The sequence below is a fragment of the Pantoea endophytica genome (assembly GCF_002858935.1).
In the GTDB taxonomy this organism is placed as follows: Bacteria; Pseudomonadota; Gammaproteobacteria; order Enterobacterales; family Enterobacteriaceae; genus Pantoea; species Pantoea leporis.
This window is the reverse complement of sequence record NZ_PJRT01000002.1, coordinates 225,958-283,628: the sequence shown is the minus strand read 5'-3', so window position 1 is coordinate 283,628 and position 57,671 is coordinate 225,958. Positions and strand designations below refer to the sequence as shown.

General features: G+C 54.5%; 46 protein-coding genes (2 of these 46 only partly in view). 29 read left to right on the top strand and 17 right to left on the bottom strand.

Annotated features, from left to right (window positions below; genetic code table 11):
- The 7 genes from PZBJ_RS02055 to PZBJ_RS02025 form a co-directional block, all read left to right on the top strand.
- Nucleotides 1-2,039 carry the 3' portion of a DNA internalization-related competence protein ComEC/Rec2 gene (locus tag PZBJ_RS02055; RefSeq protein WP_101761039.1) on the top strand. The gene continues 220 nt to the left of window position 1, outside the view, so the window shows 2,039 of its 2,259 coding nt (coding positions 221-2,259); the start codon falls outside the window, past its left edge; it ends in the stop codon at nt 2,037-2,039.
- Nucleotides 2,040-2,073: 34 nt separating this feature from the next.
- Nucleotides 2,074-3,822, top strand: a complete 1,749-nt coding sequence (gene msbA / locus PZBJ_RS02050; RefSeq protein ID WP_101760956.1) for a lipid A ABC transporter ATP-binding protein/permease MsbA — start codon at nt 2,074-2,076, stop codon at nt 3,820-3,822.
- Nucleotides 3,819-4,820 carry a tetraacyldisaccharide 4'-kinase gene (lpxK, locus tag PZBJ_RS02045; protein ID WP_101760955.1) on the top strand — a complete coding sequence of 334 codons (1,002 nt, stop codon included), beginning with the start codon at nt 3,819-3,821 and terminating at the stop codon, nt 4,818-4,820. The genes msbA and lpxK overlap by 4 nt, the downstream gene beginning before the upstream one ends.
- Before the next feature lie 22 nt (nt 4,821-4,842).
- Entirely contained in the window at nt 4,843-6,105 is a 1,263-nt protein-coding gene (locus tag PZBJ_RS02040; protein WP_101760954.1) for a winged helix-turn-helix domain-containing protein, read from the top strand.
- Nucleotides 6,106-6,195: 90 nt separating this feature from the next.
- Nucleotides 6,196-6,378 (top strand): Trm112 family protein, encoded by a 183-nt coding sequence (locus tag PZBJ_RS02035; RefSeq protein ID WP_007887424.1) that lies wholly within the window; start codon nt 6,196-6,198, stop codon nt 6,376-6,378.
- Nucleotides 6,375-7,124, top strand: a complete 750-nt coding sequence (gene kdsB / locus PZBJ_RS02030; RefSeq protein ID WP_101760953.1) for a 3-deoxy-manno-octulosonate cytidylyltransferase — start codon at nt 6,375-6,377, stop codon at nt 7,122-7,124. The genes PZBJ_RS02035 and kdsB overlap by 4 nt, the downstream gene beginning before the upstream one ends.
- 110 nt (nt 7,125-7,234) lie before the next feature.
- On the top strand, nt 7,235-8,128 hold the full coding sequence (locus PZBJ_RS02025) for a YcbJ family phosphotransferase (protein WP_101760952.1): 894 nt from the start codon (nt 7,235-7,237) through the stop codon (nt 8,126-8,128).
- Here the strand turns inward: PZBJ_RS02025 and elyC are convergent.
- Nucleotides 8,108-8,893, bottom strand: a complete 786-nt coding sequence (elyC, locus tag PZBJ_RS02020) for an envelope biogenesis factor ElyC (RefSeq protein ID WP_101760951.1) — start codon at nt 8,891-8,893, stop codon at nt 8,108-8,110. The two genes, PZBJ_RS02025 and elyC, sit on opposite strands and share 21 nt — an antisense overlap.
- A gap of 124 nt (nt 8,894-9,017) precedes the next feature.
- Here elyC and cmoM point away from each other — a divergent pair, with 124 nt between their 5' ends.
- From cmoM to PZBJ_RS01985, 7 genes are all read left to right on the top strand, one after another.
- Nucleotides 9,018-9,803 carry a tRNA uridine 5-oxyacetic acid(34) methyltransferase CmoM gene (gene cmoM / locus PZBJ_RS02015; RefSeq protein WP_101760950.1) on the top strand — a complete coding sequence of 262 codons (786 nt, stop codon included), beginning with the start codon at nt 9,018-9,020 and terminating at the stop codon, nt 9,801-9,803.
- Nucleotides 9,800-11,122 carry a chromosome partition protein MukF gene (gene mukF / locus PZBJ_RS02010; protein WP_007887410.1) on the top strand — a complete coding sequence of 441 codons (1,323 nt, stop codon included), beginning with the start codon at nt 9,800-9,802 and terminating at the stop codon, nt 11,120-11,122. The genes cmoM and mukF overlap by 4 nt, the downstream gene beginning before the upstream one ends.
- Complete coding sequence (gene mukE, locus PZBJ_RS02005) at nt 11,103-11,837, top strand: chromosome partition protein MukE (RefSeq protein WP_101760949.1); 735 nt, start codon at nt 11,103-11,105, stop codon at nt 11,835-11,837. The genes mukF and mukE overlap by 20 nt, the downstream gene beginning before the upstream one ends.
- The gene (mukB, locus tag PZBJ_RS02000) at nt 11,834-16,300 is read left to right on the top strand and encodes a chromosome partition protein MukB (RefSeq protein WP_101760948.1); all 4,467 of its coding nucleotides are present in this window, start codon (nt 11,834-11,836) and stop codon (nt 16,298-16,300) included. Before mukE ends, mukB begins: the two co-directional genes overlap by 4 nt.
- A gap of 156 nt (nt 16,301-16,456) precedes the next feature.
- On the top strand, nt 16,457-18,286 hold the full coding sequence (gene ldtD / locus PZBJ_RS01995; protein WP_101760947.1) for a L,D-transpeptidase: 1,830 nt from the start codon (nt 16,457-16,459) through the stop codon (nt 18,284-18,286).
- Nucleotides 18,287-18,473: 187 nt separating this feature from the next.
- Nucleotides 18,474-19,025: a peptidoglycan L,D-endopeptidase MepK gene (mepK, locus tag PZBJ_RS01990; protein WP_101760946.1), complete on the top strand. Its 552-nt coding sequence runs from the start codon at nt 18,474-18,476 to the stop codon at nt 19,023-19,025.
- Nucleotides 19,026-19,061: 36 nt separating this feature from the next.
- The gene (locus tag PZBJ_RS01985; RefSeq protein ID WP_101760945.1) at nt 19,062-19,694 is read left to right on the top strand and encodes an MBL fold metallo-hydrolase; all 633 of its coding nucleotides are present in this window, start codon (nt 19,062-19,064) and stop codon (nt 19,692-19,694) included.
- Nucleotides 19,695-19,739: 45 nt separating this feature from the next.
- Here PZBJ_RS01985 and PZBJ_RS01980 read toward each other — a convergent pair whose 3' ends face one another.
- The 4 genes from PZBJ_RS01980 to pncB form a co-directional block, all read right to left on the bottom strand.
- Nucleotides 19,740-20,930, bottom strand: a complete 1,191-nt coding sequence (locus tag PZBJ_RS01980; RefSeq protein WP_101760944.1) for an amino acid aminotransferase — start codon at nt 20,928-20,930, stop codon at nt 19,740-19,742.
- Between the two features lie 199 nt (nt 20,931-21,129).
- The gene (gene ompC, locus PZBJ_RS01975) at nt 21,130-22,230 is read right to left on the bottom strand and encodes a porin OmpC (protein ID WP_101760943.1); all 1,101 of its coding nucleotides are present in this window, start codon (nt 22,228-22,230) and stop codon (nt 21,130-21,132) included.
- 299 nt (nt 22,231-22,529) lie between these two features.
- Complete coding sequence (asnS, locus tag PZBJ_RS01970) at nt 22,530-23,930, bottom strand: asparagine--tRNA ligase (RefSeq protein ID WP_101760942.1); 1,401 nt, start codon at nt 23,928-23,930, stop codon at nt 22,530-22,532.
- 152 nt (nt 23,931-24,082) lie between these two features.
- On the bottom strand, nt 24,083-25,303 hold the full coding sequence (pncB, locus tag PZBJ_RS01965; protein ID WP_101760941.1) for a nicotinate phosphoribosyltransferase: 1,221 nt from the start codon (nt 25,301-25,303) through the stop codon (nt 24,083-24,085).
- 237 nt (nt 25,304-25,540) lie between these two features.
- Here pncB and pepN point away from each other — a divergent pair, with 237 nt between their 5' ends.
- Entirely contained in the window at nt 25,541-28,156 is a 2,616-nt protein-coding gene (gene pepN / locus PZBJ_RS01960; RefSeq protein WP_101760940.1) for an aminopeptidase N, read from the top strand.
- Between the two features lie 79 nt (nt 28,157-28,235).
- Here pepN and ssuB read toward each other — a convergent pair whose 3' ends face one another.
- The 5 genes from ssuB to ssuE are packed head-to-tail and all read right to left on the bottom strand — an operon-like array spanning nt 28,236 to nt 32,502.
- Complete coding sequence (gene ssuB, locus PZBJ_RS01955; protein ID WP_101760939.1) at nt 28,236-29,027, bottom strand: aliphatic sulfonates ABC transporter ATP-binding protein; 792 nt, start codon at nt 29,025-29,027, stop codon at nt 28,236-28,238.
- A complete protein-coding gene (gene ssuC / locus PZBJ_RS01950) occupies nt 29,024-29,812 on the bottom strand; it encodes an aliphatic sulfonate ABC transporter permease SsuC (RefSeq protein ID WP_101760938.1) in 789 nt (262 codons plus the stop codon). Before ssuC ends, ssuB begins: the two co-directional genes overlap by 4 nt.
- Before the next feature lie 11 nt (nt 29,813-29,823).
- The gene (ssuD, locus tag PZBJ_RS01945; RefSeq protein ID WP_008102354.1) at nt 29,824-30,969 is read right to left on the bottom strand and encodes an FMNH2-dependent alkanesulfonate monooxygenase; all 1,146 of its coding nucleotides are present in this window, start codon (nt 30,967-30,969) and stop codon (nt 29,824-29,826) included.
- Between the two features lie 2 nt (nt 30,970-30,971).
- Nucleotides 30,972-31,940, bottom strand: a complete 969-nt coding sequence (locus PZBJ_RS01940; RefSeq protein ID WP_101760937.1) for a sulfonate ABC transporter substrate-binding protein — start codon at nt 31,938-31,940, stop codon at nt 30,972-30,974.
- Nucleotides 31,941-31,950: 10 nt separating this feature from the next.
- Complete coding sequence (gene ssuE / locus PZBJ_RS01935; protein WP_101760936.1) at nt 31,951-32,502, bottom strand: NADPH-dependent FMN reductase; 552 nt, start codon at nt 32,500-32,502, stop codon at nt 31,951-31,953.
- Nucleotides 32,503-33,258: 756 nt separating this feature from the next.
- Here ssuE and PZBJ_RS01930 point away from each other — a divergent pair.
- The 5 genes from PZBJ_RS01930 (at nt 33,259) to PZBJ_RS01910 (ending at nt 38,526) form a co-directional block, all read left to right on the top strand.
- Entirely contained in the window at nt 33,259-34,086 is an 828-nt protein-coding gene (locus PZBJ_RS01930) for a hypothetical protein (RefSeq protein ID WP_101760935.1), read from the top strand.
- Nucleotides 34,087-34,183: 97 nt separating this feature from the next.
- Nucleotides 34,184-35,701, top strand: a complete 1,518-nt coding sequence (locus PZBJ_RS01925) for a lipopolysaccharide biosynthesis protein (protein WP_101760934.1) — start codon at nt 34,184-34,186, stop codon at nt 35,699-35,701.
- Nucleotides 35,702-35,703: 2 nt separating this feature from the next.
- On the top strand, nt 35,704-36,705 hold the full coding sequence (locus PZBJ_RS01920) for a glycosyltransferase family 2 protein (protein ID WP_240632860.1): 1,002 nt from the start codon (nt 35,704-35,706) through the stop codon (nt 36,703-36,705).
- Between the two features lie 119 nt (nt 36,706-36,824).
- On the top strand, nt 36,825-37,835 hold the full coding sequence (pyrD, locus tag PZBJ_RS01915; RefSeq protein ID WP_101760932.1) for a quinone-dependent dihydroorotate dehydrogenase: 1,011 nt from the start codon (nt 36,825-36,827) through the stop codon (nt 37,833-37,835).
- Between the two features lie 148 nt (nt 37,836-37,983).
- Nucleotides 37,984-38,526: a cell division protein ZapC gene (locus PZBJ_RS01910; protein ID WP_101760931.1), complete on the top strand. Its 543-nt coding sequence runs from the start codon at nt 37,984-37,986 to the stop codon at nt 38,524-38,526.
- A gap of 5 nt (nt 38,527-38,531) precedes the next feature.
- On the opposite strand, the gene PZBJ_RS01905 is transcribed toward PZBJ_RS01910, so the two are convergent.
- Complete coding sequence (locus PZBJ_RS01905; protein WP_101760930.1) at nt 38,532-39,641, bottom strand: YcbX family protein; 1,110 nt, start codon at nt 39,639-39,641, stop codon at nt 38,532-38,534.
- 108 nt (nt 39,642-39,749) lie between these two features.
- Here PZBJ_RS01905 and rlmKL point away from each other — a divergent pair, with 108 nt between their 5' ends.
- From rlmKL to rmf, 6 genes are all read left to right on the top strand, one after another.
- Nucleotides 39,750-41,867 (top strand): bifunctional 23S rRNA (guanine(2069)-N(7))-methyltransferase RlmK/23S rRNA (guanine(2445)-N(2))-methyltransferase RlmL, encoded by a 2,118-nt coding sequence (gene rlmKL / locus PZBJ_RS01900; RefSeq protein WP_101760929.1) that lies wholly within the window; start codon nt 39,750-39,752, stop codon nt 41,865-41,867.
- Between the two features lie 5 nt (nt 41,868-41,872).
- Complete coding sequence (locus tag PZBJ_RS01895; RefSeq protein ID WP_101760928.1) at nt 41,873-43,783, top strand: ABC transporter ATP-binding protein; 1,911 nt, start codon at nt 41,873-41,875, stop codon at nt 43,781-43,783.
- A gap of 15 nt (nt 43,784-43,798) precedes the next feature.
- Nucleotides 43,799-45,082 carry a membrane integrity-associated transporter subunit PqiA gene (pqiA, locus tag PZBJ_RS01890; RefSeq protein WP_101760927.1) on the top strand — a complete coding sequence of 428 codons (1,284 nt, stop codon included), beginning with the start codon at nt 43,799-43,801 and terminating at the stop codon, nt 45,080-45,082.
- A complete protein-coding gene (pqiB, locus tag PZBJ_RS01885) occupies nt 45,054-46,697 on the top strand; it encodes an intermembrane transport protein PqiB (protein ID WP_101760926.1) in 1,644 nt (547 codons plus the stop codon). Before pqiA ends, pqiB begins: the two co-directional genes overlap by 29 nt.
- On the top strand, nt 46,694-47,260 hold the full coding sequence (gene pqiC, locus PZBJ_RS01880; protein ID WP_101760925.1) for a membrane integrity-associated transporter subunit PqiC: 567 nt from the start codon (nt 46,694-46,696) through the stop codon (nt 47,258-47,260). The genes pqiB and pqiC overlap by 4 nt, the downstream gene beginning before the upstream one ends.
- A 268-nt stretch (nt 47,261-47,528) precedes the next feature.
- Entirely contained in the window at nt 47,529-47,696 is a 168-nt protein-coding gene (rmf, locus tag PZBJ_RS01875; RefSeq protein ID WP_071531634.1) for a ribosome modulation factor, read from the top strand.
- Between the two features lie 66 nt (nt 47,697-47,762).
- Here rmf and fabA read toward each other — a convergent pair whose 3' ends face one another.
- Complete coding sequence (gene fabA, locus PZBJ_RS01870) at nt 47,763-48,281, bottom strand: bifunctional 3-hydroxydecanoyl-ACP dehydratase/trans-2-decenoyl-ACP isomerase (RefSeq protein ID WP_101760924.1); 519 nt, start codon at nt 48,279-48,281, stop codon at nt 47,763-47,765.
- Nucleotides 48,282-48,348: 67 nt separating this feature from the next.
- Nucleotides 48,349-50,211, bottom strand: a complete 1,863-nt coding sequence (locus PZBJ_RS01865; protein WP_101760923.1) for an AAA family ATPase — start codon at nt 50,209-50,211, stop codon at nt 48,349-48,351.
- Between the two features lie 53 nt (nt 50,212-50,264).
- Here PZBJ_RS01865 and matP point away from each other — a divergent pair, with 53 nt between their 5' ends.
- Nucleotides 50,265-50,732 carry a macrodomain Ter protein MatP gene (matP, locus tag PZBJ_RS01860; RefSeq protein WP_008101445.1) on the top strand — a complete coding sequence of 156 codons (468 nt, stop codon included), beginning with the start codon at nt 50,265-50,267 and terminating at the stop codon, nt 50,730-50,732.
- A gap of 74 nt (nt 50,733-50,806) precedes the next feature.
- On the opposite strand, the gene ompA is transcribed toward matP, so the two are convergent.
- Together ompA and sulA are read right to left on the bottom strand one after the other, a co-directional pair.
- Complete coding sequence (gene ompA, locus PZBJ_RS01855) at nt 50,807-51,877, bottom strand: porin OmpA (RefSeq protein ID WP_101760922.1); 1,071 nt, start codon at nt 51,875-51,877, stop codon at nt 50,807-50,809.
- A gap of 349 nt (nt 51,878-52,226) precedes the next feature.
- Nucleotides 52,227-52,718, bottom strand: a complete 492-nt coding sequence (gene sulA, locus PZBJ_RS01850) for an SOS-induced cell division inhibitor SulA (protein WP_101760921.1) — start codon at nt 52,716-52,718, stop codon at nt 52,227-52,229.
- Nucleotides 52,719-52,940: 222 nt separating this feature from the next.
- Here sulA and PZBJ_RS01845 point away from each other — a divergent pair, with 222 nt between their 5' ends.
- Entirely contained in the window at nt 52,941-53,570 is a 630-nt protein-coding gene (locus tag PZBJ_RS01845; RefSeq protein ID WP_101760920.1) for a TfoX/Sxy family DNA transformation protein, read from the top strand.
- Here PZBJ_RS01845 and yccS read toward each other — a convergent pair.
- The gene (yccS, locus tag PZBJ_RS01840; RefSeq protein WP_101760919.1) at nt 53,567-55,705 is read right to left on the bottom strand and encodes a YccS family putative transporter; all 2,139 of its coding nucleotides are present in this window, start codon (nt 55,703-55,705) and stop codon (nt 53,567-53,569) included. The two genes, PZBJ_RS01845 and yccS, sit on opposite strands and share 4 nt — an antisense overlap.
- Nucleotides 55,706-55,714: 9 nt before the next feature.
- Nucleotides 55,715-56,158, bottom strand: coding sequence for a YccF domain-containing protein (locus PZBJ_RS01835; protein ID WP_008101434.1), 444 nt, complete (start codon nt 56,156-56,158; stop codon nt 55,715-55,717).
- Nucleotides 56,159-56,281: 123 nt separating this feature from the next.
- On the opposite strand from PZBJ_RS01835, the gene helD reads away from it, so the two are divergent.
- On the top strand, nt 56,282-57,671 hold the 5' portion of the coding sequence (helD, locus tag PZBJ_RS01830) for a DNA helicase IV (RefSeq protein ID WP_101760918.1). It continues 665 nt past the right edge of the window; the window shows 1,390 of its 2,055 coding nt (coding positions 1-1,390); it begins with the start codon at nt 56,282-56,284; its stop codon lies beyond the right edge, outside the window.

The following is a 57,671-nucleotide window of genomic DNA, read 5'->3' as shown; positions in this document are numbered from 1 at the left end:
GGGATCTGACTGCCGCCACAATTGAAGCCACTGTACGGGTGACTGAAGTTCGTGAACAGAAGCAGCAATTAACCGTGCAAATCTTGCGTGTCGGTCAGCGTTATCAGTTTCCACCTCTCTTTGTCACGCTCAATAATGCTTCGATGGAGCAACCGTACTGTGCCGGTCAGAGCTGGCAGATGAAACTGCGACTGCGTGCCGTCCACGGCAGATTAAATGAAGGCGAGTTCGATCTGCAGCGCTTTGCCTTGTCTAATCACACGCCGCTGCAAGGGCGCATCATCAGTCAGCAGGTGGAATCGCTAACTTGCAACTGGCGGACGCGTTTAATTAATCATCATCTACCCGCATTCGATACGCTCAAACAACCGGCAATTATGCAGGCTTTAGCGTTTGGTATACGTACCAACATGACTGAAGAGCAGCGACAGTTGCTGCGGGAAACAGGTACTGCCCATTTGATGGCAATCTCGGGAATGCATATTGCATTAGCTGCCAGCGTTGGATGGCTGTTGGCGCGTGCTATCCAGGTAATTTTGCCGGGTCATTTGATTGGTCATTTATTTCCGCTGCTGGTAAGTGTTATGACCGCAGCGACTTACACGTGGGTTTCTGGCAGTCATGCACCGGCCCAGCGCGCGATGATCGCGCTCATATTATGGATAGGGATGCGCAGCGCCGGTTGGCAGCTCAGTGGCTGGCAAGTCTGGACGTTATGTATCGGCGCTTTGCTGGTACTGGATCCATTAACTGTGCTGTCAGAAAGCTTTTGGTTGTCGGCACTGGCGGTCGCGATGCTGATTACCTGGTATCAATGGTTTCCATTAACACATCGCTTTCGCGCAAAGCGTCGATGGCTGTTATTGCAATTGCTACATCTGCAGTTAGGAATGATGATCCTCATGGCTCCACTACAAATCTTCCTGTTTCAGGGAATAAGCCTGAGTGCGTTATTAGCAAATCTGATCGCGGTGCCGGTTGTGTCTTTTGTCACGGTGCCACTAATATTGCTGGCAATGCTATTGCCAGTGCCGCTGATTTCAACGGGATTATGGTCTCTGGCGGATCTTTCCATAAGCCAGGTCATGCTCCTGCTGCAGTGGTTACCCGCTGGCTGGTGGGCATGGAGCGATACGTTACCTGCTGTCGTGCTGCTGTGGGTAGGATTAGTTCTCTGGCGCAGCAAGCTGATTTATCGCAGTGTGATGCCGTGTTTTAGCCTGATACTCGCAATCATCCTCTGGCGCAGCACTGCACAGCGTGATGACTGGCAAATCGACATGATTGATGTGGGGCATGGCCTGGCGATTGCCATTACACAGGGCAATGAAGTGGTGTTATATGACGTTGGACCGGGTTGGAAACAGGATGATGCCGGATCGCGCGTCATTCTGCCATGGTTGCAGTATCACGGTAGAAGCCTCCATTCTTTGATACTAAGCCACAAGCATCTTGATCACCGTGGTGGGCTACACTCATTGCTCAAAGTTAATCCAGCGGTAGCAATTCGTAGTGCCCTGGCGGAAGACGGACACCTGCCATGCTTCCGTGGTCAGCGGTGGCAGTGGGGCAAATTGCAATTTACCGCTTTGTGGCCGCCGGAGAATCAGACCCAGGGACAAAATAACGATTCCTGTGTGGTGCGAGTCGATGACGGGCTCGTTAGCGTGTTACTCACCGGGGATATTGAGTTAGAAGCCGAGAGAAAAATTGTCGCGCTGGAAAAAGAGGCTCTGAACGCGACAATTTTGCAGGTTCCGCACCATGGTAGTCGGACTTCATCAGGCGCATTACTGTTACGTAATGTTGCTGGGAAAGCAGCATTTGCTTCGGTGGCGCGGTATAACGCCTGGCGTATGCCTGCGCCAGCCGTGGTGCAACGCTTTCGTCAGCAAGGCTATATGTGGTACGACACGGCACAATCGGGTCAGATTCATGTGGGTATCAGACAAGGTCATTGGCAAATTAAGGGCTTAAGAGAGCAAATAATGCCTCGATGGTACCATCAGTGGTTTGGCGTCAAACGCGATTCCAGGTAGAATGAGCGGCTATTTCAAACAGCGTGAATAAATAATGCATCAAGATAAAGATCTCTCAACGTGGCAGACATTCCGTCGACTCTGGCCGATGATTGCGCCCCACAAGGCTGGCCTGTATGTGTCAGCGGTGGCGCTGATACTCAATGCGGCAGGCGATACCCTGATGCTCTCTCTGTTGAAACCTTTACTGGATGATGGCTTCGGTAAAGCAGACAGATCCGTAATGCTGTGGATGCCGCTAGTGGTAATTGGCCTGATGCTGGTACGTGGCGTGACCAGCTATATCTCCAGTTACTGCATCTCTTGGGTGTCCGGCAACGTTGTCATGAACATGCGTCGCCGCCTGTTCGGCCATATGATGGGCATGCCGGTAACCTTCTTTGATCAGCAATCAACGGGGACGCTGCTGTCACGCATCACCTACGATTCTGAACAGGTGGCCTCTTCCTCTTCCAGTGCACTGGTTACGGTGGTGCGTGAAGGGGCCTCAATCATTGGCCTGTTCATCATGATGTTCTATTACAGCTGGCAGCTGTCTTTGATTCTCATTGTGCTGGCACCGATCGTCTCCTTTGCTATTCGTACTGTTTCCAAACGTTTCCGCAGCATCAGTAAGAACATGCAGAACACCATGGGACAGGTCACCACCAGCGCCGAACAGATGCTAAAAGGGCATAAAGAAGTGCTGATCTTTGGTGGCCAGGAAGTGGAGGCCAAGCGTTTTTCTCAGGTCAGTAACAGGATGCGCCAACAAGGCATGAAACTAGTGTCAGCATCTTCAATCTCTGATCCGGTAATCCAGTTGATTGCCTCGCTGGCACTGGCATTTGTGCTTTATGCCGCCAGTTTCCCAAGCGTGATGGAAACGCTGACAGCCGGTACCATCACCGTGGTCTTCTCATCCATGATCGCCTTGATGCGTCCGCTCAAGTCACTGACCAACGTGAATGCACAGTTCCAGCGCGGTATGGCGGCTTGTCAGACGCTGTTCTCGATTCTTGACAGTGAGCAGGAAGTGGATAACGGCAAGCGTGAAATGGATCGTGCTAAGGGTGATGTGGAATTCCGCAACGTGACCTTTACCTATCCAGGCCGTGAAATTCCTGCGCTGCGTGATATCAACCTGTCGCTGCCTGCCGGTAAAACCGTTGCACTGGTCGGCCGTTCTGGCTCTGGTAAATCCACTATGGCCAGCTTGCTGACGCGCTTCTACGACATTGATAGCGGTGAAATTCTGCTGGATGGCCACGATCTGCGCGAATACACCCTGCGTTCACTGCGTAATCAAGTGGCGTTGGTTTCCCAGAACGTTCATCTCTTCAACGACACCGTCGCCAACAACATTTCTTATGCCCGTAATGGTCAATACACGCGCGAGCAAATCGAGCAGGCTGCGACCATGGCGCATGCAATGGACTTCATCCAGAAGATGGATAATGGCCTTGATACCGTGATAGGTGAGAATGGCGTGCTGCTTTCCGGTGGTCAGCGTCAGCGTATTGCGATTGCGCGTGCGTTACTACGCGACTGTCCGATTTTGATTCTCGATGAAGCCACATCAGCGCTCGATACCGAATCTGAGCGGGCGATTCAGGCCGCACTTGATGAGCTGCAGAAAAATCGCACCTCACTGGTGATTGCGCACCGTCTGTCGACCATTGAGAAAGCCGATGAGATCGTCGTAGTTGAAGATGGTCGCATTGTCGAACGCGGTACTCACAGCGTGCTGCTTGAACAGAAGGGCGCCTATGCGCAGCTTCACAAACTGCAGTTCGGTCAATGATCGAACGGATCTGGAGCGGGCGCTCGCCGTTATGGCTGCTGCTATGGCCACTGAGCCTGCTTTATGGGGCGATCACCCTATTGATTCGCCTCAGCTTCCAGCGCGGTTGGCGAAAAAGTTGGCGCGCGCCTTGCCCTGTGATTGTGGTGGGGAACCTCACCGCAGGTGGGAATGGTAAAACGCCCGTAGTGATTTGGTTGGTGCAGGCGCTGCAACAACGTGGAGTACGAGCTGGCGTGGTGTCGCGGGGTTACGGTGGAAAAGCTGAACGTTATCCGCTGCTGGTTACCGCTGAAACGCCCACGGCGCAGGCCGGCGATGAACCTGTGCTGATCGCTCAACGCACGCAAGTGCCGGTCGCCGTTGCGCCACGGCGGCGTCTGGCGGTAGAAGGCTTGCTCGCTGCGCACGATCTGGATGTGATTATCACCGATGATGGCCTGCAGCATTACGCGCTGCAGCGCGATCGCGAAATCGTGGTGGTGGATGGGATGCGTCGTTTTGGTAATGGCTGGTGGTTACCGGCTGGGCCGATGCGTGAACGCGCCTCACGACTTAGCACCGTAAATGCGGTGATCGTTAACGGCGGCGATGCGCAGGCGGGCGAAATTGCGATGTCATTGCAGCCCGGTCTGGCGGTCAACCTGATCAACGGTGCAAGCGTGGCGTTAGCGCAATTGCCGGAAATTGTCGCGATGGCCGGCATAGGTCATCCGCCGCGCTTCTTCAACACGCTTAAGCAGCAAGGCATCAAGCCAGTGGCTGAAATTGCCTTCGCCGATCACCATGCTTACAGCGAAGACGAATTGCGGCGTCTGACTCAGGCAGATCAGTGCTTGCTGATGACGGAAAAAGATGCGGTAAAATGCCGTAGTTTTGCTCGCCCAAACTGGTGGTATTTGCCGGTTGATGCGCATCTGCAAGGCGCGGCGGTGACAACCTTGTTAGACGATATCACCCATCTCTGCACTACCGCGCGAGACGCCCGTTCGCGCTAACCACCAAAAAGGGAATGGAGTTATGAACCTCGTCGCTTCCCTCTCGTTGCAAACTGCTCGTCATCTGCATCTGGCTGCTCAGGGACTGTTACGTCCTTTAGGCCGACGTGCGCGCTTTGCTGATATACACGCGACTGTGCGTCAGATGTCTTTGCTGCAAATTGATACCATCAATGTGGTGGCACGCAGTCCTTATCTGGTGCTGTTTAGCCGCCTTGGCGCGTATCAGACCAACTGGCTGGAAGAGGCGCTGGCCTCGGGCGCATTATTTGAATATTGGGCTCATGAAGCCTGTTTTATTCCTTTCGAAGATTACCCGTTGCTGCGCCACCGCATGCTGGAACCGCAGCGACTGGGCTGGAAGTACAACCAACGATGGGTTGAGGAACATCAACAGGAAATCACTGACCTACTGCAACACATCTCCGTCAACGGCCCAGTGCGAGCAGCCGATTTCAGTAATGATAAACAGACCAAACCGGGCTGGTGGGCGTGGAAGCCGCATAAGCGTCATCTGGAGAATTTGTTCAGTGCGGGTCAGTTGATGGTGGTGGAGCGGCGCAACTTCCAGCGGGTTTACGATCTGCACAGCCGCGTGATGCCGGACTGGATTGATGAACAGCATGCGTTAAGTGAAGACGAAGCGGTGTTACAGATGCTGAGTCACAGCGCATGCAGTCTCGGCATTTTCCGTGGCAGTTGGTTAGCCGATTATTACCGGCTCAAACGCGCACCGCTCAAGTCATGGCTTGAGGATGCGGCTGCGCGCGGAGAAATTGTGCGTGTTGAGGTCGAGCAACTGGGCGAAATGTGGTTACACCACGCATTATTGCCGCTGCTGGAAAAGCCACTCTCTGCCACACATACCGCGCTGTTGTCACCCTTTGATCCAGTGGTTTGGGATCGTCGTCGCGCGCTGGAGCTGTTTAATTTTGATTACCGCATTGAGTGCTATACGCCTGCGGAAAAGCGCAAATATGGTTATTTTGTCCTGCCGGTCCTGCCGGTCCTGCCGGTCCTGCCGGTCCTGCCGGTCCTGCCGGTCCTGCATCGCGGATTATTGAAAGCGCGCATTGATGCCAAAATGGAGCGTCAGGCGCAGCAATTAGTGGTTCGTGCATTCTGGCTGGAAGAGGGCACACGCATCAGTAACGCTTTCCTTAATGACGTCCAAAAAGCCATTAATCGCTTCGCCGCGTGGCAAGGCGCCAACCAAGTGATTATCGAAAATGCGCCGGCAGAACTGCTGGCTGCCTGGTCAACTCGCTGGTCGATTGGTGAATAAAGCTGCCATTTGTCCGGCTTGAGTGCGTCATTCACGCGCACGCTATTATGCTATGCTACCCGTCTGAATCGGTCCTGAATGGAGAAGATTATGGATCACCGTTTACTCGAAATCGTTGCTTGCCCGGTATGCAACGGAAAACTCTATTTCAACAAAGAGCAGCAAGAGCTGATCTGTAAACCGGATGGCCTGGCTTACCCGGTACGTGACGGTATTCCAGTGCTGCTGGAAGTGGAAGCGCGTACGCTGTCTGTTGAAGAGATCCATCCATGAGTTTTGTTGCCATTATTCCTGCACGTTATGCTTCAACCCGTCTGCCCGGCAAACCGCTGGTGGATATTCAGGGTAAACCGATGGTGCTGCACGTTATGGAACGCGCCCGTGAATCGGGTGCCGATCGCGTAATTGTCGCCACCGATCATCCGGATGTGGCTGCGGCGGTAACGGCGGCTGGCGGCGAAGTGTGCATGACGCGGGTCGATCATCAGTCCGGAACTGAGCGTTTGGCCGAAGTGATCGAAAAGTATCAGTTTGCCGACGACACGATCATCGTTAACGTGCAGGGCGACGAGCCGATGATCCCGGCGGAGATTGTACGTCAGGTGGCAGGTAATCTGGCGCAATCTGAAGCCGGGATGGCGACGCTGGCGGTGCCGATCACCGATGCAGAAGAAGCCTTTAACCCGAACGCGGTAAAAGTAGTGATGGACGCCAAAGGTTATGCGCTCTACTTCTCACGCGCCACCATTCCCTGGGATCGCGAGCGTTATGCGCGTTCGCGCGAGCAGATTGGCGACACGCTGCTCCGCCACATTGGCATCTACGCCTATCGCGCCGGTTTCATTCGTCGCTACATCGCGTGGGAACCTTGCCCGCTGGAGAACATTGAGTTGCTCGAACAGCTGCGCGTGCTGTGGTACGGTGAAAAGATTCACGTCGCGGTGGCAAAAACTATCCCAAGTGTTGGGGTGGATACGCCGGAAGACCTTGAGCGGGTTCGTCTCGCTATGCAGGGTTAATCTCCGACCGGCCAGCGGCTCTCGCTGGCCTGAAAGTTTGATCTGGCGCTAAGCTTTGCGCCGCCATCACCTCCAGCATATTCCAGCCCTTTGACGTCGGAGGATATTGCATGGAACAGCTCCGTTCAGAACTCGCGTTGGTGCTTGGTGAAAGCATCAGTCGTCTCGAAACCATTAGCGAGCAGGCGCACACGCGGCTGTATGCGCTTTACGATAACGCCGGTAAACCGATGCCGCTGGTGGCGAAATATTTTCGTCATCAGGGACGCGCTGCGCTGGAAGCTAAAAAACTGACCATGCTCGGCCATGATGGCTTGATCGCCGTGCCTGCCGTGTTTGGTCTGGTGCTCAGCCAGCAAAAGCCGGTACATGAAATGTTGCTGATGGCACGCTTTAACGGTGTTTCTGCGGAAGCTCCGGCCCGCAGCGCAGCGCGCTGGGAACAGCTGTGCGAACAGATCGTCGAAGGCGTGCTGGCGTGGCATCGTATTGACAGCCATGGCTTAGTCGGCAGCGTGGACAGCGTGCAGGAAAATAACTGGCCCGCATGGTATCGCCAGCGGGTGGATGTATTGTGGTCAACGCTGGGTTATTTGTCACCGCCGTTTTTTACACTGGAAGATCGTCAGATTCTGTTTCGCAGCCGTCAGCTATTACCGCGTCTGTTCAACGGTTTTGACGATCCCTGCGTATTGATGCACGGCAACCTGCGCTTAGCCAGTATGTTAAAAGATGCGCACAGCGATCAGCTTATTGCCATGATGCAGCCGGGCAACATTCTCTGGGCACCGCGCGAATACGATCTGATGCGCCTGGCGGATAGCGGCGCAGAAGCGTCACTGCTGCAGCACTATCTGCAGCGCGCGCCTGTGGCGGAAGGTTTCCTCTGGCGGCGCTGGTTGTATCAGCTGTGGGATTGCGTCGACACGTTGGTCAGCAGCGGACAGTTTGACCGTCCGCGCTTCGATCACGCCCGCGCGCAATTACTCCCCTGGCTGGGTTGAGGTGAGATCGTCACCGCGCAGCTTCTGCCAGGTTTGTCCCAGCGTTTCATAGGTCGCACGCTCACTGTGTGCCAGCCACAGCGGTGACGGAATAGCGCGTTCCCACCAGTTTAGCGGCGAGGTCACTGCCAACTGATTTGCCGGTGCGGCCAGCGGATTCATGCCGGCACTTTGAAAGAAATGCATGGCACGCGGCAGATGGTTGGCGGAAGTCACCAGTAAGAACGGGTGTTCACCAATCGTCTGTTTCACCGCGCGAGCTTCGCCAATCGTATCTCTTGGTTGATCCAACTGAATAATCGCTGCTGATGGCACGCCCAGACTTTCCGCCACTTCGGCCGCCACGCTGGCGCTGCTGCGTGGGTTTTCGCCGGCTGCTGCGCCTGTAAAGATCATTTTGGCCTGCGGATAGCGCCGCCACTGACGCACGCCTTCGGCCACGCGCGGCAGACTGTTATTAATCAAGTTGGAACTCGGTGCCCAATTCGGATTGAAGGTATAGCCGCCGCCGAGCACCACGATATAATCGACCGGCTCGTTACCGTTCCAGGTTGGATAATGATTTTCCAGCGGTGACAGCAGGCGATCGGCAACCGGCTGCAGGCTCAAAATCAGCAGCAGCAGCCAGCTGCAAGAGATGAGGATTTTGCCGCTTTTTTGCCAGCGGCTGAACCAGAGCAGCAAAAGTCCTGCCGCCATCAGTAATAACAGCAGCGGCAAGGGAAGCAACATCCCGCCAATGACTTTTTTAAATGCGAAAAACATCGAATATGGCCTCTTTTGTCCAAAAAAACAGCTGCCAGACGGTTACTGCGGCATGAAAGGTTCATTCTTGTTGAGCCTGTGACAAAATAGCACAAGTTGAATGCAGCAAAGCGGAGCCATCATCATGCAGGATCGTAACTTTGACGATCTGGCGGACAAATTCTCACAGAACATTTATGGCACGCGCAAAGGGCAAGTGCGCCAGGCGATTGTCTGGGACGAACTGGAAGCTCTGTTACCGACATTGCCTGCCGGATCCTTGAAGGTGCTGGATGCCGGCGGCGGCGTGGGACAAGTCTCAAGCGGCCTGGCGGCGCGCGGTCATCAGGTTGTGCTGTGCGATCTCTCTGCTGAGATGCTGAAGCTGGCGGAAGCCCATGCGCTTGCCGCGGGTGTGAGCCACAACATGCAATTCAAACAAATTAGCGCCCAGCAGGTGGGCGAACATTTGGATACGCAGGTTGATCTGGTATTGTTTCACGCGGTGTTGGAATGGGTCGCGCATCCGGAAGAGGTGCTGCAAGCGTTGTGGCACACGCTCAAGCCCGGCGGCGTGCTGTCGTTGATGTTTTACAACGCTCACGGCTTAACCTTCCGCACCCTGACGCTTGGCAACTTCGGCTATATGCGCGCCAATATGAGCAAACGTAAAAAGCGCACGCTGTCGCCCGATTTCCCGCGCGATCCGGATGATGTGACGCGTTGGCTGACAAACTGCGGATTTGAAATTGAACGGCGTGCGGGCATTCGCGTCTTCTGTGATTACATGAAGCCGCAACCCGGCGCAGGGAAGAGCGTTGAGGAAATCATTGAGATGGAACGGCGTTTCTGTCGCCAGGAGCCCTTTTTAAGCTTAGGGCGCTATATCCACGTGACCGCGCGCAAACCCAGCCAGAAGGATCAACTATGAGCGAATTTTCCCAGACGGTCCCCGAATTGGTGGCATGGGCGCGCAAGAACGATTTTTCGCTTGCGCTGCCGGTAGAACGTCTGGCCTTTTTGCTGGCCATCGCCACCTTAAACGGTGAGCGCATGGACGGCGAGATGAGTGAAGGCGAGCTGATTGACGCGTTTCGTCACGTTAGCAAAGCATTCGAACAAACCCACGAAACCGTGCAGGTCCGTGCCAATAACGCCATTAACGACATGGTGCGTCAGCGCTTGCTGAACCGCTTTACCAGCGAGCTGACGGAAGGGCACGCCATCTATCGCCTGACGCCACTCGCCATCGGCATTACCGACTATTACATCCGCCAGCGCGAGTTCTCCACGCTGCGCCTGTCGATGCAGCTGTCGATTGTGGCGCAGGAGTTGAAACGCGCCGCGGATGCCGCCGAAGAAGACGGTGATGAATTCCACTGGCATCGTAACGTGTTTGCGCCGCTGAAATATTCGGTGGCGGAAATCTTCGATAGCATCGACATGACGCAGCGTCTGATGGATGAGCAGCAGCAAGCGGTGAAAACCGATATTGCCGATCTGCTTAACAAAGACTGGCGCGCGGCGATCTCCAGCTGTGAAATGTTGCTGTCGGAAACGTCCGGTACGCTGCGTGAACTGCAGGATACGCTGGAGGCGGCGGGCGATAAGCTGCAGGCCAACCTGCTGCGCATCCAGGATGCGACGCTGAGCAGCCCGGATCTGGGCTTTGTCGATAAGCTGGTGTTTGACCTGCAAAACAAGCTCGATCGCATCATCAGCTGGGGCCAGCAGGCTATCGATCTGTGGATCGGCTACGACCGCCACGTACACAAGTTTATTCGTACCGCCATCGACATGGATAAGAACCGCGTGTTTGCGCAGCGTTTACGCCTGTCGGTGCAAAACTATTTCGATCAGCCGTGGGCGCTGACCTACGCCAATGCCGATCGTCTTTACGATATGCGCGATGAAGAGATGACGCTGCGTAATGACGAGGTGATGGGCGAGCTGCCGCCGGAAATGGAATACGAAGAGTTTAATGAGATTCGCGAGCAGCTGGCCGCGATGATCGAAGAGGCGCTGCAGATTTATAAGCAGGAGCAGAAGCCGCTCCATCTGGCCACGGTGATGCGCGACTATCTGTCGCAGTATCCGCGCGCGCGCCACTTTGATCTGGCGCGTATCGTCATCGATCAAGCGGTGCGACTCGGCGTGGCCGAAGCTGATTTAGCCGGTCTGCCTGCGCAATGGCAGGCCATTAATGATTACGGAGCCAAGGTGCAGGCACATGTCATCGACAAATATTGAACAAGTGATGCCAGTCAAACTGGCATTGGCTCTGGCAAACCCGATTTTCCCGGCGCTCGATAGCCAGTTACGCGCGGGTCGCCACATTGGCATTGAAGAGCTGGATAATCACGCCTTCCTAATGGATTACCAGGAATATCTCGAAGAGTTTTACGCGCGCTACAACGTTGAGCTGATCCGCGCGCCGGAAGGCTTCTTCTATTTACGTCCGCGTTCAACCACTTTGATTCCACGCTCGGTGTTGTCCGAGCTGGATATGATGGTGGGCAAAATTCTTTGCTATCTCTATCTCAGCCCGGAACGTCTGGCGAATGAGGGGATTTTTACCCAGCAAGAGCTGTACGACGAACTGCTGTCGCTGGCCGATGAGAGCAAACTGCTCAAGCTGGTCAATCAGCGTTCCACCGGTTCCGATCTTGACCGCGCCAAGCTGCAGGAAAAAATGCGCGCGTCGCTGAGTCGCCTGCGCCGTCTCGGCATGGTGTGGTTTATGGGCAACGACAGCAGCAAATTCCGCATCACCGAATCAGTGTTCCGCTTTGGCGCCGACGTGCGCAGCGGTGACGATGCGCGTGAAGCGCAGCTGCGCCTGATACGTGACGGTGAAGCGATGACGCTGGAAAGTGCGCCGGCTGCGACTGAGAACGATGAAGCAGATAACGATATTGACGCTGAAAGCGACGCGAGTGATAACGCGGAGGATGAACAAGCATGATTGAACGCGGTAAATTTCGTTCGCTAACGCTGATCAACTGGAACGGCTTCTTTGCCCGTACTTTTGATCTTGATGAACTGGTCACCACGCTTTCGGGCGGTAACGGTGCGGGTAAATCCACCACCATGGCCGCCTTCGTGACGGCGATGATCCCCGACTTAACCTTGCTGCACTTCCGTAACACCACCGAAGCCGGTGCAACTTCCGGTTCGCGTGATAAAGGTTTGCACGGCAAGCTACGCGCCGGCGTCTGTTATTCGGTGCTGGATGTGGTTAACTCACGCCATCAGCGCGTGATCGTTGGTGTACGTCTGCAGCAGGTGGCGGGACGCGATAAAAAGGTCGATATCAAACCATTCAGTATTCACGGCTTGCCGAGCGATTCACAGGCGACCGATATGCTGACCGAAATCCTTAATAACCGTCAGGCGCGCGTGTTGCCGCTGACGGAAGTGAAGGAGCGTGTGGAAGCGCAGGAAGGCGTGCAATTCAAACAGTACAACTCGGTCACCGATTACCATGCGGTGCTGTTCGAGCTCGGTGTGGTGCCGCGTCGTCTTCGTAACGCCAGCGATCGCAGTAAGTTCTATCGCCTGATTGAAGCTTCGCTGTACGGCGGTATCTCCAGCGCTATCACCCGTTCACTGCGCGATTACCTGCTGCCAGAAAACGGCGGTGTGCGTAAAGCCTTCCAGGATATGGAAGCCGCGCTGCGGGAAAACCGCATGACGCTGGAAGCGATTCGCGTCACCCAATCCGATCGCGACCTGTTTAAGCATCTGATCTCGGAAGCCACCAACTACGTTTCCGCCGACTACATGCGCCACGCCAACGAGCGTCGTATTCACCTCGACGGTGCGCTGCAGCTGCGTAATGAGCTGTTTACCAGCCGCAACCAGCTGATTTCCGAGCAGTATCGCCACATTGAAATGGCGCGCGAGTTGGCCGAGCACAGCGGTGCTGAGAGCGATCTGGAAAGCGATTATCAGGGCGCTAGCGACCATCTGAATCTGGTGCAAACCGCCATGCGCCAGCAGGAAAAAATCGAGCGTTATGATGCCGATCTGGAAGAGCTGACCTATCGCCTCGAAGAGCAGAACGAAGTGGTTGCCGAAGCGCGCGAAGTGCAGGAAGAGAATGAAGCACGCGCCGAAGCGGCTGAAGTGGAAGTCGATGAGCTAAAAAGCCAACTCGCCGATTTCCAGCAGGCGCTCGACGTGCAACAGACGCGGGCAATCCAGTATCAGCAAGCTTTGCAAGCATTGGAAAAGGCGCGCACGCAGTGTCAGCTGCCTGATTTAACCATCGATAACGCGGCCGAATGGCAGGAAACCTTCCAGGCGCGTGAAGAAGAAGCCACCGAGCGCCTGCTGCGTCTGGAACAGAAACTGAGCGTCGCCGAAGCGGCACACAGCCAGTTTGAGCAAGCGTTAGCGTTAGTTACCAGCATCGCAGGTGACGTCAGTCGTCAGGATGCGTGGCAAGTGGGGCGCGAATTACTGCGCGACGCTGGCAATCAGCGCCACCAGGCCGAACAGCTTTCCTCGCTGCGTCTGCGCCTCAATGAATTAGAAACCCGTCTGCGTGAGCAGCATGATGCTGAGCGTTTGCTGGCGGATTTCTGCAAACGTCAGGGCCAGCAATACGATGCGGATGCGCTGGACGGCTTGCAGCGTGAACTCGAAGCGCAGATTGAGCAACTGAATAGCAGCGTTGCCGATGCCGGTGAACGCCGCATGTTGATGCGTCAGGAGCTGGAGCAGCTGCGTAAACGCATCACTGCGCTGACCGCGCGTGCGCCACACTGGCTGGCGGCGCAGGAAATCCTGACGCAGCTGAGCGAGCAAACCGGTCAGGAGCTGACCAGCAGCCAGCAAATCACCGAATTTATGCAGCAACTGCTGGAGCGCGAGCGTGAAACCACGGTTGAGCGCGACGAGCTGGCCGCGCGTAAGCGCGAAGTTGAACAGCAGATTGAACGTCTGAGCCAACCGGGCGGTGCGGAAGATGCGCGACTGACGCAGCTGGCGGAACGTTTTGGCGGCGTGCTGCTGTCGGAAATTTATGATGACGTTACGCTGGATGATGCACCGTACTTCTCGGCGCTATACGGTCCATCGCGCCACGCCATCGTGGTGCCAGATCTGTCGCTGGTGCGCGACCTGCTCGACGGTTTAGACGAGTGCCCGGAAGATCTCTATCTGATTGAAGGCGATCCGCAAGCCTTTGACGACAGCGTATTTAGCGTCGAAGAGCTGGAAAAAGCGGTGGTGGTGAAAGTGGCTGAGCGTCAGTGGCGCTACTCCCGCTTCCCGAAAGTGCCGCTGTTTGGTCGCGCGGCGCGTGAAAACCAGCTTGAGTTGCTGAACAACGAACGTGAACAGCTGGCTGAACGTTATGCCACGCTGTCGTTTGATGTACAGAAAACCCAGCGTCTGCATCAATCCTTTAGCCGCTTCATCGGCAGCCATTTAGCGGTGGCGTTTGACGAAGATCCGGAAGCGCAGATTCGTCAGCTTAACAGCCGTCGTGGCGAGCTGGAGCGGGCGCTGGCGCAGCATGAAAATGACAATCAGCAGCAGCGCGCGCAGTTTGAGCAGGCAAAAGAGGGCGTCAGCCAGCTGAACCGCCTTTTGCCACGCGTTAATCTGCTGCTCGACGACACGCTTGGCGATCGCTGTGAAGAGATCCGCGAGCGCGTTGAAGAAGCACAGGAAGCCGCGCGTTTCCTGCATCAGCACGGCAGCAAACTCAGCAAGCTGGAGCCGCTGATTGCGGTACTGCAAAGCGATCCGCAGCAGCACGATCAGCTGCAGCGCGACTATCAGCAGGCACAGCAGCAGCAGCGTGATGCGCGTCAGCAAGCCTTTGCGCTGACCGAAGTGGTGCAGCGCCGCGCGCACTTCAGCTATGAAAGTTCGGCTGGCATGTTGGGTGGCAACAGCGATCTCAACGAACAGTTGCGTCAGCGTCTGGAGCAGGCGGAAGGCGAGCGCAGCCGCGCACGCGAACGTCTGCGTGGACATCAGGCCCAGCTGACGCAGTATTCGCAGGTGCTGGCATCGCTAAAAAGTTCATACGATGCCAAACGCGACATGCTTAAAGAGTTGCAGCAAGAGATGCAGGATATCGGCGTGCATGCCGATGCCAGTGCAGAAGAGCGCGCGCGCATTCGTCGTGATGAGCTGTATAGCGCGCTAAGCCACAACCGTGCGCGTCGCAACCAGCTGGAAAAACAGATCACCTTCTGTGAAGCCGAAATGGACAGCCTGCAGAAAAAACTGCGCAAGCTGGAACGCGATTATCATCAGATTCGTGAGCAGGTGGTCAGCGCGAAAGCGGGCTGGTGCACGGTATTGCGTCTGGTGAAAGAGAATGGCGTTGAGCGTCGTCTGCATCGTCGCGAGCTGGCCTATCTCAGCGGCGATGAGCTGCGTTCGATGTCGGATAAGGCGCTGGGTGCGCTGCGTCTGGCGGTGGCGGATAACGAACATCTGCGCGATGTGCTGCGTATGTCTGAAGATCCGAAACGTCCGGAACGTAAGATTCAGTTCTTTATCGCGGTGTATCAGCATCTGCGCGAACGTATTCGCCAGGACATCATTCGTACCGACGATCCGGTTGAAGCCATCGAGCAGATGGAGATTGAGCTGAATCGTCTGACCGAAGAGCTGACGGCGCGTGAACAGACGCTGGCAATCAGCTCACGCAGTGCGGCGAACATCATTCGTAAAACCATCCAGCGCGAGCAAAACCGTATTCGCCAGTTGAACCAGGGGTTGCAGGCGGTAAGCTTTGGTCAGGTGCGCAGCGTGCGCCTCAACGTGAACGTGCGTGAAGCGCACTCAACGCTGCTGGATACGCTGTCGGAAGAGCATGAACAGCATCAGGATCTGTTTACCAGCAACCGATTAACCTTCTCGGAAGCGCTGGCGAAACTTTATCAGCGCCTGAATCCGCAGATCGATATGGGCCAGCGCACGCCGCAAACCATCGGTGAAGAACTGCTCGACTACCGCAACTATCTTGAGATGGAAGTGGAAGTGAACCGTGGCACTGACGGCTGGCTGCGTGCAGAAAGTGGGGCGCTCTCTACCGGTGAAGCGATCGGTACCGGGATGTCGATTCTGGTGATGGTGGTACAGAGCTGGGAAGAGGAATCACGTCGTCTGCGTGGCAAAGATATTTCGCCGTGTCGTCTGCTGTTCCTCGATGAAGCGGCACGTCTTGATGCGCGTTCGATCGCCACACTGTTTGAGCTGTGCGAACGTCTGGAGATGCAGCTGATCATCGCGGCGCCAGAGAACATCAGCCCGGAAAAAGGCACCACCTACAAACTGGTGCGTAAAATGTTCAATAACACCGAACATGTGCATGTGGTTGGGCTGCGCGGCTTCTCGGCAGATCCTGCACCGAGCAAGGATCAAAGTCCTAAGGTCGGTCTTGAATATGAGAATTCATAGCGCTTAATCTGGTTAAAAAACAGCACTACGTTTAATCTGTATGCGGCATCTGCACTGAGAGGCAGATGCCGTTTTTTATTCGTATACTCAACATTATGAGTATGGCTGTACATGGCGATCACAGGGCGCTATGTCATTGGTGAGAAGGGGGCAGGGATGTTGCTAAACAATAAGAGCAAAATGAGTCGTGCTGCAGTAGCACTCGGTTTGTCACTGGTACTATCGCCGCTGGCTGTGAGCCATGCGGCCATCACCTCCACGCTACCCAATTCAACGCACCACAGTTCGATGTCGGTTGCTGCCAGCCAGCAGCAGATTCAGCAGGCGTTCAGCGCCACTGAACAACCTTTCTATTTGCCCGGTTTAGCCGGTATTTATGCGTCGCGCGATATGGCTCCGCTGTGGCAAGACCCGCAAGCGGTGCAGGCTTTCCAACAGCAATTGGCGGAAGTGGCGCTCTCTGGCGTGCAGCCGCAATTCACCCGCTGGGTTGAGCGTCTGACCAATCCGAACATCAAAGGCCTGGCGCGCGACATCGTGCTCAGTGATGCGATGCTTGGCTATCTGCAGTTTGTTGCCAATGTGCCGACGCAGGGCGAAACCTGGCTTTACAGCAATGTGCCTTACAAGCTGACCATGCCATCTCTGGCGGCCATCAATCAGTGGCAAAATGCGGTGAACGGCGGCGGCAGCCGGACTTTTGTGGTCTCGTTGCAACCGCAGCATCCGCAATATGCGCCGATGCATAATGCGCTGAAAACGCTACTCACCGACGATCGCCCATGGCCACAGCTGCGTGATACCGTTACGCTACGCCCAGGGCAGATCAGTAATGATGTGCCTGCGCTGCGTGAGATTCTGCAACGCACCGGCATGTTGACCGCCAGCCATAGTACTACGCCAACGCCGGCGGAAGACGCGGTGCCAACTGCGCCGGTTCCGGTGAGCCAAAGCAATCAGCCGGTGGCGGTGAGCCCGTCTGCGGCAAACTTTGATGATATTGATGCGGCTCCGGCACTCGCTGCGACGCCTGAAGTGGCCAATAATGTGGCTGCTAATCCGACGGCAACCGGACCCAACGTCTATGACGCTGCGCTGGTGGAGGGCGTTAAACGCTTCCAGCACTGGCAGGGATTGGCCGATGACGGCGCGATTGGTCCACGTACCCGTGAATGGCTGAATGTGCCGCCGCAGATGCGTGCTTCGCTGCTGGCGCTCAACATACAGCGCCTGCGTCTGCTTCCGGATGATATGCATAACGGCATCATGGTGAACATCCCAAACTATTCGCTGACTTACTACAACAACGGCGCCACCATTTTGTCATCACGCGTGATTGTGGGTCGTCCTGACCGCAAAACGCCGCTGATGCGTAGCGCGCTGAATAATGTGGTGCTCAATCCACCGTGGAACGTGCCAACCACGCTGGTGCGCCAGGATATTGTGCCGAAGGTGAAACAGGATCCGACTTATCTGTATAAGCACGGTTATACGCTGTTGTCGGGCTGGAGCGCGGATGCGGAGGTGATCGATCCTTCGATGATTGACTGGCGTATGGTGTCGGCCGCGAGCTTCCCGTATCGCATTCGACAGGCGCCGGGCGCAACCAACTCACTGGGTCGCTACAAATTCAACATGCCGAGTTCGGATGCGATTTATCTGCACGATACGCCGAACCATAACCTGTTCCAGCGCGATATTCGTGCGCTCAGTTCGGGCTGTGTGCGCGTGAATAAAGCCTCAGAACTGGCCGATCTGCTGTTGCAGGATGTGGGCTGGAACGACGGCCGTATCTCAGACACCTTGAAAGAGGGAAATACCCGTTACGTGCCGATTCGCCATCGTATTCCTGTGAACCTTTACTATTTAACCGCATGGGTCGCAGATGACGGCCAGCCGCAATATCGTACAGATATTTACAATTATGATAATCCCGCCCGTTCCGGTAGTCAGGTACTGCATAAAGCCGGTCAGTTGTTACTCTAGTAATTGATTTGGCTGTTTTCTCTTCACATGAATTTAACCAAGACCAGTCTCGAAAATTTGATTTTGAGCTGGTTTTGGTCTTCTGCAACATATTCTGGGTTGACTGAGTCTTAGGCGGACGTTAATGTTCGGCCTTGTGTACTTTTCGCACATATTTTATCCGCTTTAGATTAGGTAACCTCGCTTCATGGCTAATATTGATTCTCAACGTCGTCGATTACTCTTGATTGGAGGCGCAGCAGCAGGATTATCACTGCTTCCTGGCTCCGCTCTGGCTTCGCTTTCCACCGCCCGCCCACGAGTATTGACGCTTAGTAACCTTCACACCGGTGAAACCCTTAAAACGGAGTTTTTTAACGGTAAGCGTTATGACAAGGATGAGTTAGCCCGCTTAAATCACTTCTTCCGTGATTACCGCGCCAATCAGGTGAAGACCATCGATCCCCATCTTTTTGACCAGCTTTACCGCCTGCAAACATTGCTGGATACGCGTAAGCCGGTGCAGTTGATCTCGGGTTACCGCACCTTAGCCACCAACACCATGCTGCGTGAATCGGGCCCGGGCGTGGCGAAAAAAAGCTATCACACTAAAGGACAAGCGATGGATTTTCACATTGAGGGAATTTCGTTGAGTAATGTTCGCAAAGCGGCGTTATCTATGCGCGCCGGTGGTGTAGGATATTACCCGCGCAGCAACTTCGTACACATAGATACCGGGCCCGCAAGGCACTGGTCCTGATACCGGCAGCGCTGCGTGTGTCGGTCATGGAGCGCTATGAATTACCAAATTATTCCGGTTACGGCTTTTTCCCAAAACTGTTCAGTTATATGGGATGACAAAACCCAACAAGCCGCACTGGTCGATCCCGGCGGCGATGCGGAAACCATCAAAGCCGTGCTGGCAGAACGCGGTTTAACGCCGTCGCAGATCCTGCTCACGCATGGACATCTTGATCACGTTGGTGCCGCTGCCGAGCTAGCGGCACATTATCAGGTGCCCATTGTCGGTCCGCATCCGCTCGATGCTTTCTGGCTAGATAATCTGCCCACACAAAGCCGTATGTTCGGTTTGCCCGAGTGTGCGCCGCTCACGCCCGATCGCTGGCTGGAAGAGGGTGAAACTGTGCAGGTTGGCAATGTCACGCTGGAAGTGCTGCTTTGTCCGGGCCATACGCCGGGACATATCGTGTTCTTTGATCGGGCTGGGCGTCTTCTGATTTCGGGAGATGTGATTTTCAACGGTGGCGTTGGACGCACCGATTTCCCGCAGGGCAGCCACAGCGACCTGATCGATGCGATTAAAACCAAGCTGTTGCCGCTAGGCGATGATGTGACTTTCGTGCCGGGGCACGGGCCTATCTCGACGCTAGGCCGCGAACGCATCAGCAATCCGTTCCTGCAAGAATAAAAAAATGGGCCCTTTTGGCCCATTTGTCGTTATTTGCCGCCTGATTTATAAAACTGCGACAATCGCCTCACACAGCGCCGACATATTATCTGGCGTCATGCCTGCCATGTTAACGCGACCCGAGTTCACCGCATACACGCCAAACTCCTCACGCAGACGCACTACCTGATCTTTGGTCAGGCCGCTGAATGAGAACATGCCGTTCTGCTTGATGATGAAGCTAAAGTCTTGATTAGCGCCTTTCTCCGCCAGTGTGTTCACAAACAGCTGACGCATGCGCTGGATGCGCTGACGCATATCGGCCAGCTCCTGAATCCAGATGGTGCGCAGCGCGTCATTGCTGAGGATGGCGGCGACGACCGCCGCGCCGTGTGACGGCGGGTTAGAGTAGTTGGCGCGAATGGTGTATTTCACCTGGCTAAACGCAGTTTTCGCTACGTCGCTGCTCGCTGCAACCAGCGTTAGTGCACCTACACGCTCATTATACAAACCGAAGTTCTTCGAGTAAGAGCTGGCAACAATCAGTTCCTGATGTGATGCGGCAAAAATACGCAGCCCTTGCGCATCTTCATCCAGACCGCGAGCAAAGCCTTGATAAGCGAAATCAAACAGCGGCAGCCATCCTTTCTCTAGCGAAAGTTGCGCCAGCTGTTGCCATTGCTCTGCAGACGGATCAACGCCAGTTGGGTTGTGGCAGCAGCCGTGGAACAGCACTACATCGCCTGCTTTGGCTTCCTGCAGCGATGCCACCATGGCGTCGAAATCCAGGCTGTGGCTTGCGGCATCGTAATAATCGTAATCACACACTTCAAGGCCAGCAGCGTTGAACACATTGTTATGGTTCGGCCAGCTTGGGTTGCTCACCCAAACGCGCTTGACGCTGGTCTGGTTTGCCAGAAAATCTGCCGCTACGCGCAGGGCGCCGGTGCCGCCTGGCGTTTGTGCGGTGCATGCGCGACCCGCAGAAATCAGCGCGCTCTCTTTGCCGAACAGCAACTCCTGCGTGCATCTTGCGAAATCCGCCAGACCATCAATGCTCAGGTAGTTCTTGGTGGTTTCATTTTCCAGCAAATACTGCTCAGCTTTTTTAACACTGGTGAGGACCGGCGTTTTACCGGTTTCATCTTTATAAACACCAATGCCAAGATTGATTTTATTCGGCCGGTCATCGGCACGAAAAAGGTCAGCCAGTCCCAGAATAGGATCGGCGGGTGCGGCAGAGATCGATTCAAACATGAGTCAGTTCCGTTTAGGTGAACTTTAGCGAAATGAGCTATCAGGTTAACGTCAGTCGGCACGCTTGCCAACCGCTGATATAAAAAAGAAATATGTCGGTGAGATAAAGTAGAAAAGCTAATTGCGAAGCCGATCACTGAAATGCAAAACGGAGCCCGAAGGCTCCGTTTTTAGGTATTACGCAAATCTAATCAGGTGATTAGAACTGGTAAACCAGGCCAACGCCAACAACGTCGTCGGTGCTCACGCCCTGAGCGCGGGTGTAATCGTTGTCATCCAGCAGGTTGATTTTGTAGTCAACATAGGTAGACATGTTTTTGTTGAAGTAGTAGTAGGTACCCACTTCGATGTATTTAACCAGGTCAGCATCGCCACCAGCGAAGGTTGCACCGTTAGCGGTGTTACCGTTCAGCTGCTTACCTTTTGACTGCAGGTAAGCGATGGATGGACGCAGACCGAAGTCGAACTGGTACTGTGCAACCACTTCAAAGTTCTGAGTTTTGTTAGCAGTCTGACGAGCAGTGTTACCGTAAGCAGTAGTGTTACGTGCTTCACCGTAGAACGCTGCCAGGTAGACGTTGTTAGCATCATATTTCAGACCGAAGCCGTATGCGTCAGCTTTATCGCCATTGCCGTCCAGTGCTTGCTGATCGGTACGGTCAGAAGAAGCGTATGAACCTACAACGCTAACACCCATGCCGGTGTCATAAGCTACAGAAGTACCCCAGCCGTCGCCGTTGTCATGCAGTACGTCACGACCTTCGTTTTTGCCTTGATACTGTGCAGCGAAGCTCAGGCCATCAACCAAGCCGAAGAAGTTGCTGTTACGGTAAGTAGCCAGGCCGTTAGAACGACCGATCATGAAGTTGTCATTTTCCTGGTACATGGTGTCATCACCAAATACCGGCAATTGGTCGGTGTAAGACATTGCGTCATAGATAACGCCGTAGTTACGACCGTAGTCGAATGAACCTGCATCGCCAAATTTCAGACCTGCAAAGCCCAGACGAGTTTTAGAACCGCTGGTGCCCTGAGATTCTGCAACGTTTGCCTGAACGTTGTATTCCCACTGGCCATAACCGGTCAGTTGGTCAGTAATCTGAGTTTCGCCTTTGAAACCGAAACGCACATAAGTTTGGTCACCATCATCGCCAGCGTTATCAGAGAAAGTATGACGCGCATCAACTTTACCGTACAGGTCCAGTTTGTTGCCGTCTTTGTTATAAATTTCTGCTGCGTTTGCTGCGCCGGCAGCTAACAGAGCAGGGATAACCACTGCAAGAATGTTGCGCTTCATCATTTTTTATTACCCTCATTGGAGTTATTTGGACATCTGCCACTGCTGCCAAGAAATCTTTACAGAACCTTGAAAGAAGTTTGATGTCTCCTGTGTCTGCACGCATCTTTCCATCACAGGGTTGCTAATTCTAGCCCGAAGATGATTCAAATCTCGCAATTAAGTATCAAAAGGAAAAATTGTATGACAATTTGTAAAAATTCGGGAACTTTGTGAGAGAACTCTAAATTTACAAAAATAAAAAAAGGCCGGCTAGGCCGACCTCTTTATATATATGAATTACTTATAATTAATCGCTAAATTTAGAAATTCGCGTTGCGAGGGGTACGTGGGAAGGGGATAACATCCCTTACATTTTGTACGCCGGTGACATAGGCGATTAATCGTTCGAAACCTAATCCAAAGCCGGCATGTGGCACGGTGCCGTAACGGCGCAGGTCACGATACCACCAATAATCTTCTTTATTGAGTCCCATTTCTGCCAGACGTGCATCCAGCACATCCAGACGCTCTTCACGCTGTGAACCCCCGATGATTTCGCCGATGCCTGGCGCGAGAACATCCATCGCCGCTACGGTTTTGCCATCTTCGTTCATGCGCATATAGAAGGCTTTAATGTCTTTCGGGTAGTTTTTCACTACCACCGGCGCCTTGAAGTGCTGCTCGGCGAGATAACGCTCGTGTTCGGATGAGAGATCCACGCCCCAGGATACCGGGTTCTCGAAGCTCTGGCCGCTTTTCAGCAGGATTTCAACCGCATCGGTGTAATCCACCTGAGCAAAGTCGGTCTGTACGAAGCGCTCCAGACGCGCAACCGCATCCTTGTCTACACGCTCAGCAAAGAACGCCATGTCGTCGGCGCGCTCGTTCAGCACAGCCTGGAACACATATTTCAGCATGGATTCTGCCAATGCGGCCGCATCATCCAGCGTCGCGAACGCCACTTCCGGCTCCAGCATCCAGAATTCCGCCAGGTGACGGCTGGTGTTGGAGTTTTCGGCGCGGAAAGTGGGACCAAAGGTATACACCTTAGACAGCGCACAGGCGTAAGTTTCGGCGTTGAGCTGGCCCGATACGGTCAGGAAGGCTTCTTTACCGAAGAAGTCTTTATCGAAATCGATTTTGCCCTGCGGATCGCGCGGCAGGTTTTCCAGGTCCAGCGTCGAAACGCGGAACATCTCGCCGGCACCTTCGGTATCCGAAGCGGTGATCAGCGGAGTAGAAACCCAGAAATAACCGTTTTCGTGGAAGAAGCGATGCAGCGCCTGCGCCAGCGTATGACGCACGCGCGCCACGGCGCCTACAAGGTTGGTACGCGGACGTAGATGCGCCACTTCTCGCAAATATTCGATGCTGTGACGTTTCGCCGCCATCGGATAGGTATCCGGATCGTCAACCCAGCCAGTAACTTCAACGTTAGTCGCCTGCAGCTCGAAAGCCTGGCCTTCGCCCGGCGATTCGACCACTTTACCGGTAATGATTACCGAGCAACCGGTGGTTAGACGCAGCACTTCATCCTGATAATTATTCAGAGAGTTATTGACGACGGCCTGAACGGGATTAAAGCAGGAACCGTCGTAAACGGCGATAAAGGAAAGACCAGCTTTGGAATCTCTTCGGGTACGCACCCAACCACGTACGGTGACTTCACTGTCAACCGCGACACGGCCGTGCAGTACATCCGCTACAGGCACAACGCTCATAAAGTTCTCTCTATATATAAAAGAAGGTGGATAAAAGCCCTTATTCAGGGTTTTGCTATGTTACTTGCGAGCCCACAGGAAACAAGCAAAATTGCCGGGTAAACAGGAGATTTGTTGCGTGAGAGCAGGGCGCAAGCGCCCTGATATAAGAATCAGCTGGCTCTTTTGACCAGCGGCAGATCGAAGGCTTTGCGTAAGGCGCGCACGAAGGCTTTATCCTGGCAAATGGTTTTGCCGGGGCTGTCGGAGAGTTTTGCCACCGGTTTGCCATTGCAGCTCACCAGTTTGATCACGATATTCAGCGGCGTAACGCCCGGAATATCGCAGGACAAGCGTGTTCCGATACCGAACACCACGTTGGCACGTTGGCCAAAGTGGCGATAGAGCGCTAGCGCTTTGTCCAGATTGAGGTTATCCGAGAACACCAGCGTTTTGCTTTTGGGATCGATATCCAGCCGCTGATAGTGCGCAATGGCTTTTTCACCCCATTCCAGCGGATCGCCGGAGTCATGGCGCAGGCCTTGATAACGATGCGCAAAGCCCGGGCCAAAGTCGCGCAGGAAAGCATCCATGGTGATGCAGTCGGTTAAAGCGATGCCTAACTGATCGTCATACTCATCCAGCCAGGATTGCAGCGCCGCACGTTGGCTGTTCGCCAATACCGGGCTGATTTGCTGGTGTGCCTGGAACCATTCATGCGCTTGCGTACCCACCGGATTAAGCTGCAGGCGGCGCGCCAAATCGTAGTTGCTGGTGCCCACCAGCCACGGAAACTCCGCTTTAAGCGTAGCGACGATCGCTTCCTGTACCGCTTTGGAGTAGCGGCGCCGCGTGCCGAAATCCATTAGCTGGAAGCGCGACATATCCCAATCGCCGACCTGCTGACGGAAATTCGTAAGCTTATGCTGCAAGTGCGCAACCGCCTGATCCACACCCATCTGCGGCGTGCGGTGGCGATGCACCACCTCACTGATCAGCGCCAGCAACGGCACTTCCCACAAAATCACTTCACGCCACGGCCCGCTGATCTGAATGGTCAGATGGCCGTTGTTGTTACGCACGTTGACTTGTGAGGGATCGAGGCGGAACTGGCGCAGCCAGTCAAGGTAATCGCGTTGGAAGAAAGGCAGCCCGCTGAGGTGGTGATACTCATCGTCGCTCAGGGCGAGCGTTTGCAGGGTTTCAATTTGTGCGCGGATCTCGTCCGCATAAATACCGAGCAGTTCGTCGCCACGGCAGCGAAATTCCGCCGTAACCGGGACATCATAATAGCGATGATAGACGGCCTGCTGCATGTGAAGCTTATACGCATCGGTATCAAGCAGCGTGGTCAAAATCGGGGAAGCATGTCCAGTCATGGTGCGTTTCAGCATCCTCTTCCGCGGAGCAGAGCCCGGTGTTCAACAAAGTCATAAAGACGCAGGAGTATAAAACAGTAATGACCGCGATCACACCATAATTGCGGGTGGCAGGTCGAGGGTCATTTGTGCCATTGTTAATGAATTGTAGCCTTTTCAACGAACGCACGCATAGACCGTGGCAACCGAGGCACAACCCGCTTAGACTTTGACGGGTCAACATATTAACGAATAACGATGCGAGAAGGACTTATGACGCAACAGCCGCAAATTAAATATCGCCACGATTACCGTGCGCCGGATTACACCATCACCGATATCGACCTGACTTTTGATCTTGATGCAGCTTCGACGCGCGTCACGGCAGTCAGTCAGGTGAAGCGTATTGGCGCTGCCAATGCGGAACTGCGTTTAGATGGCGAAGATCTCACGCTAGTATCGCTGGCGGTGGATGGCAATCCGTGGTCGCATTACCGCGAAGAAGAGGGCGCGTTGTTCATTAGCCAGTTACCGGACAACTTCACTCTGACCATCATTAATGACATTCATCCGGATAAAAACACCGCGCTGGAAGGGTTATACCAATCCGGCGATGCGCTTTGTACCCAATGTGAAGCCGAAGGTTTCCGCCATATTACGTGGTATCTCGATCGCCCAGACGTGCTGGCGCGCTTCACCACCACCATTATTGCCGATGCCGCGCGTTATCCTTATTTACTCTCTAACGGTAACAAGCTGGAGAGCGGTCGCCATGAAGATGGCCGCCATTGGGTGAAGTGGCAAGATCCGTTCCCAAAACCGTGCTACCTGTTTGCGCTGGTGGCGGGTGATTTCGACGTATTACGTGATAGCTTTACCACGCGTTCAGGCCGCAATGTGGCGCTGGAGATTTTTGTCGATCGCGGCAACCTTGATCGTGCTGATTGGGCGATGACCTCGCTGAAAGCCAGCATGAAGTGGGATGAAGAGCGCTTTAACCTTGAGTACGACCTCGACATCTTTATGATCGTCGCGGTGGATTTCTTCAATATGGGGGCGATGGAGAACAAAGGCCTTAACGTCTTCAACTCCAAATATGTGCTGGCGAAAGCCGAAACCGCCACCGACAAAGATTACCTCGGCATTGAAGCGGTGATCGGTCACGAATATTTCCACAACTGGACCGGCAACCGCGTGACCTGCCGCGACTGGTTCCAGCTCAGCCTGAAAGAGGGGCTGACAGTGTTCCGCGATCAGGAGTTCAGCTCCGATCTCGGTTCGCGCGCGGTGAACCGTATCGATAACGTACGTGTGATGCGCGGTGCGCAGTTCGCGGAAGACGCCAGCCCAATGGCGCACCCGATCCGTCCGGATCAGGTGATCGAAATGAACAACTTCTATACCTTAACGGTGTATGAGAAAGGGTCAGAAGTGATCCGCATGATGCACACCTTGCTGGGCGAAGAGAATTTCCAGAAAGGCATGCAACTCTATTTCGAGCGTCACGATGGCAGCGCCGCCACCTGCGATGATTTCGTGCAGGCGATGGAAGATGCATCGAACGTCGATCTGTCGCAGTTCCGCCGCTGGTACAGCCAGGCGGGCACGCCAATCCTGACGGTGCGCGATGACTACAATCCAGAGCTGGAACAGTACACGCTGCACGTCACCCAGCGCACGCCGGCCACCGCCGAGCAGAAAGAGAAGCTGCCGCTGCACATTCCGCTGGATATCGAACTGTACGATAACGAAGGCAAGGTGATCCCGCTGCAGCATAACGGTCATCCGGTGCATCACGTGCTGAACGTCACCGAAGAGTTCCAGACCTTTATTTTCGATAACGTTTACTTCCAGCCGGTGCCATCGCTGCTGCGTGAATTCTCTGCGCCCGTGAAGCTCGACTACAAATGGAGCGATGCGCAACTCACCTTCCTGATGCGCCACGCGCGTAATGACTTTGCGCGCTGGGATGCGGCGCAAAGCCTGCTGGCAACCTACATTCGCCTCAACGTCGCACGTCATCAGCAGGGCCAGCCGCTATCGCTGCCGCTGCATGTGGCTGATGCGTTCCGCGCGGTGCTGCTGGATGAGCAGGGCGATCCGGCGCTGAAAGCGTTGATTCTTTCGCTGCCGTCTGAGAATGAAATCGCCGAACTGTTTGATGTCATCGATCCGCTGGCGATCTCAGCGGTGCGCGATGCGCTGGTGCGTACGCTGGCTAAAGAGCTGAGTGACGAATTCTTTGCGCTCTATCTGGCCAACCAAAGCAGCGAATACAAAATTGAGCACGCGGAGATTGGCAAGCGCACGCTGAAAAATGTCTGCCTCGGTTACCTGGCCTTCGCCGATGCGGCACAGGCGGACAAGATGGTGCAGGCGCAATATCAGCAGGCAAACAACATGACCGATGCGTTAGCGGCGCTGTCTGCAGCGGTGGCGGCGAACCTGCCGTGCCGCGATACGCTGCTGGCGGCCTACGATGAGCGCTGGCATCAGGATGGTCTGGTGATGGATAAATGGTTTGTGCTGCAAGCCACCAGTCCAGCGGCGGACGTGCTGAGCAACGTGCGTGAGCTGCTGAATCACCGTTCGTTCACCATGGGCAACCCGAACCGCATCCGTTCACTGATTGGTGCGTTCGCGACTGGTAATCCCGCGGCGTTCCACGCTAAAGATGGCAGCGGTTATCAGTTCCTGGTGGAGATGTTGACCGATCTCAACACGCGCAACCCGCAAGTGGCTGCACGCATGATCGAGCCGCTGATTCGCCTGAAACGCTACGATGCCGATCGTCAGGCGCTGATGCGTAAAGCGCTGGAAACGTTGAAAGGGCTGGATAAGCTGTCGGGCGATCTGTACGAGAAAATCACCAAGGCGTTAAACGCGTAAGAAAACCATGCGCAATAAATTGCGCCGCTACGAATAAATGTATGCATTCGTAGCGGCGCGATTTATCGCGCGTCTTTAATTAACTCTGCTGCGCAAACTTCAACGGCTGTTCCGATGAACCACGCTTCATCACCCGATCCAGTACTTCCGCTTCCAGCTCTGCCAAACGTGCCGATCCGCGACGGCGTGGGCGCGGTAAGTCGACGATCAAATCCAGGCCAATCTGACCTTCCTCAATCAACAATACGCGATCGGCAATAGCCACCGCTTCGCTGACATCGTGCGTCACCAGCAGCACGGTGAAGTTATGCTGCTGCCACAGCGACTCAATCAATCCCTGCATTTCGATACGCGTCAACGCATCCAGCGCCCCGAGCGGCTCATCGAGCAGCAGCAAACCTGGGCGGTGAATCAGCGCACGCGCCAGCGCCACGCGCTGTTTCTGCCCGCCAGACAACGCGGCAGGCCACTCGTTGGCACGATCCGCCAATCCCACGGCTTCGAGTGCTTCCAGCGCGGCGGCGCGCCATTCGCGGCCTTTCAGTCCCAGCCCAACGTTATCAATCACCTTTTTCCACGGCAGTAAGCGTGAATCCTGGAACATCAAACGCGTATCTTCGCGCGCCTCGGATAACGGCGCATTGCCCGCCAGCAACGCCCCGCGCGTGGTGGATTCCAGACCCGCCAGCAGGCGCAGCAAGGTACTTTTCCCGCACCCACTGCGGCCGACGACGGCGACGAACTGCCCGGAGGGGATGTGCAGGTCGATATTATTCAGGATGGTACGATCGCCATATTGCTTGCTGACGCCATTCACGCCAACCGGTGTACCGCGATTTAAGCGCGCCGGATTTAGGGTTGCGTTGCTCATGCGTTCTCCTTCACTTGGTAAGCCGGATGCCAGCGCAGCCAGACGCGCTCCAGCAGTTGTGCCGCGACGTCGGCGAGTTTGCCGAGCAGGGCATAGAGAATGATGGCCACCACCACCACGTCGGTTTGCAGGAATTCACGGGCGTTCATCGCCAGATAACCAATGCCAGAGTTAGCGGAAATGGTTTCGGCGACAATCAGCGTCAGCCACATCAGGCCAAGGGCAAAACGTACGCCAACCATAATCGAAGGCAGCGCACCCGGCAGAATCACCTGAATGAACAGGCTCCAGCCAGACAAGCCGTAGCTGCGCGCCATCTCGACCAAACCCCGATCAATATTACGAATGCCGTGATAAGTATTCAGGTAAATCGGGAACAGCGTGCCCAGCGCCACGAGGAAAATCTTGGCGGATTCGTCGATGCCGAACCATAAAATCACCAGCGGAATCAGCGCCAGATGCGGCACGTTACGCAGCATCTGCACCGAGGTATCCAGCAAGCGTTCGCCGACGCGCGAGGTGCCGGTAATCAAACCCAGAATCAAACCAATCGAGCCACCAATAGAGAAACCGATGGCGGCACGCCAGCTGCTGATCGCCAGGTTTTGCCACAGTTCTCCGCTCACCGTCAGCTTCCAGAAGGTGATGAGGATGTTTTCCGGCGACGGCAAAATGCGCGTCGACAGCCAACCCACTTGCGATGCCAGTTGCCACAGTGCAATCAGCACCACCGGCAACACCCACGGCAATACAGCATTGGTCAGCCTGGTTTTAACGTTCGCCATCATCTGCTCCTTTAGCTCTGCGACACTTTTTGCGGCGTGAAATCGTTGGCCACCGCTTCACCGTGCGCTTGCACCACGCGCGGCTTCGGCACTTCCGGAATCGCCAAATCGAGGTGCGGGAACAGCAACTCACCTACGCGATAAGCCTCTTCCAGATGCGGATAGCCGGAGAGAATAAAGGTCTCGATGCCGAGATCCTGATACTCCTGCATGCGCGCCGCCACGGTTGGGCCATCGCCCACTAACGCGGTACCTGCGCCGCCGCGCACCAGGCCGACACCGGCCCACAGATTCGGGCTGATCTCCAGCTTGTCGCGACGTCCACCGTGCAGTGCGGCCATGCGCTGCTGGCCTACCGAATCGGTGCGCGCAAACGCGGCCTGCGCTTTGGCAATGGTGGCATCGTCGAGATGGGCAATCAGGCGATCCGCCGCTTGCCACGCTTCTTCATTGGTTTCGCGCACAATCACGTGCAGACGAATCCCGAAGCGCACGGTGCGGCCTTGTGCCGCCGCTTTGGCGCGCACTTGCTCAATCTTCTCTTTAACTAACGCCGGCGGTTCGCCCCAGGTGAGATAGACATCGACCTGTTCAGCGGCCAGATCCTGTGCGGCATCTGATGATCCGCCAAACCACAGCGGCGGACGCGGTTCCTGCACCGCTTTAAACATCAGACGCGCACCGCGCACCTTCACATGCTTGCCTTCGTAATCGACGGTTTCGCCTTCGCTTACCCGCCGCCAGACGCGGGTAAACTCAGCGGACTCTTCATAGCGTTCACGGTGATCGAGGAACACGCCATCGCCGGCTAACTCTTCCGGATCGCCGCCGGTGACCAGATTAAACAGCGCGCGACCATTCGACAGACGATCCAGCGTGGCGGCCTGACGCGCCGCCTGCGTCGGTGAAATCACGCCCGGACGCAGTGCGACGAGGAAACGCAGACGCTGCGTAACCGGAATCAATGACGCCGCCACCAGCCAGGCATCTTCACAGGAGCGGCCGGTAGGGATCAGCACGCCGCCGAAGCCAAGGCGATCCGCTGCCTGCGCAATCTGTTGCAGATAACCATGATCAACCGGGCGCGAACCTTCCGCGGTGCCAAGATAGTGGCCATCGCCGTGCGTCGGGAGAAACCAAAATACGGATACGCTCATGATTAATTTCCTTTAGGCTGGGCGGATTGTGGATGCCAGATGCGGTCAGCAATATTCACTTTTACCGGCATCAGATGATTGGCATAAAACAGATCGGCCGTTTGCTGTTGGGCCTGCGCGGTATGGGCGCTGACCGGCGTAATGGTGGTTGGTGGACGATGGTCGAGATAGCTGGCAATCACCGGTTTTGGTAAGCCCATCGCATTCGCCAGCAGATCGATACTCTGGTCGCGCTGGCTGCGCGTTAGCGCATCGGCTTCGCTGAAGGTATTCAGTACCTGCTGCACGAAGGCGCCGTTCGTCTCGGTGTATTTGCGCGTGGCTAAATAGAAGGAGCCGGTTTGATTGAGTTTGCTGCCGTCGGCCAGCACGCGCACGTTGCCTTGCAGCAGCGCGGCAGAGTAGTAAGGATCCCAAATCGCCCAGGCATCAACGTCGCCTTGCTGAAATGCGGCGCGCGCATCGGCGGGCGTCAGATAGGTTGGCTGAATGTCTTTAAAGCTCAGTCCGGCCTGTTCCAGCGCACGCAGCAGCAGGTTGTGCGAGCTGGAGCCTTTCTGGAACGCCACTTTATGGCCTTTCAGTTCGGCCACGCTGTGAATTGGGCTGTCTTTCGGCACTAAAATCACTTCGGCTTGCGGCTTGGGTGGCTCCGAGCCGACATACAGCAGATCGGCACCTGCGGCCTGAGCAAACAGCGGCGGGATGTCGCCGGTGCTGCCCAAATCGATGCTATCGACGTTAAGCGCCTCGAGCATCTGCGGGCCCGCCGGGAATTCCACCCACTTTATGTTGGTGTGCGGGAAGCGCTGCTCCAGCAGCTTGTGGGTTTTCGCCAATACCATGCTCACCGAACCTTTCTGATAACCGATGCGCAACTGTTCAGGTGCGTCGGTGGCCTGCGCGCTCACGCTCAGGGTGAGCAGCGCCGCTACGGCTGGCATGAGTAAACCCGTCAATATCCTTTTCATCTTTCTTCCTTTATACCGCTTGTGCGTAAGGTGGGTGGCGACGATGCAGCGCGTGCCAGAAGGTATCCAGCGCTTCATCAATGCGTTGCGACAGCAGCGGATCGAGCAGCGGCTGGCGGTCGTAATCGGTAACTTGGCCGTCAGTGGCGAACACGCCGTGCAACACTTCCTGTGCCTTTAGCGCGTTGAGTACCGGCTTCAGCGCGTAATCCACCGCCAGCAGATGTGAAGCACTGCCGCCGCTGGCCAGTGGCAACACCACTTTGTGTTCCAGCGCGCGCTCGGGCAGCAGATCGAGCAGGGTTTTCAGTGCGCCGGAAAACGAAGCCTTATAAATAGGCGTGGCGACAATTACGCCATCCGCCAGCGCCAAATCGGCTTTCAACGCGGCCAATGCGGGAGAATCGAAGCGTGCATAGAGCAAATCTTCAGGCTGGAAGTTGTGAATATTCCATGGAATCACTTCGACACCGCGTGCTTCCAGCGCGTGCTGGCACAGGCTCAGCAGCGCAGTAGAGCGTGAAGGGAAGCGAGGGCTGCCCGCCAGCGTAATAACCCGCATGGTCACTCCTTATAACTGAAAGTTATTGATTATCTGATATTCAGAACTGATATGTTCAATACTGTCAGAGCAGGCAGCGAGGCTTAAATGATTTATCTGGTAATCCTAAGTCGCAAAATGGGATAGCCAGTAGCATATAAAGAGGGGATGAAAACGCAGATTTCAGGCGCTTAGGTATAATCTGAAAAGCGAGGCTGCAAGGGTGCGGTTATATAAATCCTGCGGCCTCAGTGAATGACGTTAATGATTAAAGGGCGTTATGCATGGGTAAAACAGAGTGGTAACCAGAGAAATATATTTATACAGACCGCGCAGTTACCGATTGCATGCAGTGCTTGGTATTGAAAGTTATAAGAAAAGATAAACAATTCTCCACTATTCCCTCCTCCATGAATCGGATAAAACTGAGCAACAGTTGTTTATTTCCTAATTTACCGTGGTTTTTATTTCACGAAATTTATGTCTAAACGCGAATAAAGGTTAATAAAATACGCACTATTCAATCCGCTTGTTACAAGTCATGCAAATTTTCGCCGATCAACATCACACTTCATGCAGCTGCGCTGAACAATTAATTTCGTAAGTTACATGTTAATGCTAATCGTGGTTGGAATTACAACTCCAGGCCTGTTTATAATCGGTTGAGCTAATTTCCGCTAGAACACGATAACGATATTTCACTTATTTATTTACGCCCGCGTTTTGTGGCGTGAACTGCCGTTGCGGCAAACCAAATTTATTTTTAGGGAGATATATATGGGTAGTTCTTCATTTGCTCAGGATTTAACTGAGCAGCGGGTCGCGCCTGCCACCTTCAATTGCATCTCACCTTCGCCTAACGCTGCAGAAGAGCTGGTATGTTACTGGCTGCAACCCGATGCTGCGGGATCGCATCTCACCTCGTCATTGCTGCCGACCTTTCCGCACAGCACGCCGGCTGAAGATGATTTCCTGCTGTTCAGCGCGGAACGCAGCGCCTTGCCGGCCAACCTGCTGCAGGACGTGGCAAAGCTCAGTGACCAGCGTCCCGAGCTGAACTGTTTTGTGGTCTCACTGGCGAAGCGCGAGCTGGCGAACGGTTTACACTCTTCTCTGCAGCTGTTTCAGCAACTGCATGCGCAGCGCTGGTGGCAGCAGGGCGGCTTTGTGGTGATCTTGCGTGCTGGGCTGGCCCGCGCGGGTGGGCCGCTGACGCGTATTCAGGATGTGATGCTGGCCGGATTACTGCATACGCAAACGGCGTGGGTGCTCGATTACGCCAGTGAAGCGTCGCTGACGACTCAGGTAGAAGCCTCGCCGCGCTTAACCTATCAGCAATTTATTACCGATTATGAAAAACTCACGCGATTGTCACACTATATTCCGGAGCGAAACCGCTATCGGGAAAGTTATTTACGCAGCGGCTTATTACAATTAGTCCAGCACGAGTTAAGTGGTGCCGATAAATTCTCAGATAATACCCGCCATGCATTAACCTACTTTGCGGAAAACTTCCCGGCCAAAGGTGCAATGGAAAAACTCATGTTGAAACAACCTGACATCTATTTCTCCATGATGAAAATGAGAAAAAAGCTGGGCGCTTAGCACCAACGTTAATTTTAAGAATAACTCCGGTGTGCGCGTGAATACTTTTATGTCACGCTTAAGGCCACTGAGATAATCCCCAGATGCCAAAACACCTATGTCTATAAAACGTAACGCGATTGCCAACTATGTTGGTCAAATCTATCTGACGCTGTCAGGTATTTTGGTTGTACCACTTTATATTCAACACTTAGGTATGGAAGCCTACGGTTTAGTGGGCTTCTTTTCGATCTTATTAACCTGGCTGCAATTACTCGATGCCGGTGTTTCGACCACCTTGATGCGGGAAGCGGCGCGCTATCGTGCTAATCAGGCGGAATTTGTCTGGTTCCCGGCGCTGTTTGCCACGCTGACCAAATTCTTCTTGTTCTCCACGATTGTGCTGGTGGTGTTGGGTTGGTTGGCGACGCCATGGATTGCCACGCACTGGCTGGATGCGCGTCATCTTCCGGCGGGCGATGTGGTGATTGCCGTGGCGATTATGGTGGTCACTGCGGCGATACGCTGGCGCACCAGTCCGTATCGCAGCGTGATTGTGGGCTTCGAACATCAGGTGTGGCTGAACGGCGTCAACCTGATTATCACCACCTTGCGCACCTTTGGCGCGGTGCTGGTGATTCAATTCTTCTCTAATGCGGTATTGGCGTTCTTTGTCTGGCAGTTGCTGGTGTCGATTGCCGAAGCGGCCTGCTGTATCTACAAATCCTGTCAGCTGATCCCCAAAGCGGCGCGCAAAGAGAAGCGCGGCGATCTGAAAGAGGTGCTGAAACCTTTTATTCGTTTTGCGCTCAGCGCGGCATTTTCCAGTGCGGTGTGGACCTTTATTTCGCAAATCGACCGACTGGTGCTCTCCAAGACGCTGCCGCTAAGTGAATACGGTTCGTTTACCGTGGTGGCGACCGCCGCGACCGGCATTCTGCTGCTGAGTAGCCCGATCATGCAGGCCATCGTGCCACGCATGACCGGCATGAAAACCCGCAAAGAGGGCGATGCGGAGTCCTTGAAACTTTACCGCTACACCACGCAGGCGGTGGCGATCTTTATGGCGCCGCTCAGTATCACCATCGCCTGTTACGCCGGCCCGCTGCTGTGGGCGTGGACGCAGAAAAGTCAGATTGTTGATGAGATGTCATTTGTCCTTAGCCTGTACGCATTAGGCAGTGGCATTCAGGCCATCTGCGGTTTGCTCTATCACCTGCAATACATCAACGGCAACCTCAAGCTGCACATGAAAGGCTTCACCTGCTTTGCCGTGCTGCTGGTGCCGCTCAACATCTGGTGTGCCATTCACTACGGCGCACTCGGCACCGGTTGGCTGTGGCTGGGCCAGAACATCTTCTATCTGGTGGGCTGGGCGTGGCTGGTGCATCGCCGCTTTGCGCCGGGCATTCATTTCACCTGGTTAACCCGCGACGTGATGCTGATTTGGGCGGTTTCTGCGGCTGTCGCCTGGCTGAGCACCTTGCTGCCGATCGAGTGGAACCAAAATCGCTGGCTCAACCTGCTGTGGCTTGGCTTGATTGGCGCGTTCAATCTCGGCGTCTGCTGTCTGCTGCACAGCGTGGTGTTGAAGCGTCTTAGAATTCCGTTGTTTAACGTTGAGGAAAGAGGATGAGCATGATGTCATCTCACCGTATCCCTTCGGTTTCGGTCATCATACCGAACTGGAATTGCGCGCCCTGGCTGCCAGAAGCGATGGGTTCATTGCTGCGTCAGTCATCGCCGCCGGAACAGATCATTGTTATCGACGATGGTTCCAGTGACAGCAGCGTAGCCTGGCTCACGGCGTTTGCGGCCCAGCATCCGCAGGTGATCCTGCTGAGCGGTGAGCGCGGCGGCGTCAGCGCCGCGCGTATGAAAGGGCTCTCTGTCGCAACCGGTGATTTTGTTTACTTCATGGATGCGGATGATTTTGTCTCCACCGATTTGTTCGCCGACTTCCGTCGCGTGCAGGCGCGCCATGAAGATATCGATCTGTTCTGCTTTGGCGCGAAAATGTTTTTTGATGTGCCTGCCGCGCAGCGCCACTATCAAACCATTCACCAGCGTCATGTCAGTGGATTACTGCCCGGCGGCAGCACCAGTTTACGTACGCTGATGCAGCATCAGTCGGCGCATCGCGTCGTGTGGAGCAGCATCATTTCGCGTCGCTTGATTGATCAACTGGCGCTGCAGTTTCTGCCGATTCAAAACCATGAAGATGCGCCTTACATGTTTGCGCTCTATCTGCAGGCGCGTAACATTTATTGCACCAGCCAAAGCTACTACTACAAACGCTTTATGCTGACGTCGCTGTCGCAAAGCACGCGCGATTTTTCCTATGTGAAAAATTACTTTATTGCGCGTGAAAGCAGCGAACAGTTCCTGCGCGATCGGCAACTGCCGGTGGATGCAGCGTTGCTGGATAGCTATTACCAAACGGTGATGCACAGCTGCCTGGCGCAGATGCGCAAAAATCACATGGTGATCCCAACGGATTGGCAACCGCAGGTGAATCAGCTGGTGCGCAATGTATTGCAACATAGCGCGCGTCTGAAGCTGATGTGGTATTGTCCGACGATTTACAGTGGCTTGCAGGTGTGTCGCGAACAGCTTGGCCGCTATTCTGCACGACGCTGATAACGATCAAATTGTGATGCAGTAGAACAATTTACTTTTGCGCCAGCGCACCTTACCATTCTGGCGCACATTTTCCCGTGCACCCCGACTTCCCTGGTTTCCGTCATTGAGGAGAGTGCATGTTATATCCTATCGTCCGGCCAGCGCTGTTTAAGCTTGATCCTGAGCGTGCGCACGAACTCACCTTTCAACAACTGCGTTTTATTAGCGGCACCCCGCTGGAAGGGCTGGTTCGCCAGTCGCTGCCATCACGTCCGGTAACCTGCATGGGATTAACCTTCCCGAACGCGCTCGGCTTAGCGGCCGGTCTCGATAAGAATGCCGAGTGCATTGATGCCTTCGGCGCGATGGGCTTTGGTTTTGTCGAAGTGGGAACGGTAACGCCGCTGGCGCAACCGGGAAATGATAAACCGCGTATGTTCCGCTTGGTGCCTGCCGAAGGGATTATTAACCGCATGGGGTTTAATAATCTCGGCGTTGATCATCTGATTGCCAACGTTAAAAAGTCGCGCTTTAAGGGCATTCTCGGCATCAATATTGGCAAAAATAAAGATACGCCGGTCGAGAAAGGCAAAGACGATTATCTGATCTGCATGGAAAAGGTATATGCCCACGCCGGTTATATCGCCATCAATATTTCGTCACCCAACACGCCAGGATTACGCACGCTGCAATATGGCGAAGCGCTGGACGATCTTCTTTCTGCCATCAAATTAAAACAGCAAGAACTCCAGGCAAGGCACCTTAAATATGTGCCGGTGGCGGTAAAGATCGCGCCGGATCTGACTGAAGAAGAATTGATCCAGGTTGCCGACAGTTTGGTGCGTCACAATATTGATGGTGTGATTGCCACCAATACCACGCTTGATCGTTCGCTGGTGACCGGCCTTAAATATGCCGAAGAAATGGGCGGATTAAGTGGTCGTCCGGTGCAGTCACGCAGCACCGAAGTGATTCGCCGCCTGGCGCAAGAGCTGCAGGGCCGCTTACCCATTATCGGCGTCGGTGGTATTGATTCGCTGGTTTCTGCGCGTGAGAAAATTACCGCGGGCGCAACATTAGTGCAGATATACTCTGGATTTATTTATAAAGGCCCAAGCTTAATTAAAGATATCGTAACCCACCTCTAAGACATTTCCCACTTTACTGCGCCGAGGGGTTTATTTATCCCTTCGGCTCGTTTATATTTTGTCCTGCTGATGCATTTTTCAGCTTTTTCTCAGATTTATTTTTTTAATTAAGCGCCGTTTAGCGCAGCGATAAACCACAGGGCAGATCATGAAAATCAAACCTGATGACAACTGGCGTTGGTATTTCGACGCTGATCATGACCGCATGATGCTGGATTTAGCCGACGGCATGTTATTTCGCTCGCGCTTCTCGCGCAAAATGCTGACGCCTGATGCATTTAATGTCAGCGGTTTTTGCGTTGATGACGCCGCGCTCTATTTTAGCTTTGAAGAACGTTGCCGTCAGAGTGGATTAAAAGGCGATCAGCGTGCGGAGTTAGTGTTAAACGCGCTGGTGGCCAGTCGTTTTCTCAAACCCCTGATGCCAAAAAGCTGGCACTTCACCAATCACGCGCACAGCTGGCAGCCCGCTGCGGGCGATATGGTGGCGGTGACGCTGGCTGATAGCGGCGAACAGGCGCAACTGTTTGTGGTTGAAAGCGGTGAAAATGCCGCGCTGTGCTTATTAGCGCAAAACGCGCTAACCGTGGCGGGTAAAGGTATGCAGTTGGGTGATGCGATTAAGATCATGAACGATCGTCTGCGTCCGCAGCAGCAGGAACAAACCGCCCACTTTGCGCGGGCGGTGTAATCGGCTTACGCCAGTTCGATATCGCCTGCCGGAATACAGCTGCAGCTTAAGATGGTACCATCGGCGCGCACCGCGCTTTTCTTCAGTGCTTTCACTTCACCCGCCACCAACGTCACTTTGCAGCTGCCACAAATCCCGGCGCGGCACGAGTAGGGAATGCGGAAACCCTGCATTTCCAGCTGTTCCAGCAGCACTTGCTGATTGTCGCCGCTAAAGCTCGAACCCTGATAATCGATGGTCACCGCGCTGCGGCTGCTGGCGGCTGGCGCCAGCGTTTCGACCACGACGCCCGCACCGTAAGCGCGTGGGGTTTGCTTCTCGATAATGGTCACCGCGTCGCCGACGCGAATAATGCCGCTATTAAGGGCGATCAAATTCAGGCCGAAATCGATATCGCCGCTGCCATCCTGCGCGCTGCGAAAACTCTGCAAGGTCGAGAGCGGTTCGCCATCAGGATGTTTACGGCCGCTTTCGGTACCGACGGTGGTAAACACGCAGCGGCTGCACGGTTTCGGCATCTCAAAGGTGATCTCGCCAATTTGCAGGCGTTTCCAGCTATCTTCTTCCCAGGCAGCCGCGCCGCTCACCACCAGATTGGGACGGAACTGCTCAACGCGCACGCTGGCCGGACAGCGCTGTTGCAGATCCTGCAACGAGGCCATATTCACTAACAGGTAAGGAAAACCGTCGGCGAAACTCAGTGGCACATGATCAAAACGCTTCACGCGGCGCGTCGGTTGCACGCCGGTCCAGCGCAGCTGCACCGGACGCGGGAAGAAGGTGCTTAACCAGTTGTTGATCGCGTCAGGTGCAACGCACGCGGTGAAATGGTTGCCCCAGACTTCGGTGGGTGACTGCTCAGCGGTGAAATCAGCGAAGCGGATCAGCGCCTGCGAACCATCCGGTGCCTGCAGAAACAGCCCGTCCGGCAGCAGCGCCGGGGTAAAGCGCACCATTTCCGGAAACTGGCGGGCGGTCACGAACGTGCCGTCCCGTTCGGTCACCATAAAGATGCGATCAAAGCCCAGACCGCTTTCCAGCACCTGCGCATGTGACAGTTGCAGACCGCGCATAGATTTAACGGGATGGATGTAAAGGCGTGAAAGCGTAATCATCACCACTCCAAAAAAGGGGTCATAAGTTTTAAAGAAGCTAACTTTATGACATAGCACGCTGATTCGCTATAATGCGCAGCAATTTAAGCAAGAGTAAAAAGTGACGATATGAATTCTCTGTTTGCCAGTACGGCGCGTGGGCTCGAAGAGCTGTTGAAAAGTGAGCTAGACGCGCTGGGTGCGCAGGATTTGCAGGTGGTGCAGGGCGGCGTCCACTTCCAGGCCGACGACCATGTAATGTACCAAAGCCTGCTGTGGAGCCGTCTGGCTTCGCGCATTTTGCTGCCGCTGGGAGAATTTGGCGTCTGGAGCGATCTCGATCTTTACGTGGGGGCGCAAAGTATCCCGTGGACCGAGATGTTCGACAGCAACACCAGTTTTGCCATCCATTTTAGCGGCACCAACGAGGTGATCCGCAATAGCCAGTTCGGTGCGCTGCGCATTAAAGATGCCATCGTCGATAGTTTTACCCGCCAGAATCTGGAGCGCCCGAACGTTGATCGTGAACAACCGGGCATCCGCATCAATGCGTGGCTCAACAAAGATCGCGTCAGCATCGCGCTGGATCTAAGCGGTGATTCACTGCATCAGCGCGGCTATCGCCAGCAAACCGGCGCAGCGCCGCTAAAAGAAACCTTAGCGGCAGCCATCGTGATGCGTTCCGGTTGGCAGAGCAGCACGCCGCTGGTCGATCCGATGTGTGGTTCCGGTACGCTGCTGCTGGAAGCGGCGTTGATTGCCTGCGATCGCGCGCCTGGCCTGCTGCGTACCCATTGGGGCTTCAATCGCTGGAAGAAACACAATCAGGCTGCGTGGCAGGAAGTTCATGCTGCCGCGAAAGAGCGCGCACGCGTGGGTACCGCCGCTGCGACCGCCCGTTTCTTTGGCTACGATAATGACAGTCGCGTGCTGGAATCAGCGCGCGCCAACGCCCGTCGTGCAGGCGTGTTCGAGCTGTTCACCTTTGCGCAGCAGGATGTGATTAAGCTGAAGAATCCGCTGGCGGGCAAAGAGATTACCGGCACGGTATTGAGCAATCCGCCGTACGGTGAGCGTCTGGAAAGCGAACCGGCGCTGATTGCGCTGCACAGCCAGTTGGGCCGCATCATGAAGCAGAACTTCGGCGGCTGGAATCTGTCGCTGTTCAGCGCCTCGCCAGAGCTGCTGAGCTGCTTGCAACTGCGTGCCGATCGTCAGTTTAAAGCCAAAAACGGCCCGCTGGAGTGCGTGCAGAAAAACTATCAGCTGGCTGCAACCAGTGCAGAAGGCGGCGCGCAGATCGCGGAAGATTTTGCTAACCGTCTGCGCAAGAACCTGAAGAAGCTGGATAAATGGGCGCGTCAGTCGAATATCGATTGTTATCGTCTGTATGACGCCGATCTGCCTGAGTACAACGTAGCGGTCGATCGTTACGCTGATTGGGTGGTGATTCAGGAGTATGCGCCGCCGAAAACCGTGGACGCCAACAAAGCGCGTCAGCGTCTGTTCGATGTGATCAGCGCTACGCTGAGCGTGCTGGAGATCCCGGCGAATCGTCTGGTAATGAAGACCCGCGAACGCCAGAAAGGCAAAAGCCAGTATCAAAAGCTGGGTGAGAAGGGCGATTTCTTCGAAGTGCAGGAATTTGATGCGCGCCTGCTGGTGAATCTCACCGATTATCTGGATACTGGTTTGTTCCTCGATCACCGTATCGCGCGCCAGATGCTGGGCAAAATGAGCGCAGGCAAAGATTTCCTCAATCTGTTTGCGTACACCGGTACCGCCAGCGTACACGCCGGTTTAGGTGGCGCGAAAACCACCACCACCGTGGATATGTCGCGTACTTATCTGGAGTGGGCCGAGCGCAACCTGCGCCTTAACGGTTTAACCGGCCGTAATCATCGCCTGATGCACGCCGATTGCCTGAGCTGGTTGCGTGAGAGTGACGAACAGTTCGATTTGATCTTTATCGATCCGCCGACGTTCTCTAACTCTAAGCGCATGGAAGACGATTTCGACGTGCAGCGCGATCACATGATGCTGATGCAGAACCTGAAACGTTTGCTGCGTCGCGGTGGCACCATTATGTTCTCCAACAACAAGCGCGGCTTCAAAATGGATCTCGACGGCTTAGAACGTCTGGGTCTGCAGGCGCAGGAAATTACCCAAAAAACGCTGTCGCAGGATTTCGCGCGCAACCGTCAAATTCACAACTGCTGGCTGGTTAGCCACGCCGGTAAGGAATAAGTTTTATGTCACTGATCAGTATCCATGGCGCTTACCTCTCGTTCAGCGATGCGCCGCTGTTGGATAACACCGAACTGCATATCGAAGAAGGCGAACGCGTCTGTCTGGTTGGCCGTAACGGCGCCGGTAAATCGACGCTGATGAAAATCATCAACGGCGAACAGCCGCTGGATGACGGCCGCATCATTTATGAGCAGGATTTGGTGGTGGCGCGTCTGCAACAGGATCCGCCACGCAACATTACCGGTTCTGTTTATGACTTCGTTGCCGAAGGCGTGGCCGAGCAGGCGGAGCATCTCAAGGCTTATCACGCGATTTCCCATCTGGTGATGGAAGATCCGAGCGAGAAGAACCTGAACGAGATGGGCCGTTTGCAAACCATCCTTGACCATCAGAATCTGTGGCAGCTGGATAGCCGCATCAACGACGTGCTGCAACAGATTGGTCTGGATGCGGATACCGAGTTGTCTTCGCTATCTGGCGGCTGGCTGCGTAAAGCGGCGTTGGGCCGCGCGCTGGTGAGCAACCCGCGCGTACTGATGCTCGACGAACCGACCAACCACCTTGATATCGAGACCATTGATTGGCTGGAAACGTTCCTCAAGACATTCACCGGCAGCATCATCTTCATTTCGCATGACCGTTCGTTTATTCGCAACATGGCGACGCGCATTGTCGATCTTGATCGCGGCAAGCTGGTTTCCTGGCCGGGCAACTACGATGTGTTCCTGACCGGCAAAGAAGAAGCGCTGCGTGTCGAAGAGATGCAGAACGCCGAGTTTGACCGCAAGCTGGCGCAGGAAGAAGTGTGGATCCGTCAGGGCATCAAAGCGCGCCGCACGCGTAACGAAGGCCGTGTACGTGCCCTGAAAGCGCTGCGTAACGAGCGCTCTGCACGTCGTGAAGTGATGGGCAAAGCCAATATGCAAGTCGGCGAAGCGGCACGTTCAGGCAAAATCGTGTTTGAGATGGAAGATGTCAATTACAGCGTGGGTGGCAAAACCCTGGTGAAAGACTTCTCTACTCAGGTGCAGCGCGGCGACAAAATCGCCCTGATTGGCCCTAACGGTTGCGGTAAAACCACCTTGCTGCGTTTGATGCTGGATCAGCTGAAAGCCGACAGCGGCCGCGTGCATTGCGGTACCAAGCTGGAAATCGCTTACTTCGATCAGCACCGCGCTGAGCTGGATCCGGATCGTACCGTGATGGATAACCTCGCTGAAGGTAAACAGGAAGTGATGGTTAACGGCAAACCGCGCCACGTGCTCGGTTATCTGCAGGACTTCCTGTTCCATCCGAAACGCGCCATGACGCCGGTGCGCGCCTTGTCCGGCGGTGAGCGTAACCGCCTGCTGCTGGCGCGTCTGTTCCTCAAGCCAAGCAACCTGCTGATTCTCGATGAACCGACCAACGACCTCGACGTCGAAACGCTGGAATTGCTGGAAGAGCTGGTGGATGGTTATCAGGGCACCGTGATGCTGGTGAGCCACGACCGTCAATTCGTCGACAACACCGTGACCGAGTGCTGGATCTTTGAAGGCAACGGCGAAATCGGCACCTTTGTCGGTGGCTATCACGATGCTCAGCAGCAGCGCGCAGCCTATAAGCAGGGCAAAGCCTCGCAGGCTAAACCGGCTACACCGGTGAAAACCGCTGAGAAAAGTGACTCCGCCAAACGTCCGGCCAACAAGCTAAGCTATAACCTGGCACGTGAGCTGGAACAGCTGCCACAAAAACTGGAGCAGCTGGAAACCCGCATCGGTGAGTTGCAGGCTAAAATGAGTCATCCAGATTTCTTCAGCCAGCCACACGATAAAACCCAGCCGGTTCTGGATGCGTTAGCGCAAACCGAGCAGGAGCTGGAAGTGGCGTTCGAACGCTGGGAAGAGCTGGAAGCACTGAAAAACGGCGCGTAATCGGAAGGAGTCAGCATGTGTGCAGCGGATCAAGCGCATCAGTGGAGTCTTTGTCCACAGTGTGATTTAACAGTAAAGCTGCCCGCTGTACCGGTTGGCAGCCGTGCGCGTTGCCCGCGTTGTCACACCACGCTGCAAGCCAACTGGCAGGAGCCGCGTCGACGTCCGACCGGCTACGCCTTTTCGGCGCTGTTTATGCTGGTGCTGGCCAATCTGTTTCCTTTCATCAATATGCACGTCGCGGGATTGAGCAGCCAGATATCGCTGCTGGAAATCCCCCAGGTGATGGATCGCGAAGATTACCGCAGCCTGGCAACGCTGTTTCTGCTGTTTGTGCAGGGCATTCCTGCCTTCTGCATGATCACCATTATTCTGCTGGTCAATAACGTCCGCATGCCGCACAACCTGCGGCTTGGGTTGGCGCGCGTGCTGTTTCAGCTGCGTAGCTGGGGCATGGCGGAAATTTTTATGGCTGGCGTGCTGGTCAGTTTCGTTAAGCTGATGGCGTATGGTGAGATTGGCCTCGGCAGCAGTTTTTGGCCGTGGTGTCTGTTCTGCGTGTTGCAATTGCGCGCTTTTCAATGTGTTGATCGCCGTTGGGTGTGGCGCCGCATCAATCCTTTACCGCCGCTGCCGAAAACGCCGCTGGCCGGTGTTAGCGGCCTGAAGCAAGGTTTGCGTAGCTGCCCGTGTTGTACCGCGATTCTGCCCGCTGACCAACTGGCGTGCCCGCGTTGTGGTGTGAAGGCGCATGCGCGCCGCAAGCACAGTCTGCAATGGACGCTGGCGCTGCTGATCACCTCGGTGATGCTCTACATTCCCTCAAATATCATGCCGATCATGGTGACCGAAACGCTCGGTTCGCAATATCCTTCGAACATTATGGCCGGAGTAATTTTGCTATGGAGCGACGGTTCGTGGCCGGTGGCGCTGGTGATCTTCATCGCCAGTATCATGGTGCCTTCGCTGAAAATGCTGGCGATTGCCTGGCTGTGCTGGCACGGCAGCGGACGCGGTGGGCGCGATGATGAAAAGATGCACGTGGTTTATGAGGTGGTTGAATTCGTTGGCCGTTGGTCAATGATTGATGTGTTTGTAATCGCCGTTCTCTCTGCGCTGGTGCGGATGGGTCGGCTGATGAGTGTGTATCCTGCGCCGGGCGCGCTGCTGTTTGCCATGGTGGTCATCCTCACCATGTTTGCCGCAATGACCTTTGATCCGCGCCTGCTGTGGGATCGACAACGAGAAACTGAACGTAAGGAGCCGCGTCTTGACGGACAACCATCACGGGACTGCTAAGGTCGACCAGATTAAACGCTGGTCGCCGGTCTGGATTGTACCTATTGTCACGCTGTTAATCGGCGGATGGATTCTTTTTTATCACTTCAGCCATCAGGGCCCGGAAGTGACGCTGATTACCGAAAATGCGGAAGGCATCGAAGCCGGTAAAACCACCATTAAGAGCCGCAGCGTCAACGTCGGTGTGGTGGAAAGCGCGGTTCTGACCGACGATTTGCACCATGTAGAGATTAAAGCGCGCCTTAATTCGGGCATGGAAAAGTTGCTACAGGGCGACAGCGCATTTTGGGTGGTGAAACCGCAAATTGGTCGCGAAGGCATTACCGGATTGGGCACGCTGCTTTCCGGTGCCTATATCGAGCTGCAGCCGGGCGCGAAGGGCGATAAGCCGGAACGTTATCAACTGCTGGATGCACCGCCGCTGGCGCCGCCGGATGCCAAAGGCATTCGCATAACGCTCGACAGTAAAAAAGCCGGTCAGCTTAATGCGGGCGATCCGGTGCTGTTCCGCGGTTATCGCGTAGGTTCAGTGGAAACCAGCAACTTTGATACCGATAAACGCATGATGACTTATCAGCTGTTTATCTCGGCGCCTTACGATCGCCTGATCACCACCAACGTGCGTTTCTGGAAAGACAGCGGCATTGCCGTCGATATGTCTGCATCAGGCATGCGCGTAGAGATGGGATCGCTCACTACGCTATTCAGCGGCGGCGTCAGCTTTGATGTGCCGGACGGCGCTGAGCTGGGCCGGGCGGCGGAGAACAAGGCGGAATACCATCTGTACGACGATCAGCGCAGCATCCAGGATTCGCTCTACAGTGCTCATACCGATTTCCTGCTGTTCTTCACCGATTCAATTCGCGGCTTGCAGGTTGGCGCACCGGTTGAGTTCCGCGGCATTCGTTTGGGTACGGTGTCACAAGTGCCTTATATGATTCCGGGCGTGAATCAGGCGCTGAATACGGATTATCGTGTGCCGGTGCTGATTCGCATTGAGCCGGATCGGTTTGTTAATCGCCTGGGCGGAGATTTCAATCTTGAGCAGCATCTGCAGGATGGCAAAAAACGCGGTCTGCGTGCGACGCTGAAAACCGGCAACCTGCTGTCTGGCGCGCTATTTATCGACCTCGATTTCTACGATAACGCACCGGCGTATCAAGGCCCGAATCAGGTGGCTGGCCTGGAAGTGATTCCAACCGTCAGCGGCGGCCTGGCGCAGATTCAGCAGAAACTGATGGCGGCGCTGGATAAGATCAACGGCTTGCCACTTAATCCAGTACTGAATGAAGCCACAGGTACCTTGAAAGAGAGCCAGCGCACCCTGCAGCGGTTGCAGAAAACGCTGGATAACCTTAATCAGGTCACGGCGAATCCGGCGATGAAAACCCTGCCTTCAGACATGCAGCAAACCTTGCGCGAACTGAACCGCAGCATGAAAGGGCTGCAGCCAGGTTCACCGGCTTACAGCAAGCTGGTGGGCGATATGCAGCGGCTTGATCAGGTACTGCGAGAACTGCAGCCGGTGCTGAAAACGCTGAACAGCAAAAGTAACGCGCTGGTGTTTGAGGCCAAGCCGGGCCAGGATCCACAGCCAAAGAGGGCGAAACAGTGAAAAAAGGGCTAATTATCGGGGCGCTGTTGCTGCTGGCAGGCTGCAGCAGCACCATTGAAAATACCTATTATCAGCTGCCTGCGGGCAGCAATGTGGCGCGCGTTGAAAGTGCCGCGGGCACTGGCCAACCGATGATTTGGGTTGAGCAAGTAACTGTACCGGATTACATGGCGGGCAACGGCTTGGTCTATCAGACCAGCGATGTGAAGTACGTGATTGCAGCCAATAACCTGTGGGCCAGTCCGCTCGATCAACAGTTGCAGCAAACGTTGATCAGTAATCTCAGTAAAGCGCTACCTGGCCGCCTGGTTGCCGGTGCGCCGCTGGGCGACACGCACGATACGCTGTCGGTAAACGTTACCGGTTTCCAGGGACGCTACGATGGACAAGTGGTGGTGAGTGGCGAATGGTTACTGCAGCATCAAGGACGCCTAATCAAACATGGCTTTAATCTGACGCTGCCGCAAACCGAAGATGGCTATGATGCGCTGGTACGTACTCTGGCTCTCGGCTGGCAGCAAACCGCACAACAAATCGCAAATAGTGTCGTTTCGCTAAATTAAGATTTGTTCGATGCTTATGCTAAGTCCTTGATTTACTGTAGTGTGATCGCAGTCAAATCAGGGGCTTTTTTTATTGCCTAATCAGCCAGATAGACAATCAACTGACAATTCTACATGGCACTTTAACGTCAAAACATGACATTGGCGTGAATTTTGCGCATTGACCTTTCTTCGGCATCGGGTTAGAACATTACTGTGGTTGAACATTATATCGCCACTCTTTCTTTCCACCCAGATTCCACCAGACCTGAAATGAGGGAAACGAGGCATGAAGAGACAGAAGAGAGACCGCCTGGAACGAGCACATTCACGAGGCTACCAAGCCGGTATTACGGGCCGCTCAAAAGAGATATGCCCTTATCAATTGATCGATGCACGGTCTCACTGGTTGGGAGGTTGGCGTCAAGCCATGGAGGACAGGTCAGCGGTGGCCTAGCACTGCTGGATGTCTAACATTATGGAAGAAACCTCCGCTGCGTGCGGAGGTTTTCATTTGGAAGGATTAGAAAGCTGATGTGTCTTTGAACAGACCCACTTTCAAATCGGTCGCAGAGTAAATCAGGTTCCCGTCAACGAAGACTTCGCCATCTGCCACGCCCATCACCAGTTTACGGTTAATCACACGTTTGAAGTGAATTTTATAGGTCACTTTTTTGGCGGTAGGCAGGACTTGTCCAGTGAACTTCACTTCACCCACGCCCAACGCGCGGCCTTTACCTTCTGCGCCCAGCCAGCCGAGGTAGAAACCTACCAGCTGCCACATCGCATCGAGGCCGAGGCAACCCGGCATTACCGGATCGCCAATGAAGTGGCAGTCAAAGAACCACAGGTCAGGGCGGATATCCAGTTCGGCTTCGACGAAACCTTTATCGAATTTACCGCCGTCTTCGGTCATTTTGACCACGCGGTCCATCATCAACATGTTGTTGGATGGAAGCGGCGGTCCATTTTCGCCAAACAGTTCGCCGCGACCCGAGGCAATCAGGTCTTCTTTACTATAGGATTCGCGTTTATCTACCATGTTCTCAATATGCCTTCTTTTAGTGAAGCCCGAATATTAGCGAACAGTTGTACGCTGAGCAATGTTATCAGCTGTGGTTGAACCAGTTGAGCCAACGTAGTGGCCACGGACGCAGGCGAGCTTCCTGCTGGTTCAGCTGGGTAATACGTTCCTGAATGGTGCTAAGCAGAGATTCGCCGCTTTCACTCTGCCAGGCAATGCCGGTCAGCAGCGGCAACGCTTCATCTACGCTCTCAATGGCCCAAAGATGGAATTGTCCGGCCTTAACCGCTTCCACAACATCCTGATTCAGACTGAGATGGCGCGCGTTACTGGCAGGGAAAATGACACCTTGCTTGCCGGTCAATTCACGTGAATGACAGATTTGGAAGAAGCCTTCAATTTTTTCGTTCAGGCCGCCGACGGGCTGCACGTTACCAAACTGATCAACTGAGCCGGTCACCGCAATCTGCTGGTTAACCGGCTGATTAGCCAGCGCACTGATTAACGCACAGAGTTCGGCCAGCGAGGCGCTGTCGCCATCCACTTCGGAATAGGATTGTTCAAATACCAGTGAAGCGGAGAAGGGCAGCTGTTGCTCTAGTTCCAGCTCGGCAATCAGGTAGGCTTGCATAATCATCATGCCTTTCGCATGAATGTTGCCACCTAATTCGGCTTTGCGCTCCACATCGGTGAACTCGCCATCGCCCGGGTGTACCACACAGGTAATGCGCGAAGGTTCTCCCCACGGACGCGGATGGCCTGGGAACTCAACCACCGAAAGGCCGTTAATTTGCCCAACCACTTCGCCTTCGGTTTCAATCATGATCTGATTAAGCAGGATTTCATCACGCATGCGATCGGCGAGGAAGCCTTCACGCCATTGGCGCGCTTCCAGCGCTTCTTTCAACGCTTCGCCATTGATGCTGTCGCCATGCAGCGCCGCTTCTTGCAGCTGGCGACGCAGCCAGCGCGGGCAAAGCGGCAACGTGTCTTGATCACCGGTCATGCGTGCTGCTTCGGTGATCAACAATGGCCAGAAATCGGCTTCAGGCTGCGCTAATCCGGCTTGTTCGGCTTGCGTTAGCGTCCACTGGCACCATGACGTCATGTCATCTTCGTCGAGAATTTGTAAGCTCTCTTCGAATTCGCTATACAGCGCCATCTCATGAACTTCGACGTCCATTTCCTGGAAGGCGGCCAGTGCATCACGGTCGCCACACAGTACCAGACGCAGTTGCAACGGTAGCGGGGGAATGGCGACGGGCAATGGTTGACGCTCATCCTGTGAATACCAATCGAAGCGACCTTGCTCAATACACTTACGCAAACGCAGCCACAGCAGCGGCTGTGCCAGTAAAGTGTTGACCGCAAGAATCAACGTACCGCCATTGGCGCGATGCAGTAAGCCCGGTTCAGGCTGCACACGGTCTTTATATTGACGTACGCAACCGAACAACTGTTCAGCTTCAATCCAGTCGGCGAAATGCACGCCGCCCTGGCTGGTGAAGGGGCGATTGATATCGGTTGGCGGTAGAAGACTGACGGTATCACCCATCACATGATAGTCGCCACCGTAAAGAGAAATATCATCCGGCTGGAAACGTTGCGCCGCATCGGCGATGCAGGCCAGGTAATCGCTGTTTTCCTGACTGCGTAACAGCAGCAGCGGAAAACCCAGGGTTTGATGATGCAAATGCGCCAGCGCATTCAGCAGACGCGGCTGAACCGCGGCAAGACTATCGCAATCTTCCAGTGAGACGTTCGAGAAAATGGATTGGTAGCGGTCGCTATCCGGCTGCAGGGCTTGCCACGTAATTTGAGTGCTGGTCAAAATATTCGCATTAGTCTGATTTAGGAAAAGCGCGATTATACAGGAATCAACCTGGTTAATCACGGCGGAGTTCCGGCCCGGATTGTGACGGCTGCAACATGTTTTTCCTTGCTGCATCCAGGAAAAAAGCTGTTATTCTTAGTTTGTTACGTGATCACGATGAGATTCCGATGAAATACCAGCAACTCGAAAATCTTGAAAGTGGATGGAAGTGGAAATACCTGGTGAAAAAGCATCGGGAGGGTGAACTGATCACCCGTCATCTTGAGCTTAGTGCGGCGCAAGCTGCGGTCGATACGTTGTTGTCGATGGAAAACAGCCCGGTTGAGGTTAACGAGTGGATCGCCCAGCACATTCATCCAGATTTGGAGAATCGTCTCAAGCAGACAATACGTGCACGTCGTAAACGTCACTTTAATGCTGAGCATCAGCACACGCGTAAGAAATCGATCGATCTGGAATATCTGGTGTGGCAGCGTCTGGCAGGATTGGCGCAGCGTCGCAGTAATACGCTGTCAGAAACCATAGTTCAGTTAATTGAAGATGCTGAACGCAAAGAGAAGTACGCCAGCCAGATGTCTACGCTGAAGCAAGATCTGCAGGCGATCCTCGGAAATGGTGGCTCGGAAAAAGAGTAGAATCCTTTTCGTTCTCATTACATTCAGCCATAAAAAAAACCCCGCCTTAGCGGGGTTTTTTACTGCGTGATAACTTAAGCCTGTGGCTGAGTTACAACGTCTTTGATACCTTTCACGTCGATTTCAACGCGACGATCTGGCGCCAGGCAGTCGATCAGGGCATTGCGGCCTTTCACGCTGTCACAGGTGTTGCCAGTAACTGGGTTGGATTCGCCCATACCGCGTGCAGAGATCTTGTTAGAAGGGATACCTTTAGATACCAGGTAATCAACTACAGATTGCGCGCGCTTCTCAGACAGTTTCTGGTTGTACTGCTCTGAACCGATGCGATCGGTGAAGCCCAGTACTACAACAGAGCCGTCTTTCGGATCCATTGAGCTCAGCTGGCTGTACAGCTGATCAAGAGCCTGCTGACCTTCTGGCTTCAGAGTAGATTTGTTGAAGGTGAACAGAACGTCAGACTTCAGGGTGAAACGCTTGGTTTCAACAACTGGCGCTGGAGCTGGAGCCGGAGCTACAACTGGCGCTGCATCTTCATCCTGACCGAAACGGTAAGAAACGCCTACGCTCAGCATGCTGTTGTCTGGACGTGCACCAACGGTACCTGCGTCACCGATGTTGTTAACCCACTGGTAGTCCAGGCGAGTTGCCCAGTTTTTGGTCAGTGCGTATTCAACACCAACAGCAGCCAGCGGAGAAACGCCGGTGTCGTGGTCGCTGATGCGGCCAGTAGTTGGGTTGGTCTGAGTAGAGTCAGCACGCCATACCATACCACCCAGACGGGTGTAGACATCGAAGTCTTCGGTAATTGGGTAGCTCAGTTTAGCAGCCAGCTGAACGCCTTGTGCTTTGAATGCGCCATTGGTCACGGTACCTTTGTTAGGCATACGGCCCAACCAGTCGTAGCCCAGCTCGAAGCCCAGGTACGGGTTCGCCTGATAACCCAGGAATGCACCAGCACCTAGCTGAGATTCATGAGTTGGACCGTTGTTGTTCTCATAACCGTTACCGTAGTAACCAGTATCGTGATACTGAGACCAGCCCAGTTTAGCACCGGTGTACCAGGTGTTATCTTTAGGTGCGGCCTGCGCTACGGTAGCGAAGCCAGCCAGTGCCACTGCAATTGCGATAGCTGTCTTTTTCATTTTTGCGCCTCGTTATCATCCAAATAGGCAATGAGCAAAAAGGTTGCTCTTTGTGTTAATCCTTCGCCGGGTCTAAACGCTCGCTTTTGACTCTACCGAAAAAACGGAGGTTATTGAGCACCCTGGCGAGCTAAAGTCTACAACGAGATTGGAAACTTACAAGTATGATGTGACGCCGGGCAGCAAAAAAACAGCGATTTATACACACATTTTAACAAAACATATGGCTAAATCTTCGGTCTTAGAAAACAAAAAAGCGTCTAAGCCATTGTCATAGCTGGCGGGAAAAGAATCAGTAGCTTAGATGCAACTTTTGCAAAAAAAATGCTGAGAAAATTCCTGGATTTACTTAATGAAACAAATCTGAGGGAATTTTTGACGCATTAGGTTGTCTGGAATGAGCATATTGACGTCCCTGTGGACGCAAAATCAGACCGAGTGCTTCACCCTCCGCCGCTGCTTGTTCCAATTCTAAACGCTCTTCATCACTCAATTCGTACGGAATCCAGGCAAGCACGACGCTGTAGTTACCTGTACGTAATGCCTTCACCATACTTTCAACGGTGTTAAAACGCTCAGATTCGGTGATATGCATACTCTTTTCTAACGGCAATCCCGACTGCTGCATCCAGCTACGATTTAGCTTATGAGCCGGAGTGAGCCACAGCTGCCAGCGCGATTGCTCGCTCAACTGTTTTAGTACCGGAAGCAGCATAAGTTGCATCATTTCAGGTTGTTCGCTGGAGCGCAGTTCAGTGATTCCACCCAGCGAAGGTTGCGCTAAGCCAGGTGAAGCGAAACGATGTGAACGATCAGCAGGGCCAGAGAAATGAGTACGCATAATTTAATCACTCAGTAATGAACTGTATGGATGTACAGTAATGGCTTCCTGGATAAAGATCAACCTCAATTTCTGAAAACGCCTCGCAATTTCTGCACAAGATCCCGCACTCCTGCTTTTATTCATTGAACAGCTAAATCGTTTTTTTTATCTTCTAACCAGATGAATCTGCGAGCTTTTATAGGAAATTTCCCGCGCATGGAATCCATTGAAGGGGGCGTTATGAAGAGATATAACCCGGTAGTTGAGCAATCGAAAGCGCAGTTGGCGGCATTAGGTAAAATTGAATCGCGTACGCAATTTGGGGGGTATGCGCTGACTATTGAGAAGGTGATTTTTGCTTATATCAATGAAGATGCGCTTTATCTCCGAGCCAGCGAGGCGCTTCACGTCTATAACGCACAGCGTTCACTCGAACCGCTGATTTACCGCAAGCGTGGCGTGCCGGTGACCTTAAGCTACTTCAAAGTAGATACACAGTTATGGCAAAACCCCGAACAATTATTGCAGTTATCGGCTAGCTCATTGCGCGCCGCACAGGAGGAAGCGGCTACCAGACTTGTCTCGCTGCGATTGAAAGATCTGCCGAATTTAAGCCTGCGACTGGAGCTGATGCTGCATAAGGTGGGGATCAGTTCGGTGCGGTTACTGTGTGAAACAGGATCGCGACAAAGCTGGCTGAAACTACGCGCGGTCAATAAGCACATTGGGTTAAAAACGCTGTTGGCGCTGGAAGGTGCAATATCAGGACATCATGAGGCGGCGTTACCCAGCGCCATCAGGCAAGAGCTCTACGCCTGGTATCTAAAAATGCTCCGCCAGCATGCGGCGGCGGAGCATCAGCAGCCTTAATCGTTGACGAGGGTGCGGCGTAGACGGGCAATTTCGGGCAGCAGCGCGACCAACAATCCCAATTGCTGAATCACTAATGGTGCGCGTGTATCCGGGCTGTTTTTCATCTCGCTCATGCGCTGCATTAGCGCCTGCTGCATCTCTGTGGCTTGCGTATCCGTAACCTGATCGATCTGCAGCACATCTTCTATGAAGCAGACCGCGTCATCCAGTAAGGTCAGCAAGGTACTATCTGCCAGCTGTTCGCGATGCGCTCCCAGCGCCGAGATATAGCTGAGGAAGGAGTGGTTCAGACACAGCAGTCGAAACGCATTCTCACGTAACGGTTGTTGTAGCTTAAGTTCACCACTGATGTTTGACACCACTGACGCTAGCTCAGCATCGGCGTTGTGCGCATCGCGACGTGCCACGCGATAAGCCAGACGATTGTCCTTGCCTTGATGATATTGCTCCATAATCGCATCCAGATAGCGGCAGTTGGCATCCAATGTTCGATCGGCAACGGCGGTGATTTTGCGAAAACGCCAGTCGGGCCAGACAAAAGCCACGGCTAGCCATGCCAGGCCACAGCCAAGCAAGGTATCCACCACGCGCGGTAGCGCCACTTCAAAGCCTTCGCCGAGCAAATTGAAGCACAGCAGAACCAGCAAGGTGATAAACAACGTGGCTTGCGCATATTGAACCTGGCGGAATGCGAAGAACAGCACGCCGCTCAGCACGATCAGCACCAGCTGACCTTCAATCGAGGGCACCAGCCACAAGACCGGCAGGCCGATGGCGATGCCGGCTAAGGTACCGCCAATACGCAAGGCGAGGCGTCGTCGGGTGGCGTTGTAATTGGGCTGGCAGACGAACAGGCTGGTCAGCAAGATCCAGTAACCGCGATCGACGCCGGTGATTTGAATAAAGGCGTAGCCAACACACAGCACTAGCGACATACGCACTGCATGGCGGAACAGGGCCGATTGTGGGCTGAGATGGCGACTCAGGCGTAAGCGGATATCCGCCCAGCCGCTGAGCCCTTCCCGTGACAGATGGTGATCGCTCTGCGGGGACGGTTCAGCAAGCATCTGCTCTGACTCAATCGATGCCAGTTGCGCATCAATGGCACGCAGATTACGCAGCAGCCAGAACAGTGCGTGAATGTGCGGATCCTGCGGCTCGTTCTGTTGAAGGCGTTGCAGCGCGGTTTCCAGCCGTTCAAAGGTGCGTTCAAAATGGCTGTCGTGATGCCACGGCTGACGCAGCAAAATGGTCTCCGCCAGTTGTCGACACGCGCGCGCTTGCATGTTCATCAGGCGCTGGAAACGGAACAGCACTTCGTTGTAACGCCAGTTATCACGCAGCAAATGATATTGCAGATGCGAGGAGCTGGCGCGTTCATGGATATCCTGCGCGACAAAATAGTAGTGCAGGCTGCGACGCGTGCTGCGTGAACCGCGGTCGCCACGCAAACGACTTTGAATGGTGCTTTTAGTGAGATTGAGCTGGGCCACCAACTGGCTGTTGACCATCGCCGTGGCAACCAGCGTAGCGTCATCCTGATCGCCGCCGTCAGGATCAAACAGGTTTGCTTTGGCTTCAAGATAGCGCGCCAGCTGGGAAAAACTGCCTGCCAGCTGTTCCTGCACCGGGCGCACCGGAAACATCAAATGACCAACAAAGGTCAGCAAGTTGTACCAAAGGGCACCGATCAACAGCAGCGCTGGCTGCATCCACCACTGCGGGAACAAGCCGATGCCCAGCATGGTATAAACCGCAATCAGCAGCGCACCAAAGGCGATGGTGGCATAACGCTGTCCCAGCGCACCGAGCAAAATAAAGCCCCAGCTGGAAAGCGCCAGACCCAGAGCAAACGCCCACGGATTGGGGAACAGCAGTTCCACCGACACCGAAGCAATACAGAAACACACCAGGGTGATCAAAAGATTGCGTACACGCCCAATCCAGCGATCGTCGAGATCCGCCAGCGCCGCGGCGACCACGCCCAGCGTCAGCGGAATGGTCCACTCGATTTGGTGCAGCCACCACGGTACCGCCGCGCATCCGGTTAAGGCAAAGAAGATGCGCAGCAAGTAGCGCAGGCTGCTGTTAAATAGATAACGTCGCCAGCCTGGCAAGGCGTCATGAATCATTGAACGGCCTCAGTAGCGGCGACGCGCATTGGCTTCACGCGCAGCCTGCGCTTCTTCAACGGAGACCACGCGACGGCCAACCGGCCACAGCGCAATCGCGGCAATTTTGAAGTTGGCGATGCCAACAGGAATGCCGATGATGGTCAGACACTGCACGATACCGGCCGAGATATGCGCCAGACACAACCACCAGCCAAACAGTATCAGCCAGAAAATGTTAAGGAAGGTACCGCCGGTATTCATCACATGGCTTTTACTGTCGGGACGCAGCACATCGACATGCACCGCTTCGTTGCCAAAGGGCAGCAGAGACAGTTTGGTGATTTCCCAGCAGGAGCGCGTCAACGGCAGCGTAAAAATCAGCACGATGCTCACCAGCGTGGCAAACAACCAACTGAGGGTGGTGAAAAAGCCGCCGAGAATGAAATTAAGAATGTTAAGTACGGTACGCATAAACGTGTTTTTCCTTTTGCAATCCGCAATATGTGGCGCCAAGTTTAGCCTGTTTTAAGGCTGGAGCGTCAAGAGTCTGACAGGTAAACTGCGCGATATCGAATTCCACATGACGGTGCGGACATGGAACTGAAAGCAACATCAATGGGTAAACGTCTGGCACAGCATCCCTATAATCGGGTGCGCTTGCTGGCCGCCGGCGTGGAAGTCAGTGGCGATCGCCATGAATATCTGATCCCGTTTAACCAGTTGCTCAACATTGCCTGTAAACGCGGCATGGTATGGGGCGAACTGGAGTTTCTGCTGCCAGATGAGAAAGTGGTGCGCCTGCATGGTACCGAATGGCAGGAAACGCAGCGCTTTTTCCACTACTTGCAGCACGCCTGGCAGCAGTGGAGCCAGGAGATGAGCGAGGTGAGCGCGGAGGTGCTGGTCGCGCTGGAGCAGGAAATTCTCGCCTTCACCCAACAGGATCGCTGGTTGAAACGCAGTGAGCTGAGCGCGGTAAAAGAGAGCATTACACGCCAGTTTTCTGCCTTGCCGTTGCCTCTCGCGCGTATTGCCGAGTTTGATAACTGTCGTGAGCGCTGGGAATTCTGCCAGCAATGGCTGGAGCAGGGTGAAGCGGCGATCCGCCAACGCAATCGCCAATGGACCAGTGAGATCCTCAGCGACTATCACGAATTCTTTTCCACAGTTGAAACCACGCCGCTCAATCCATCGCAATGCGAAGCTGTAGTGAATGGCGAAGACGCGCTGCTGGTGCTGGCGGGGGCGGGCAGTGGCAAAACCTCGGTGCTGGTGGCGCGCGCGGGTTGGCTACTGAAACGCAAGCTGGCGCAAGCGGATCAAATTCTGTTGCTGGCGTTTGGTCGTCAGGCGGCAGAAGAGATGAATGACCGTATTCAAACGCGCCTTGGTGAGAGCGCGATTCAGGCGCGTACCTTCCATGCATTGGCGCTGCATATCATCCGCGAAGGCAGTAACAAACAACCGGTGATCAGCAAGCTGGAAAGCGACAGCAAGGCGCGGCGACAGTTGCTGATTGAGACCTGGCGCGAGCAGTGCAACAGCAAGAAAGCACAGGCCAGCGGATGGCGTCAGTGGTTGCAGGATGAGCTGGAGTGGGAGATTCCCGAAGGTCCCTTTTGGCAAGATGACAAACTGGCGCAGCGCATCGTATCGCGCATGGAGCGCTGGCTGGGCTTGATGCGCATGCACGGCGGCGCGCAGGCGGCAATGATCGCGGATGTGGCAGAAGCGCAGCGCGATAATTTCAGCAAGCGTGTCAAACTGATGGCGCCACTGTTAAAGGCATGGAAAAGCGCGCTGAAAGAGGAGGGCGCGGTCGATTTTTCCGGGCTGATTCATCAGGCGATTGCCATTCTGGAGAAAGGGCGTTTTATCAGCCCGTGGAAGCATATTCTGGTCGATGAGTTTCAGGACATCTCACCGCAGCGAGCTGCACTGCTAACGGCGCTGCGTCAGCAAAACAAGCGAACCAGCCTGTACG

Bases quoted from the DNA above. Each gene is read 5' to 3' on its own strand.
- PZBJ_RS01985 (WP_101760945.1), top strand. From the start codon at position 19,062: ATGAATTACCAAATTATTCCGGTTACGGCTTTTTCCCAAAACTGTTCA.
- PZBJ_RS01930 (WP_101760935.1), top strand. From the start codon at position 33,259: ATGGGTAGTTCTTCATTTGCTCAGGATTTAACTGAGCAGCGGGTCGCG.
- ssuE (WP_101760936.1), bottom strand. From the start codon at position 32,502: ATGCGGGTTATTACGCTGGCGGGCAGCCCTCGCTTCCCTTCACGCTCT.
- msbA (WP_101760956.1), top strand. From the start codon at position 2,074: ATGCATCAAGATAAAGATCTCTCAACGTGGCAGACATTCCGTCGACTC.
- rmf (WP_071531634.1), top strand. From the start codon at position 47,529: ATGAAGAGACAGAAGAGAGACCGCCTGGAACGAGCACATTCACGAGGC.
- pncB (WP_101760941.1), bottom strand. From the start codon at position 25,303: ATGCTGAAACGCACCATGACTGGACATGCTTCCCCGATTTTGACCACG.
- matP (WP_008101445.1), top strand. From the start codon at position 50,265: ATGAAATACCAGCAACTCGAAAATCTTGAAAGTGGATGGAAGTGGAAA.
- sulA (WP_101760921.1), bottom strand. From the start codon at position 52,718: ATGCGTACTCATTTCTCTGGCCCTGCTGATCGTTCACATCGTTTCGCT.
- PZBJ_RS01910 (WP_101760931.1), top strand. From the start codon at position 37,984: ATGAAAATCAAACCTGATGACAACTGGCGTTGGTATTTCGACGCTGAT.
- ompA (WP_101760922.1), bottom strand. From the start codon at position 51,877: ATGAAAAAGACAGCTATCGCAATTGCAGTGGCACTGGCTGGCTTCGCT.
- kdsB (WP_101760953.1), top strand. From the start codon at position 6,375: ATGAGTTTTGTTGCCATTATTCCTGCACGTTATGCTTCAACCCGTCTG.
- rlmKL (WP_101760929.1), top strand. From the start codon at position 39,750: ATGAATTCTCTGTTTGCCAGTACGGCGCGTGGGCTCGAAGAGCTGTTG.
- yccS (WP_101760919.1), bottom strand. From the start codon at position 55,705: ATGATTCATGACGCCTTGCCAGGCTGGCGACGTTATCTATTTAACAGC.
- PZBJ_RS02025 (WP_101760952.1), top strand. From the start codon at position 7,235: ATGGAACAGCTCCGTTCAGAACTCGCGTTGGTGCTTGGTGAAAGCATC.
- PZBJ_RS02040 (WP_101760954.1), top strand. From the start codon at position 4,843: ATGAACCTCGTCGCTTCCCTCTCGTTGCAAACTGCTCGTCATCTGCAT.
- mukF (WP_007887410.1), top strand. From the start codon at position 9,800: ATGAGCGAATTTTCCCAGACGGTCCCCGAATTGGTGGCATGGGCGCGC.
- lpxK (WP_101760955.1), top strand. From the start codon at position 3,819: ATGATCGAACGGATCTGGAGCGGGCGCTCGCCGTTATGGCTGCTGCTA.
- PZBJ_RS01925 (WP_101760934.1), top strand. From the start codon at position 34,184: ATGTCTATAAAACGTAACGCGATTGCCAACTATGTTGGTCAAATCTAT.
- pyrD (WP_101760932.1), top strand. From the start codon at position 36,825: ATGTTATATCCTATCGTCCGGCCAGCGCTGTTTAAGCTTGATCCTGAG.
- pepN (WP_101760940.1), top strand. From the start codon at position 25,541: ATGACGCAACAGCCGCAAATTAAATATCGCCACGATTACCGTGCGCCG.
- PZBJ_RS01835 (WP_008101434.1), bottom strand. From the start codon at position 56,158: ATGCGTACCGTACTTAACATTCTTAATTTCATTCTCGGCGGCTTTTTC.
- PZBJ_RS02035 (WP_007887424.1), top strand. From the start codon at position 6,196: ATGGATCACCGTTTACTCGAAATCGTTGCTTGCCCGGTATGCAACGGA.
- ssuD (WP_008102354.1), bottom strand. From the start codon at position 30,969: ATGAGCGTATCCGTATTTTGGTTTCTCCCGACGCACGGCGATGGCCAC.
- mukE (WP_101760949.1), top strand. From the start codon at position 11,103: ATGTCATCGACAAATATTGAACAAGTGATGCCAGTCAAACTGGCATTG.
- PZBJ_RS01980 (WP_101760944.1), bottom strand. From the start codon at position 20,930: ATGTTTGAATCGATCTCTGCCGCACCCGCCGATCCTATTCTGGGACTG.
- elyC (WP_101760951.1), bottom strand. From the start codon at position 8,893: ATGTTTTTCGCATTTAAAAAAGTCATTGGCGGGATGTTGCTTCCCTTG.
- PZBJ_RS01865 (WP_101760923.1), bottom strand. From the start codon at position 50,211: ATGCAGCAAGGAAAAACATGTTGCAGCCGTCACAATCCGGGCCGGAAC.
- PZBJ_RS01845 (WP_101760920.1), top strand. From the start codon at position 52,941: ATGAAGAGATATAACCCGGTAGTTGAGCAATCGAAAGCGCAGTTGGCG.
- PZBJ_RS01895 (WP_101760928.1), top strand. From the start codon at position 41,873: ATGTCACTGATCAGTATCCATGGCGCTTACCTCTCGTTCAGCGATGCG.
- fabA (WP_101760924.1), bottom strand. From the start codon at position 48,281: ATGGTAGATAAACGCGAATCCTATAGTAAAGAAGACCTGATTGCCTCG.
- asnS (WP_101760942.1), bottom strand. From the start codon at position 23,930: ATGAGCGTTGTGCCTGTAGCGGATGTACTGCACGGCCGTGTCGCGGTT.
- pqiA (WP_101760927.1), top strand. From the start codon at position 43,799: ATGTGTGCAGCGGATCAAGCGCATCAGTGGAGTCTTTGTCCACAGTGT.
- mepK (WP_101760946.1), top strand. From the start codon at position 18,474: ATGGCTAATATTGATTCTCAACGTCGTCGATTACTCTTGATTGGAGGC.
- ompC (WP_101760943.1), bottom strand. From the start codon at position 22,230: ATGATGAAGCGCAACATTCTTGCAGTGGTTATCCCTGCTCTGTTAGCT.
- ssuC (WP_101760938.1), bottom strand. From the start codon at position 29,812: ATGGCGAACGTTAAAACCAGGCTGACCAATGCTGTATTGCCGTGGGTG.
- ssuB (WP_101760939.1), bottom strand. From the start codon at position 29,027: ATGAGCAACGCAACCCTAAATCCGGCGCGCTTAAATCGCGGTACACCG.
- ldtD (WP_101760947.1), top strand. From the start codon at position 16,457: ATGTTGCTAAACAATAAGAGCAAAATGAGTCGTGCTGCAGTAGCACTC.
- cmoM (WP_101760950.1), top strand. From the start codon at position 9,018: ATGCAGGATCGTAACTTTGACGATCTGGCGGACAAATTCTCACAGAAC.
- PZBJ_RS01905 (WP_101760930.1), bottom strand. From the start codon at position 39,641: ATGATTACGCTTTCACGCCTTTACATCCATCCCGTTAAATCTATGCGC.
- PZBJ_RS01940 (WP_101760937.1), bottom strand. From the start codon at position 31,940: ATGAAAAGGATATTGACGGGTTTACTCATGCCAGCCGTAGCGGCGCTG.
- mukB (WP_101760948.1), top strand. From the start codon at position 11,834: ATGATTGAACGCGGTAAATTTCGTTCGCTAACGCTGATCAACTGGAAC.
- PZBJ_RS01920 (WP_240632860.1), top strand. From the start codon at position 35,704: ATGATGTCATCTCACCGTATCCCTTCGGTTTCGGTCATCATACCGAAC.